Source organism: Bradyrhizobium barranii subsp. apii (assembly GCF_011516635.5).
GTDB classification, from domain to species: Bacteria; Pseudomonadota; Alphaproteobacteria; order Rhizobiales; family Xanthobacteraceae; genus Bradyrhizobium; species Bradyrhizobium barranii.
Window position 1 is genome coordinate 7407955 of record NZ_CP096255.1, and the last position, 56592, is coordinate 7464546.

A 56592-nucleotide genomic window follows, 5' to 3' on the forward strand; every position below is an offset into this window, starting at 1 on the left:
GCTCATTGACGTCTCGATGCTGGAGGCGACGATGGCGTTTCTCTCGGGGCAGATCGCGGACTGGTCGGTCGCCGGCCATCGCCAGCAGCTGTCGGGCAACCAGGCGGTGAGCCGCCGGACCACGGCAAATCTGTTCAGATGCGGCGACGGCCACATCCTGCTCGCCGTCAACAACGAGAAGCAGTATCGCGCGCTGATGTCCGCGCTCGGCCGCGAGGACACGCTGTCAGACCCGCGCTTCGCCGACTGGTTCGCGCGCAACGAGAACGAGAGCGCATTGCGCGCCATCATCGAGGAGGCGCTGGCGGCCAGGCCTGCGCGCGAGTGGGAGACAATCCTGGAAGATGCCGGCGCGCCGTGCGCCAGCATCTGGAAGGTCGAGGAGGTCATCGATCATCCGCAAATCAAGGCCCGCGGCGCGATCCAGGAGCTGGATACGCCCTACGGCCGCCTGCGCTTTGCCGGCAGCGGCTTCAAGCTCGCCCATGGCGGCGGCCGGCTGGACCGGATGGCGCCGGAATTGGGTGCGGATACGGATGCGGTGCTGGGTGAGCTGGGATTCGATGCGGCGGAGATTGCGGCGCTCAGAGCCAAAGAGATCGTGTAGATTGCGTAGGGTGGGCAAAGGCGCAACGCGCCGTGCCCACCGTCTATCCACTTGCTTGAAACACGATGGTGGGCACGCTTCGCTTTGCCGACCCTACGGCACCGCCGCCTAAAACAACGACCCCTGCCCGTCATCTGACGAGCTAGCAGCAACCTTCCGGGCCGCCTTCTTCGGTTTCGCCGCCTCTGCCTCGGCCTCCATCTCATCCGCACTGATCGGCAACACGAGCTGATCGTCGTCATTGGCGACGCGGGTGGAGACCGGGTGCCAGGCGAATTCACCGATGCGCGGGGCGGACATCAGCGGGAACACCGCGTCGACATCGTCGCCGCGGCTGTCGAGCCAGCGCTCGAAATCGCGCGGGCTGATGGTGACGGGCACGCGGTCATGCAGCGCGGCGAGATCCTCGCCCGCCGCCGCCGTGACGATCGCGACGGTGTCGAGCTCCTCACCGTTCGGCCCGACCCAGGTCTCGAATACCGCCGCAAAGCCGAGCGGCTCGCCGTCGGCGCGGTGGATGAAGAAGGGCTGCTTGCGGCCGCCCTCCGCCTTCCATTCATAATAACCGTCGGCCGGGATCAGGCCGCGGCGCCGCCGAATCGCGTTCTTGAAGGCGGGCTTTTCCAGCACCGTCTCAGAGCGCGCGTTGATCAGGAGCGTAAATCCCTTGGGATCCTTGACCCAGCTCGGCAACAATCCCCAGCGCATCAAGCGGAAATGGCGCGCGCCGTTCTCGAGCAGCACGACCGGAATCGGTTGTGTCGGCGCGACGTTGTACCGTGGCGGGAAATTCGGCTGCTCGATGTAGCCGAACAGTTGCCGTAAAGCCGCGGGGGCCGAAGTTATGACGAAGCGTCCACACATCCTTGGCTATCTATATAGGGTCCGTTCAGGTCGTTTTAACCCCGAACGCTAACACTGCGGCAGATGAGCTCAAAGGCCTCCCAACCCGCGCGGACGCATGTACAGACGGGCCCCGAGGCCGCCGCCTGGGCCGAGCGGCTGCGCGTGGCCAACATCAACCCGCGAACCGGGCTTGCCACCGACTATCTCAACCATTTCAATGAAGCCGTGATGCTCCTGGAAATGGTCCCGGACATGCCGGAATGCGCCGAAGATTTTTTGACCTGGTCGCCGCTGTCCTATGCCGAGCATTTCACCGCGTCGAATTTCAAGGCACGGGATCTGGCCATCGAAGCCTATGAGAAGGCCGATCCGAACGTGCGCGCCCAGTTCGACCACATCACTGATACCATGACCTCGATCCTGACAGCGGTCGGCTCGGCTATGCGCGAGGTCGAGAAGGACACGACCCGCGTCCGCCTCGCCGAGCAGGCCACGCTCTGGGTCAAGCCGCTGATCGCGGCCTGCGGCGGCATCATCAATGGCGGCGCGGAAGCCGACGTCGACACCATCATGGCGAATTGAGCCAAGGGCTGTTGAAGGGTTGTTGAAGATATGTCTGCGGTCATCCAGCCCACCCACCCCCAGATCGCGGTCAGCGCCGCCATCTTCCGCGACGGCAAGGTACTTCTGACCCGCCGCGCCCGCTCGCCCGCCAAGGGGTTCTATTCGCTGCCCGGCGGCCGGGTCGAGTTCGGCGAATCGCTGCACCAGGCGCTGGCGCGCGAGGTCGACGAGGAGACCGGGCTCGCCATCGAGATCATTGGCCTCGCCGGCTGGCGCGAGGTGTTGCCGGCCGCAGCCGGCGCCGGCCATTACCTGATCATGTCCTTTGCCGCCCGCTGGGTGGCCAAGGAGCCGGCTCTCAACGACGAGCTCGACGATTACCGCTGGATCGCCCCCGACGCCCTGGCGAGCCTCGGCGACCTCAAGCTGACCGGGGGGCTGGAGGAGGTCATCCTGTCGGCCGCCCGGCTGATCGGGCCCTGACTGCCCCGTCTTGCGTCATCCGCCCCAAGGGGGCATACACCCCGCCGATGTCCACGCGATTTCTGGCCATTTTTGCCCTGATTCTCGCCTGCGCCTCCGTGCCCACGAAGGCCCAGGACGTGGCGGCGCCGTTTGACGCCGATTTGCAGCGTCTGGCGGAGATTTTGGGCGGCCTGCACTATCTGCGCGGCATCTGCGGGTCCAACGAGGGCAACAAATGGCGCAGCGAGATGCAGGCGCTGATCGATGCCGAAACCCCCTCAGGCGAGCGCCGCACCCGCATGATCGCCGGCTTCAACCGCGGCTATAACGGCTTCCAGCAGACCTATCGGAGCTGCACACCGGCCGCGACGGTGGCGATCCGGCGCTATATCGAGGAAGGCTCGAAGATCTCGCGCGATCTCACGGCGCGTTACGCGAACTAGCTCTCCGTCGTTCCGGGGCTCGACGAAGTCGAGAGCCCGGAATCTGGAGGGTTCTGTGAGGTCGCGCTCACGCGAGGGCGCGGCAGGCGCTTATGACGCGACCTCATTGAAGCCGGATTGAACGAAGGCGCGGGAGGCTATTCGCGGTTTTGCAGCTATGGGGATTGTTCGAGATCGCCATGCCCGATCTGCTGGCTCGGCGCGTGAGGCAGAGACACAGGAGTGCGCATCCTGGAAGAGTTGAGATCAGACGCGCTTCGCCTGAGATCGCGATAGGCCTTTTGCTGCATCGGACGGTTGTTGTCGCGCAGTGTGACAGCACGGATTCGACATCGTCCGCGATGATCGAGACGCTGGGAGCGAAATGACGAATGATGATCGTCGTGCACGACATGACTTGGCTCACGATGTGTCGCATCGGAACGGTGATGTTCGAGGGCTGGGGCGTCTGAAGCTATGTCGAAAGCGCTCAATGATGCGCATGACGCCACCACAATCGGGACAGGCAGGAACCTCGGCCCAGGTTTGAGCCTCCGAATCCACAGGCGACGGCTGGCCATCGTTTGGGGCTGTTCGCTCATGATCGAGAAGTTCGCGGCAAAGGGCGAGCTTGGCAGCGCGATGGCGGTTGGCCATGAAGCCGAAGTGGCGGATGCGGTGGAAGCCGTCAGGCGGCGTATGAAGCAGGAAACGGCGAATGAACTCATCGGGCTTGAGATTCATGATCTTTGTCGCGCTGTTTTGGCGATAGTCCTTCCATGAGAAGGCGACATGATCGTCGTCGAGTGCGACGAGCCGGCTGTTGGCGATCGCGACGCGATGGGTGTAGCGGCCGAGATAGGCCAGGACCTGTGCGGGTCCGCCGAAGGGCCGCTTGGCGTAAACAACCCAGTTGATGCGTCGCATGGCGTCGAGGTGGGCCGCAAAGGCAGCCGGCTCGGCCAGAGCTCCGAGATCGCCGAAGAAACGCAAGGCACCGGAGTTGAAGGCTGCCGACAGACGTTTGAGAAAAAGTGTGCGAAATAGTCTGGACAACGGTTTGACGGCCAGGAAGAAGTTCGGTCGGCAAGCGGTCCAGCGCGCGCCATCGGGCGAGAGGCCGCCACCCGGAACGACGCAATGGACGTGGGGATGATGCATCAGCGTCTGTCCCCAGGTGTGGAGGACGGCGACGCCGCCGATCGCACCGCCGAGCCGGCGTGGATTGGCGGCGAGCGTCGTCATCGCCTCGGCGGCAGCCTTGAACAGGATGGCATAGACGACGGCCTTGTTCTGGAAAGCGATCGCGGCGATCGGTGCGGGAAGTGTAAAGACGACGTGGAAATAGGGAACCGGAAGCAGGTCGGCTTGACGCGCGGCGAGCCACGCGGCTCGGGCTCTCCCCTGACACTTCGGACAGTGCCGATTGCGGCAGGAATTATAGGCAACGCGTGTCGTGCCGCAGTCGTCGCAAGCCTGCATGTGGCCGCCGAGCGCCTCGGTCCGGCACGCAACGATCGCGCTCATCACGCGCCGCTCGACCCGCCCCAGATGACCGGCATGTACACGGCGATAGGCGTCGCCATGCCGGCGCAGAATATCGGCAATCTCGATGGCGGGCCTGTTGGAGCGGATGTCGGAGCGGGTCATGACCCGCATCCCGCTGCGGGTCATCCAGGTGGCGTCACCTCCAGCGACAGGCGATCGAGCGGGCTCTGCGTCGCTCGGATCGTATCGGTGGCGACCTGCGTGTAGCGCGCTGTCGACGACAAATTATTGTGCCCGAGCAAGACCTGGATGATCCGGATATCGGTTCCGTTCTCGAGAAGATGTGTCGCGAAGCTGTGGCGCAGCGTGTGCGGCGTGACGCGCTTGGTCAGGCCCGCAGCCTTCACCGCCGACCGGCAGGCGGCATGCAGCACGGTCTGATCGATCGGATGATCTTCGTCACGACCAGGGAACAGATAAAGCCGCGGCCGGGCGAGCCGCCAGTAGGTGCGCAGGATGCCCAGCAGCTGGGGCGACAGCATCACGTTGCGATCCTTCGCGCCCTTGCCGTGGCGCACCTGGATGACGCCGCGGGCGCTGTCGATGTCTTCGATCCGCAGTCCCGCAACCTCCGAGGCCCTGAGCCCGGCCGCATAGGCGGTGGTGAGCGCGGCGCGGCTCTTCAGGCTCGATACCGCTTCAAGAAACTGAACCACTTCGTCGGCGCTGAGAACGACCGGCAGCTTGCGCGGTTCTCGCGCATAGGGAATGCGCTCTGGGATGAGCGCCTCGCCGAGCGTGACGCCGTAGAAAAACCGTAGCGCACAGACGATCTGGTTCAGCGCCGGCCATGAGATGCCGGTCGAGACCAAATGCACCTGGAAGGCGCGGACGTCTTCCAGCTCTAACCGGTCAGGCGATCGGCCAAAATAGCGGCTGAACTTCGAAACCGCGCTGATGTAGGATCTTTGCGTCGCCGGCGACAGATTGCGGACGGTCATGTCTTCGATCATGCGGCGGCGAAGAGGGCTCAAATCGGCCATCTCGATACTCCTGTCTGAGGGGGTGGGCTCCAACACCCACATCCTCTCAGCCAGGAGGCGATCTATGCCACCTTGCCCCCTACGCCGCGGCAGCGGCTTCGTTCAATCCATCGTGCGTCAGAGTTGGAGGCGCGATGGATTCTCAGATGCGCAATTGCGCATCATAGCTCGCGCTACGCGCGACCCGGAATGACCGAGTACCGGAACCCTGTCATCGACTTTGTTCACAGCCGTTAACCGTTCCTAAAGATGTGGCCTAGCGGGCGTTAATACGCGTGCTACACCTTTGGTACAGCGCATCGCCGTGGATCGCGCCCCAGCCCTGATCGAGTTTCATGAGCCATTCAGTGTCCTACGCCCCCGCCCGCGCGCCGCTGCCCGATCACGAGCAGAAACAGGCCGCGCTGAGCTATCTCAACGAGGCCTGGGCCGAAGCGCGCCATGATGGCGTCGACGGCGACTGCCTGGCGCAGGCGAGCCTGTTTGCGGCATTCGCCGAGCTCGTCGGCACCTACGGCGAGGATGCGGTGGCGAAATTCGTCGAGGGCTTTCCGGGCCGCATCCGCAACGGCGAATTCTCGGTCACTCTCGCAAGGCAGTAAGCTGCTTGCGAAAAATGCCCCGCCACACGGGCGGGGCCAGTCTACGGATGAATGACTTGGCGAACGGGATGTGGCGAACAGGTTCGCGAAGTCTGCTGCGTTTATCGCACGGAAGCCGCCTCCCCCGGACAAGCATTAGTCTCGCGGTGACCGGGAGATATTCCCACTACGATCGGGAATGCACTCCCTCCTCCCTCACGGCGCGACCTTGAGCGTCGCTTTCATGTTGGGATGATAGCGGCAGTAATAGTCGACTATTCCCCCCTTCTTCAGAACAAACGTTGCCGATTTCTTCGGTGGCAGCATCACGTCGAAATCGCCGTTCTTCGCCGTGGCGGTGTGCGCGAACACGTCCTTGTTGATCCATTCGATGGTATCACCGACCTTCGCGGACGTTTCGGCCGGTGAAACCACGAGATTTTCCATTGTGATCTGAATGGTCGCGGCGCGCGCCGGGACGACGATCGACAGCAAGACGACCGCAAGCGCGATCGAAGCGAGGTGTCCCGGCTTCATCCCACCCCCCCTATTTCAGCTCGGCAGCGACATGCTCGGCGTGCTGCTGATGGCCCTGAAAAATCTTCAGGCCGGTCTGCAACAGGCTCTTGAGCTCGGCATTGCCGGCGGACGGGATGAGCTGGGTTTCCAGCGCGCCGTTGACCGCCTTGTGGTAGGCGACCTCGTTCGCGACATAGGCCTTGTCGAAGGCCGCGCCGCTCAGCTTGTCGAACTCAGCCAGCTTGTCGATCGCCTGCTTCGACAGCGCCTTGCTGGTATCGTTGTCTTCAGGCGTAACGTTCAGCTTCTTGACCAGCGCCAGCGCCTGCTTGTTGACCGCCTCGTGGTCGCGCAGCATGTCCTCGGCAAACGCCTTGACGTCCTTGTTCTTGGCCTTTTTTGCGCCTGCTTGGCCGCGTTGATGTCGATCACGCCCGCTGTGTAGGCGATGTGAGCGATCTGCGGATCGGTGGGCTTGTCGGCTGCGCTCGCGCCTTGCAGCAGCGCCGGGCTCGACAACAGAATTGCCGCGGCGATCGCCGCGCTCCATCGGGTGAACATGTTTGAAACTCCTGTGCTGCCGGACGGTTTGCCGGCGTTGCTTCACAGGCGTTGGATGGGATTTTCGCGCAAACGTTCCCGAAAAACTTCAGCCGCCGCTGCCGAGTCGCTTCAGCACCGATACGGTCAGCCGCTCGCAGCGCCACCCGGCAAACGGGAACGCATCCATCACCACCGGACCGATCTCCTTCTCGACGTTCTCGCGCAGCATGGTGCGCGCACGGTGCAGCCGCGTCTTCACGGTCTCGGGCTTGACGCCGAGCAGATCGGCGGTCTCCTCGATGTTCATCCCCTCCATGACGCGCGCGACGAAGACCATGCGGAACACATCCGGCAGTTCGTCGATTGCGCGTTCGACGACGCGCTGGATTTCACGTTGGGCCATGGTCCTTTCCGGATCGCCTGCGGGAGAAACGGGAAATTTTATGATCTGCGCGTCGAGCGCCTCTTCCGGCAGCGCGCTGAGCTCGACATGCGGCTTGCGGCTTCGCGCCCGGCCAAGCGCCTCGTTGATGGCAATGCGCGACAGCCAGGTCGACAGCCCGGACTCGCCGCGAAAGTCGTCCAGATGGGTAAAGGCCCGGACATAGGTTTCCTGCACCACGTCCTCGGCTTCGCTGTCGTTGCGCAGGATACCGCGCGCAAGACGGTAGAGCCTGCGGTTGTTGGCCTGCATGATCTCGCGCAACGCGGCCTCGTCACGGCCCCGCGCGCGATCGACCAGTTCGGCTTCCGATGCTCTGGCGCCGGTGGACAGGCCGGCTGCGGTCCGCTGCATGGTGGTCACCTGTTTCCATTCGTTCCGGACATTGGATGCAGGCCAGCGATAAAGGTTCCCGACTTTCTTCCTTATCCTCCCCCGGAGGGACAGGGTAAGAGAGCCCCTAGTCCGTCTCGATCGGCAGTGCCGGATCCCTCGCCCATTCGCCCATGGAGGCATCGTACAGCGTCAGCTTGTCGTAGCCGAGCTGCGTCAGCATCAAGAGGTCGATCGTCGCCGAGATGCCGCCGCCGCAATAGCAGATCACATTCTTGTCGCGCGTAACGCTCTGGGCCGCGAATTTCGCTTCGGCGTCGGCAAGCGTCGTCAGTGTCTTGTCGGCCTGGGCGAGCGTGGCCGCTGGCACGTTGACGCTACCGGGCACGCGGCCGGGCCGGCCGTAGCGGCTCGGCTCGAGGCCTTGATGAAATTGCGGCCCGAGCGCGTTGACGATCACGGTCGAGGGATCGCCGATCCGCGCCTTCACCGTGGTCTTGTCGACGAAGAAGCCCGCGCGCGGCGCGGCCTTGAAGGTGGTGGCGGGATAGCCCTTCGGCGCGCCCGTCTCGACCGGGCGGCCCTCGTCCTTCCATTTGTCAAAACCGCCGTCGAGCACCTGTGCATCGACGCCGAGCGAGCGCAGCATCCACCAAAATCGCGTCGACCACATCATGGTGCCGATGCTGTAGAGCACGATGGTCCTGGATGCGTCAGCGCCGTGGCGACCGAAGGCGGCCTCTAGCTGGGGCACGCCAGCCATCATGAAGAGCTGTTGCGCGGAGATGTCGGAGAACTCGCCCTGCAGGTCGAGGAAATCCGCGCCGGGGATGTGGCCGGCCGCGAACGTCTTGTCGCCGGGCACCGCGCGATAGGGCACATCGCTGCCCGGCGGCACCGGCTCGTTATAGGTCGTGCAGTCGTAGAGGCGGAGGTCGGGATCGCCGAGAATCGCGGCGAGTTGCACAGTGGTGATGAGGGGCGTCGGTTGGGACATCGGACTGCTCTCCCGTTCGAGAGGAAGTGTAGACCTCTCCCCTCGTCATTGCGAGCGCAGCGAAGCAATCCAGACTACCACCGCGGAGGGATTCTGGATTGCTTCGCTCCGCTCGCGATGGCGGGTGGGTACGCACTCTGCGTCCCCACGCATCACCCTACTGCTTCAGCGTCTCCAGAAACCGCACCGGCTCGCCCTGCGACGGTGTCACGATCTCGCCCTGCCACATCACGCGGCGGCCGCGGATGAAGGTGCCGACGGGCCAGCCCGTGACGCGAACGCCGTCATAGGGGGTCCAGCCGGCCTTCGACGCCACCCATTTGTTGGTAATGGTCTCGCTGCGCTTGAGATCGACGATCGTGAAATCGGCGTCGTAGCCTGCGGCAATGCGGCCCTTGCAGGCCATGTTGTAGAGACGCGCGGGGCCGGCGCTGGTGAGATCGACGAAGCGCGCCAGCGACAGGCGGCCGGCGTTGACGTGGTCGAGCATGAGCGGCACCAGCGTTTGCACCCCGGTCATGCCGGAGGGCGAGGCCGGATAGGTCTTCGACTTCTCTTCCAGCGTATGCGGGGCATGGTCGGAGCCGAGCACGTCGATGATGCCCTGCTCGATGCCGCGCCAGATGCCGGCGCGGTGATCGGCGCCGCGCACCGGCGGGTTCATCTGCGCCAGCGTGCCGAGCCGCTCGTAGCATTCGGGCGCGACCAGCGTCAGATGATGCGGCGTCGCCTCGCAGGAAGCGACATCCTTGTGGTCGCGCAGGAACTCGATCTCTTCCTTGGTCGAGATGTGCAGCACGTGGATGCGCTTGCCGGTCTCGTGCGCGAGCTTGACCAATCGCTGCGTCGCCATCAGCGCCGCGGTCTCGTCGCGCCAGACCGGATGCGAACGCGGATCGCCCTCGATGCGCAGCGACTTGCGGTCGTTGAGGCGGTATTCGTCTTCGGCGTGGAAGGCGGCGCGGCGGCGGATCACCTGGAAGATGCGGCGCAGGCTCTCGTCGTCCTCCACCAGCAGCGCGCCGGTCGACGAGCCGATGAACACCTTGACGCCCGCGCAGCCGGGCGCGCGCTCCAGCACCGGCAGATCCTGCACGTTCTCGCGGGTGCCGCCGATGAAGAAGGCGAAATCGCAATGCATGCGATGATGGGCACGCTTCACCTTGTCGGTGAAGGTGGCCTCCGTCACGGTCAATGGCGACGTGTTCGGCATCTCGAACACGGCGGTGACGCCGCCCATCACGGCGCTGCGCGAACCTGTCTCGAGGTCTTCCTTCTGCTCCAGCCCGGGCTCGCGGAAATGCACCTGGGTGTCCATCACGCCGGGCAGGATGTGGAGGCCCTTGCAGTCGATCATTTCAGCGGCGGAGGCCTGCGACAGCGGGCCCAGCTCCGCGATGCGGCCGTTGGTGATGCCGATATCGCGAACACCCTCGCCGTCCTGGTTGACGACGGTGCCGCCTTTGAGGATCACATCGAAGCGCTGGGTCATGGCTGAAGGCCTCTCTCATCCCCAAGCGCGGGGCTTGAGGTCTTGTCGTTTATGCCTTGCGGGCTTACGTTCCGGAGCAACATGTCGCAAGAGATTTTCACATGAAATCAGCGTTTCTTCCCGACCGGAGCGTGGTCAAGGTCGCGGGCGAGGACGCGCGCAACTTCCTCAACGGCCTGATCACGACCGATCTCGACAGGCTGAAGCCGGGCCTGGGGCGATTCGGTGCGCTGCTGACGCCGCAGGGCAAGATCATCGTGGATTTCCTGATCACCGAGGTGCCCGCAGGCCATGGCGGCGGGTTCCTGATCGACTGTCCGAAGGCGCTGGCCGAGGGCCTCGCCACCAAGCTGAAATTCTACAAGCTGCGCGCCAAGGTCACGGTGGAAAACCTCGATCTCGGTGTGCTCGCGGCCTGGGACGGCCAGCTTGCGGCGCAGCCGGACCTTGCATTCGCCGATCCGCGCAATGATGCGCTCGGCACTCGCATCCTGATCCCCGAAGATCTCAAGCAGAAGCTGTCCGATCTCATCGGCGCCGAGCTGGTCGACGCCTCCGAATACGAGGCGCATCGCATTGCGCTCGGCGTGCCGCGCGGCGGGCTCGATTTCATGTACAGCGATGCGTTCCCGCACGAGACCAACATGGACCGTCTCGCCGGCGTCGATTTCGACAAGGGCTGCTATGTCGGCCAGGAGGTCGTCTCGCGCATGCAGCATCGCGGCACCGCGCGCACCCGCAGCGTCAAGGTGCTGCTCGATGACCTCTCGCCGGAGGCCGGCGTCAGTGTTATGGCCGGCGACAAGCCGGTTGGCACGATGGGCTCGTCCGCGCAGGGCAAGGGCATCGCGCTGGTACGTATCGACCGCGTTGCGGACGCGCTCGATGCCGGCCAGCCGCTCACCGCCGGCGGCCTCGCTGTGAGGCTCGCCGAACCCGACGTCGTCCGCATTCCCCTGAAGCAGCCCATCGCATGAGCCGAGCCCCCCGCCTGCATCCCGACGGAAAGACCCGCTGCCCCTGGCCCGGCGAAGACCCGCTCTATGTCGCCTATCACGACACCGAATGGGGCGTGCCGGAATATGACGACCGTGCGCTCTACGAAAAGCTGATCCTCGACGGCTTCCAGGCCGGCCTCTCCTGGATCACGATCCTGCGCAAGCGCGACAATTTCCGCAAAGCCTTCGACGATTTTCAGCCGGAGAAGATCGCGCGCTACAACAACAAGAAGGTGCACGCGCTGATGAACGATGCCGGCATCGTGCGCAACCGCGCCAAGATCGACGGTGCCGTCTTGAGCGCGAAATCGTATCTCGACATCATGGAGAAGGGCCCGGGCTTCTCGAAGCTGTTGTGGGACTTCATGGACGGCCGGCCCAAGATCAACAATTTCAAGACCACTGCGAGCGTGCCGGCCTCGACGCCGCTGTCGATGCAGATCTCCAAGGAACTGTCCTCGCGCGGTTTCAAATTCGTCGGTCCGACCATCGTCTACGCCTTCATGGAGGCGACCGGCATGGTCAACGACCATCTCGTCGACTGCCATTGTCACGCGAGCTGCGGCAAGACGCAGCGCAAGCCGCGCCTCAAGGCCAAATGACCGCGAAGAAAACGGCACGCGACGTGGCATCCCGCGCCTGGCAGCGCATGCTGTCGGGCCGCCGGCTCGATCTGCTCGATCCCTCTCCGCTCGATGTCGAGATCGCCGACATCGCGCATGGGCTGGCGCGCGTGGCGCGCTGGAACGGGCAGACCACCGGCGCGCACATCTTCTCGGTCGCGCAGCACACACTTCTGGTGGAGACGGTGATGCGGCACGAGATGCCCCGCGTCGACGAGCGCATGCGGCTCGCCGCGCTGCTGCACGATGCGCCCGAATACGTGATCGGCGACATGATCTCGCCGTTCAAGGCCGTGCTCGACGGCCACTACAAGGCGGTGGAGAAGCGCCTGCTCGGCGCCATCCACATCCGCTTCGGCCTGCCGCCGGCGCTGCCCGAGGAGATCACGCAAGCCATCAAGGCCGCCGATCGCGGTGCGGCCTATCTGGAGGCAACCGAGCTTGCCGGCTTCAGCGAAAGCGAGGCGAAGCGCCTGTTCGGCAGGGACCCCGGCCTCTCCGACAGCGTCCGCCGCGACTACCTCACGCCCTGGACCGCGGCGCGGGCCGAGAAGCAGTTTCTGGAGCGGTTCAACGCGGTGTTCGCCTAGCATCATCCCTTCGTAGGGTGGGCAAAGCGAAGCGCGCCCACCAAACTAGCCGCAATGTGCGCGGTGCGAAACCGTGGGCACGGCGCGATGCGCCTTTGCCCACCCTACGAGCGCTCGCTATAATCAGCGGCAAAAAGGTCCGCCATGATCCACGTCTGTTCCCTCGCCGCCCTTCCCGAAACCGTCCGCCTCACCAGGGCCAGCCATGTGCTGACCGTCATGGCCAATGTCGAGCAGGTGGCACGTCCGGTGTCGGTGCTGCCGGCCAACCATCTCAAAGTGTCGATGGACGACATCACCGAGGAGATGGACGGCTTCACCGCACCATCCGAAGCTCATATCGACCAGGTGCTGAATTTCGTGCGCGGCTGGGACCGCAGCGCGCCGCTGGTGGTGCATTGCTATGCCGGCATCAGCCGCTCCACTGCGAGTGCCTTTGCGGCCGTCTGCGCCCTCAATCCGGATCGCGATGAGATCGAGATCGCCAAGAAGATCCGCGCGGCCTCCCCGATCGCCTCGCCGAACCGGCGCATCGTCGGCCTCGCCGACCGAGCGCTCGGGCGCAACGGCCGCATGCTGCGCGCGCTCGACGAGATGGGCCCCGGCGCGATGATGGTCGAGGGCCGCCCCTTCGTGATCGAGCTCGAATGACAACCGCGACATCAGCCGCATGAGCGACACGCAGCTGACGCCGATCGAGATCGGACTGACCGCGGCGATCGTCGCGATCGAGGACCACGAGCCGCTGATCCTCACCGCGCATAGCAGTGATGGGCTGGCGGGCCTGCCGTTCGGGCCGTTCGATGCGCCGAGCCATCGCACGTTCGAGATCGGCCTGCGCGCCTGGGTCGAGGCGCAGGCGGGCTTGCGGCTCGGCTATGTCGAGCAGCTCTACACGTTCGGCGATCGCGGCCGTCACGCCGAGGCCGGCGACACCGGTGCGCACATGGTGTCGATCGGCTATCTGGCGCTGACGCGCGCGGTGGGCGGCGAGCTTGCAGCGACCGGCGCGAGCTTCGAACCGTGGTATCGCTTCCTCCCCTGGGAAGACTGGCGCGAGGAGCCGCCCGCGATCATCGCCCGTGACATCATTCCGGCGCTGACGCTATGGGCCGAGGAGGAGACGCCGGAGACCACACGCGCGCTGCCGCGCCGGGATCGCGTGCGGTTCTATTTCGGTCTCGACGGCGCCCCCTGGGACGAGGAGCGCGTGCTCGACCGCTACGAGCTCTTGTACGAGGCCGGGCTGATCGAGGAGGCGCGGCGCGACGGCCGTCCTGCGGCATTGGCGCGCAAGCAGCTTCCCGCGCTCGGCACCTCGATGCGATTCGATCACCGCCGGATTCTCGCGACAGCGATCGCGCGGCTGCGTGCAAAACTGAAGTATCGTCCTGTGGTGTTTGAACTTTTGCCCGCTGAGTTCACACTCACTGAACTGCAGTACACGGTGGAGGCGATCTCCGGCCGGCACCTGCACAAGCAAAATTTCCGCCGTTTGGTCGAAACCGAAGCCCTGGTCGAACCGACCGGGGTGATGTCGACACAGACCGGCGGACGGCCGGCGGCGCTCTACCGCTTCCGCCGCGACGTGCTCCAGGAACGACCCGCGCCGGGCTTGCGCGTACGCTCCCGGCGCTAGATCCTTGGATTTGCGTGACCGGCCCCTGCCCGCCGGTTGCCTGGAGGCTTCATGTTCGACGGCCCGTTTGACGTCTTTGCGCTGATCATTGCGATCATCGCTGTCCTGATCGCGATCAAGGCCTCCAGCCAAGCGGCCGAGCTGCGCCGCCGGCTGGCCTCGCTCGAAGAGATGTTTTACGCGCAGCGGCAGGTGCAGCCGCCGCCGCTGATGCCCGCGCAGGTGCAGGCCGAAGCGCCCGCGACGACGGCCGCCGAGCCGCCGCCGCTCGCACCCGAAGCCGAGGCAGCAACGCCTCCGCTCGTCACCGAAGAGGTTTCACCGCCGCCGCTTGCGGCGAGCACTGAGGCCTACGCACCGCCGCCTTTGCCCGCGCCGGCACCTGATATTAGAGAGCCTGGCTTCGAGGAGCGGCTCGGCACGCGCTGGGTGGTCTGGATCGGCGGCCTCGCGCTCGCGCTCGGTGGCTTCTTCATGGTGCGCTATTCGATCGAGGCGGGTCTCGTCGGCCCGGGCGTGCGCGTGTTCCTCGGCGGGCTGTTCGCAGCCGCACTGCTGGGGGCCGGCGAATGGTCGCGGCGCAAGGAGAGCATCTCCAACATCGCGGCGCTCCCGATCGCCAACATCCCCGCGATCCTCACCGCGGCCGGAACGGCGGTGGCGTTCGCGACCATCTATGCGGCCTATGCGCTCTATGGCTTCCTCGTGCCCGCCACCGCTTTCGTGCTGCTCGGCATCGTGGCGATGGGCACGCTCGCCGCGGCACTGTTGCATGGGCCCGCACTCGCGGGCCTCGGCGTGGTCGGCGCGTTCGTAACGCCGATCCTCGTCTCCAGCGGCAAGCCGGATTATTGGGCGCTCTATATTTATCTTGCGATCGTCACCGCAGCGAGCTTCGGCCTCGCGCGCATCCGGCTGTGGCGCTGGCTCGCGGTCACGACCATCGCCTTCGCCGTGCTCTGGATCTTCCCGGGGCTCGATACCAGCGAGCTGCAGGTCGCGCCGCACGCCTTCCATGCGATCGCGGGCTTCGTGCTCGCCGCTCTGCTCGTGGTCTGCGGCTTCATGTTCGGCCCGACCATCGAGGACGGGGAGATCGAGCCGGTGTCGTCGAGCTCGCTTGGCGCCTATTTGTTCGGCGCGATGCTGATCGTGCTGTCGAGCGCGCATGCGGACCTTGCGCTGATCGCCTTCACGCTTCTCGTTGGTGCGACGCTGCTCGTCGCCTGGCGCGCGCCGGCGGCAACGGGCGCGCTGGGCGCGGCCGCAGCGACCGTCTTCATCGTGTTCGCCGAATGGGCGGTGCGCGCCAATCCCGACATGCTGGTGCTGCCGGGCGGTCCGATGCCCGGCGTTGGACCGGTCGCCACCGACAGCGCGGTGACGCTGCATCTGGTGATGGCCGTAATCTTCGCTGCCGGCTTCGGCATCGCAGGCTTTCTCGCGCAGGGCCGCTCGAACTCGGCGGTCATCCCGGTGGTGTGGTCGGCGGCAGCCGTTGCGACGCCGATCGCGATCCTCGTTGCGCTCTACGCGCGCATCGCCCATCTCGACCGCTCGATCCCGTTCGCGATCCTCGCGGTGCTGCTCGCCGCCGCTTTTGGCGCTGCGACCGAAGCGCTGGCGCGCCGCGAAGATCGGCCGGGCACTGCGACCTCCGTCGCGCTGTTCGCGACCGGCACGCTCGGCGCGCTGGCGCTGGCGCTGACCTTCGCCCTCGAAAAGGGCTGGCTCACCATCGCGCTGGCGCTGATGTCGCTCGGCACGGCCTGGATCTCGCTGCAGCGGCCGATCCCGGTCCTGCGCCGGCTCGCCGCCATCTTCGCCGCGATCGTTACCGCGCGCATCGGCTATGATCCGCGCATCGTCGGCGATGCCGTCGGCACCACGCCGATCTTCAACTGGCTGTTGTGGGGCTACGGCCTGCCGGCGGCCTCGTTCTGGGGCGCGAGCATCTTCCTGCGCCGCCGTGGTGACGATCCGCCGCTGCGCATCGTGGAGGCCGCCGCGATCCTGTTCACCGCGCTGCTCGCCTTCATGGAGATCCGGCATCTCGCCACCGGCGGCCGCATGACGTCGCCGCCCTCGCTGCTCGAATTTGCCCTGCAAGTCTGCGTCGCGCTCGCCATGGCGATCGGGCTGGAGCGGCTGCGGCTGAGGAGCCACAGCATCGTTCACAATGTCGGCGCGGTCGCGCTCACCGCGATCGCCGGGCTCATCAGCGTGTTCGGCCTGCTGATCCTGGAGAATCCGTGGCTGCTCTCCAGCGTCGATGTCGGCGGTCTCGTCTTCAACCTGCTGCTGCTCGGCTACGCGCTCCCGGCGGTGCTGATGCTGCTGCTGTCCTATGCGGTGGCCGGACATCGCCCCGTCGCCTATGCGAACACGATTGCCGGCGCTGCGCTGGTGTTCGCGCTCACCTATTTGACGCTGGAGATCCGCCGCTTCTATCACGGCCCGGTCCTGCTCTACGGCGCCACCACGGGCGCGGAGCAATACACCTATTCGATCGGCTGGCTCGGCTTCGGTGTGGTGCTGCTCGGCGTCGGCATTCTCGTCAACTCCGAGCGGGCACGGCTGGCGTCGGCCGCGGTGATCGCGCTGACGATCCTGAAGGCCTTCGTGATCGACATGTCGACGCTGACAGGCGTCTACCGCGCGCTGTCGTTCATGTGCCTCGGCATCGTGCTGGTCGCGATCGGCTGGCTCTACCAGCGCATCCTGTTCCGGCGGCAGGTCGCACCGCCGCCGGCTCCGCAGGCGAGCACTTGAGGATCAGGCCGCGCGGACCGACTCCAGGAACTGCGCGACCTCGACTTTGAGCCGCGTGCTGTCGGTCGCCAGCGATTTCGCCGCCGACAGCACCTCCGTCGACGCCGAGCCGGTCTCGATCGCACCACGCTGCACGTCCGTGATGTTCATCGAGACCTCCTGCGTGCCGACCGAAGCCTGCTGCACGTTGCGCGAGATCTCCTGCGTGGCCGCGCCCTGTTCCTCGACCGCGGCTGCGATGGCCGCCGCCACCTCGGACAGCCGCTCGATGGTGCCGCCGATCTCCTGGATGGCGCTGACGGATTCCTGCGTCGCGGCCTGGATCCCGGAGACCTGCGCCCCGATCTCGCCGGTCGCTTTCGCGGTCTGCTCGGCCAGCGCCTTGACCTCGGAGGCGACGACCGCGAAGCCACGGCCGGCTTCACCGGCACGCGCCGCCTCGATGGTGGCGTTGAGCGCCAGCAGGTTGGTCTGACCGGCGATGGTGTTGATCAGCTCGACCACGTCGCCGATACGCGATGCCGCCTGCGACAGCGCGTTGACGCGGTCGTTGGTCCGCGTGGCCTGCTCAACGGCCTCCGCGGCCATCCGCGCCGAATCCTGCACGCGGCGGCTGATCTCGGTGATGGAGGACGACAGCTCCTCCGATGCGGACGCAACCGCCTGGACGTTGGTGGAGGCTTCCTCGGACGCCGCAGCGACCACGGTCGCAAGCTCCTGCCCGCGCTGCGCGGTGCTGCTCAGCGTGGTCGCAGAGGCCTCGAGCTCGGTCGAGGCCGACGACACGGTGCCGACGACCTCGCCGATCATGGCCTCGAACTTGCGGGTGATGGCGTCGACGCGGCGGCCGCGTTCGATCTTGGCCTCGGCGTCGGCCGCCGCGACTTCGTCGGCGGCCTTCTTGGCGATCAACGCCTCCTTGAAGATCTGGAGCGCATCCGCCATCGAGCCGATCTCGGTCTTTTCGCCGCGATGCGGCACCTCGGCGGAGAGGTCGCCTTCGCCAAGCGACTGCATCGGATGGATGATCGAGGCAATCCCGCGAGACACGTCACGCACGAGATAATAGGCGGCACCGATCGCGATCACGACCGAGAACACGATGATGCCGACCAGTACGCGGAAGATCGTGGCATAGCTGTCGGCCGCCTGCTTCGTCTCCAGCTCGGCGCCCCGGTTGTTCATCTCGATGCCCTTCTGGAGCAGCGGGTCGGCGGCCTGGGCCATCTTCGCGACCTTGGTCTGCAACAGCTCGTTGGCATCGGTCGGGAAGCGACCGACGCCCTTGCGCGACAGCGCCATGACGTCCTGCACCCCGTTCAGGTACTCGGCCCACGCCTTGCTCCACTGCTCATAGAGCGAACGCTCCTCGGCTGAGGTGATCAGCGGCTCGTAGACCTTGCGGGTCTGGTCGATGCGCGCCTGCAGCGAGGCGAGGCGCTTCTCGGCGGCTTCCTTGCCCTCGGCGGTGTCCTGCATCAGGTGCAGGCGCAGCGCGACGCGCAGCTCGTTGATATCGGCGCGAAGCGAGCCGAGCGCACGCACGCTCGGCAGCCAGCTCTCCGCGATCTCGACGGTGTGGGAATTGATACTCTGCATGGTGCCGATCGCCATCACGCCGACGCCGGCGAGCGACAGCACGAGGACCGACAACACGGTCAGAAGCTTGAACACGATCGACAACTTCGACATCACAGCAAATCCCGATGAGACCTAGCAACGCGCAAATCACCTGCGCCGCCATCGTCACGACGGACGACAGGGCGGAAGTCAGTTCAACAATGCTGGCTGATTTTTATCCCGTAAGATTGCGCTCATAGTTGCAAACAGGCGTTAACAGGAACCTACGTGAAACTACGGAATTCGCTGTCGCCGCCGTTATATGTTCCGCAATTATTGGTTGCAGCGCAGCAGACATCGCGCGACGCCACACCGGCGCACCGCGATGTACGGCTCGAACAGAGCAACTGACGACCTCACGCCGCCCGCACCGACTCCAGGAAGCGCGCGACCTCGCTCTTCAGCCGGTTGCTCTCCTGAGACAGCGATTGTGCTGCCGAATGAACCTGCGCAGAGGCGGCCCCGGTCTCGCCTGCGCCGCGCTGGACGTTGCCGATATTGGCGGAGACTTCCGAGGTGCCGTGCGCGGCATGTTGGATGTTGCGGGAGATCTCCTGCGTCGCGGCGCCCTGCTCCTCCACCGCCGCGGCGATGGCCGAGGAAATTTCCGACATCCGCGCGATGGTGTCGCCGATCTCCTTGATCGCGCCGACCGAATCCTGCGTCGCGGTCTGGATCGCGCCGATGTGCTGGCTGATCTCGCCCGTGGCCTTCGCGGTCTGCTCGGCGAGCGCCTTCACCTCGGTCGCAACCACCGCAAAGCCCTTGCCGGCCTCGCCCGCACGTGCCGCCTCGATCGTGGCATTCAGCGCCAGCAGATTGGTCTGGCTGGCGATGGTGTTGATCAGCTCGACCACGTCGCCGATACGCCCTGCCGCCTTGGTCAGCTCCGCGACGCGCGCGTTGGTGCGCTGGGCCTGCTCCACCGCGACGTCGGCGACGCGAGCCGATTCCTGCACCTGGCGGCTGATCTCCGAGATCGATGTGGTCATCTCCTCGCTCGCGGACGACACCGACTGCACGTTCGCGGACGCCTCCTCCGAGGCCGCCGCCACCGCCGTGGCAAGCCCGTTGCCGCGCTCGGCGGCCTGGGTCAGCGTATTGGAGGACGCCTCGAGCTCGGTTGCCGCCGACGACACCGTGTCGATGATCTCGCCGACTGCGCCTTCAAACCCGTCGGCGAGGCGCTGCATGTCCGCCTTGCGCCGTTCGCGCCCGCGCGCGTCAGCCTCGGCCTGCTCCGCACGCAGCCGCTCTGCCTCCACCATGTTGGTCCTGAACACCTCGACCGCGCCGGCCATCTCGCCGATCTCGTCCTTGCGCCCGACACCGGGGACGGAGATCGAAAGCTCGCCGCGTGCCAGCCGCGTCATCGCACCGACCATGCCGGACAGCGCCTTCGAGATCGAGCGTCCCAGGACGAAGCCGACCACGGCGAGCACGACGACAGTGACGGCGAAAGCAATCATCATCCACAGGCGTACGGCATCGCGCGTTGCGGCCTCCGCGGCGTCGGCCTGCTTGTACATGGCGTCAACGGCGGTCCGCACCTCGACCATGGAGGGTTCGAGCTCGCGGAATGTCTTCATCATGCTCGCGTCCAGCGCGGCGCTCTGCTGCGCGGTCTCGGCCCAGGCCGCGAACTCGGACTGGTATTTCTGGAGCTTGGCCGTGATGTCGTTCATCACCGCCGTCGGGACTGCGACCACCTCGATCGCCTTGGAGAATTCGACCGCGGCCTTCTTCACTTCGGCAATGTATTTGGGGTCGCGCCGCAGCATGAAGTCCTTCTCGTGCCGGCGCATCATCAGCATCCAGCTCGTCGTCCTGGGATCGTCGATCTCCTTGAGCTTCACCTCGATGTCGTGCACGGCGGCGCGGAGCGAGCCGGACAGGCCAAGCGTCTCGTTCAGCCCGAGTCTGGTCTCGGCCACGACGAGCGCCTTGAAATCCTCGGCATAGCGTTTGAAGCCGTCATGCGCCTGCCTGGTCTTGTCGGACAGCGCGCTCATGCCGCCGGCCGCCATCAACCGCTCGACCTCGCCGAAATCGCGGTTGATCGGTCCCATCAGCTCGGCATGGGCCTTGGCGTAGCTTTCGTTGCGGCGCTGCTGAAAATTCTTCTCGTTGCGGCGCGCCTCCAGCATCTCGATCGTGAGCTGCTTGTTCAGGTCAGCGATCGCGCGGGCGCGGTTGGCAACGGTGCGGGAGGCGTCCTGAGAGAGGCTGCCGATCTCGTAGATCGCGCCGAAGACGACGAGACCGACAAGGCCGAAGAGTCCGATCGCCATGACCTTGTGGGTGAGGCGAATGGAGAAGCCGCTCATTGAATGTGCTCCGATACGTTCGATACGCAATACAGGGAGGGCGACTCGGCACCCGAATATTGCGAGATCATGACTGCATCGGTTTTCCGGAAGGTTAACCGTGCAGACCTTCTCACCGCGGCATCGGCCGTGGACGCATGCGAACCACCACGCGTCCTCGCGCGGCGGCTGCAATCGGCGGATGATGGGGTGAGGACGGCCGCCCTCAGGCGGCGCGCACCGTGGTGAGGAACTTGCCGACCTCGAGCTTGAGGCGGTTGCTGTCGCCGGACAGTGACTGCGCCGCCGAAAGCACCTGCGAGGACGCCGAGCCGGTCTCGCTCGCGCCGCGCTGCACATCGGTGATGTTGGACGACACTTGATGGGTGCCTTCCGCCGCCTGCTGCACGTTGCGGGAGATTTCCTGCGTCGCCGCGCCCTGCTCCTCCACCGCTGCCGCGATCGCCGAAGAGATCTCCGACAGGCGTTCGATGGTGTCGCTGATGTCCTTGATGGCGCCGACCGATTCCTGGGTAGCAGACTGGATGCCGGAAATCTGCTGGCCGATCTCGCCGGTGGCCTTCGCGGTCTGCTCGGCAAGCGCCTTCACTTCGGAAGCGACGACGGCGAAGCCACGGCCAGCTTCGCCTGCACGCGCAGCCTCGATCGTGGCGTTGAGCGCCAGCAGGTTAGTCTGGCCGGCGATGGTGTTGATCAGCTCGACGACGTCGCCAATCCGCGTTGCCGCCTTCGACAGTTCGCTGACACGTTCGGTGGTGGTGCGGGCCTGGCCGACGGCTTCGCTCGCCACGCGCGCGGATTCCTGCACCTGGCGGCTGATCTCGGTGATCGAGGACGACAGCTCCTCGGTCGCCGAGGCCACCGACTGCACGTTGGTGGAGGCTTCCTCAGAGGCCGAAGCGACCACCGTCGCAAGCTGCTGCGCGTGCTCCGCGGTCGAGGTCAGCGTCGTCGCGGAAGCCTCGAGCTCGGTCGAGGCCGAGCTCACGGTCTCGATCACCTCGCCGACGGCGGTTTCAAACTGGTCGGCAAGCCGGAGCATGTCCTGGCGACGCTGCGCCGCGCTGCGCTGCTCCATCTCCTTCTGCTCGGCTTCCATCCGGATCTTGGCAAGGCCGTTCTCCCGGAACACTTCCGCGGTCTTGGCGACTTCGCCGACTTCGTCCTTGCGATCAAGGCCGGCGATCTCGACCTGATAGCGGCCGGAGGCAAGCTCCTGGAGCACACCGACGATCATGCGGATCGGCCGCGCGATGCCGTACTGACCGATGATGAAGCCCAACGCGCCGCCGATGATGACACCGAGGCCTGCGAGGATGATCAGGAAGCGTGACGTCGATTCATACTGCTCGCGCGCTTCCTTGCTCTTCTCCTCGACACGCGTATTCAGCCGATCGGCGAGTTCGCGGATCTTGCCTTGAAGGTTCTCCGCAGCGGTCCTGCTCTTCATCGCGATGTCGCGCAGCTTGTCTGCGCTGTCGCTGAGCTTCGCCGACTTCTCGGCATCGACGGCCGCGAGCGTCGTGTCCATCTGGCTCTTGTAGGCCGAGAACGCCTCACGCACGCCCGGGAGCAGCGTCTTGGCCTTCTCGTCCGGGGTCTGGCTGACCTCGTCGAAACGCTCCTGATACTGCTTGAGCTGGGCGTTGATGACATCACGCGCGGCGAGGCGATTGTCGTCACGCGGATCAAGCGCACTGCGGAATTCAGCGCGGTTCAGCGCGATGACGTTCTGGTTGGCGCGCGCGGCGAGCAAGGCCCGCTTGACCGCGGTCGACATCACGTCGGCCTTTTCGCTGAGATCGCTGAGGGCGGAGACGCCAATCCAGGCGATCGCGGCACCGATCCCGCACAGCAGGAGGACGATCCCGAGGATCTTGCTCAGGATGCGGAAGCGGCCGAGAAAATGCATGACTGGAGCCCTTCATGGACGTTGCCGCTCAAGCGGCTGAATTCCCATGAACTTCGTCCAAAACCATTCCGCTTCCCTTAACCACGTTTGCCGTAGAAACACGGAGCTTTCACCGCGATCGACGCCGCTCTTGCATTCCGAGAGTTGCGCAGGGAGCAAGGCTCTCCCTGCGGTTTTGGTCAGGCCGCGCGAACGGTACCCAGGAACTTGCCGACTTCGAGCTTGAGGCGATTGCTGTCGCCGGACAGCGACTGCGCCGCCGCCAACACCTGCGAGGACGCCGAGCCGGTCTCGCTCGCGCCGCGCTGCACGTCGGTGATGTTGGACGACACTTGATGGGTGCCTTCCGCTGCCTGCTGCACGTTGCGGGAGATTTCCTGCGTCGCGGCGCCCTGCTCTTCGACCGCAGCGGCGATCGCCGAGGAGATCTCCGACAGCTTCTCGATGGTGTCGCTGATGTCCCTGATGGCGCCGACCGAATGCTCGGTCGCGGCCTGAATGCTGGCGATCTGCTGGCCGATCTCACCGGTCGCCTTCGCGGTCTGCTCGGCGAGCGCCTTGACTTCGGAGGCGACCACGGCAAAACCGCGGCCCGCTTCGCCGGCGCGCGCGGCCTCGATCGTGGCATTGAGCGCCAGCAGGTTGGTCTGGCCGGCGATGGTGTTGATCAGCTCCACGACGTCGCCGATCCGCGTCGCCGCCTTCGACAACTCGCTGACACGGTCGGTCGTGGTACGGGCCTGGCCGACCGCCTCGCTGGCGACCCGAGGCCCGGCAGCACCACGGAGAAATCGCCGCCGGCGAGCTTCTCCATCGCCGCCGTCAATGCGCGCATGGGCCGCGCAATGCTGAAGACGGAGAAGATGCACGCCCCGATCAGAACCAGCGCGACCAGCACGCCGGCGACGAACGAGGTCCGCGCGACGGACGCGGCCTCAGCTTCGGCTTCGGCGCGGGCTTCGGAACTCTTCTGCTTGGCAAAGTTGATGATCTCGTTGGTCAGCTCCGATATCTCTTCGTTGATCGGGCCAGCATCTCCTTGCGGATGCGGTCGACCTCGGCCACGAGCTTTGCGAGCGGTGCTGCCGCCTCGCCGTCCTTCTTCGCGCTCAGGGCGAGCTCCTGCTTGCGGATCGCTTCGATCTGCTGTTGCCCCTTGCTGAAATTGCCGACCAACACGACCAGGCGGTCGATCCGCTTGTGATTCTCCGGCGAGCGCGACAGCTTCGCCATCTCGTCCGCGAATTTCAGGGCCGCGGTCTGCCGATCGTTGAAATAGGTGACGGCCTTCTGCAACTCGGCCGGCGACGTGGAGCTCAGGATGTCACGAATGCCGATCTGCATCCCGCGGACCGACGCTTTGGCTTCCGCGGCGCTTTGCGCGATCGACTGCTGCCCCGATGCCCCATTGCTGAGCTTCTGAACCGCAGCGTCGCCGTTCATCTGGAGGACGATCATCAGCGCGACGAGCGCGATGGTGAGTGCCGAGGTCACGGCGAGCTTGGTGCCAATTCGCAGGTTCTGAATGAACATCATCGACATAATCCCCGGATACGCATTGCCGCGCCGACGCGCGTGAACAGTCCGGGAAGGCTAACCGCGAGGTTACTCATTAACGTTAAGGGTGGCCGCGGCAGCCTGGGTAGAAATACTGAAATCGTGCTTAAACTACTGCAGTTGCGCACTTTTCACGTGCAATGAAATGGAACTCGCGGATTTGCACGCGCTGGCGTCCGTTAACGGTTGCCCGTTCGCGGTCATCAGCACACGGTCTCACCGACCAGGCTGACGCGGAAGACCGGCTTCTTGTTCTCGTCGAGCAGCTCCATGCTCCACTTCGCGTTCGGCTTCAGGTTGCGCGCGATGCTGCCGAGCAGGTTGGCGCAGACCTCGCTCATCTCGGCCCAGGCGGCGGCGCGATCCTCGAACTCGTACGGCTGGTCGGCGGCGCCGGAATAACGACCGGTGCTGATGCGAAAGAAATACAGCGACATCGTAGTACCCTTGCACCCCCCGGCCCTGCGCAAACTGGGACGCGAGTCGCTACCAAGGCATGAAAGCCGCCGTCCGTATGACTACGGCGCGGCGGCTTGGTGACCGATGAATATTTTCAACGACAAAATGCGCGGGCGGTCCCGCGCAGCCAGCTCACTGGGTCGAGCGGCGCAATTCCAGCGGAGCGTCGTTCCTGGCGGGCTCCGATTTGGCTTCGGACTTCACCGGCTCGAGCCGGCTGCTCTCGACACGCGGCGTCTCGACGCGCGCGGCGACTTCAGTGTTGGACGCAGCGACCGAACCGGTGCGCTCCGAAGAGCGCAGCGAGCGCGGACGCGCCGTCGCGCGGGCCATCAGCATCTGATTGCCGCCCTGGTGGTGGAAGTCGCAATAGGCGAAGCCCATGCCCGACACCGAGCCGCGGAAGCTGCGATCGTCGGTCTTTTCCAGGTTGAAGCAGGGCTCGAACGGAATGCCCTTGATCGAGGCGCAGACGTTCTGCCCGCGGATCTGGAGCGTGTTGCCGGGCAGGCGGAGATGCTTCACCGGGCCTGCGCCCGAGAACTGCACCGCGCCGGCGGCGCCGAGGTCGTCCAGGATGCGGCCTGCGCCGCGGGTACCGTCGAAACAGGTGAAGGCGAACACCTTACCGGCAACGAAGCGGCGCGCCTCGTCGGCGTTCATGCTTCCTGCAATGGCCGGCGCAAACGTCGCTGCCGCCGTGACAGCCCCCAACACAATACGCGCAAGCATGCTCAACTCCGAACCAACCCCAGCGCGGGCGATGCCTTATCTCTTTACCCGCTGCTTACCATACTAACCAAGGCAACATTGAAGCAGCTTGGTTGGTAAAGTCTGAACGCCGTTAGACAATTTTTACCACGATGCGGCCGCGGACCTGACCGGCGAGGATTTTCGCACCCCATTCCGAAACTTCCTCGAGCGGAATTTCATGAGTAATTTCAGATAGTTTTGTCCGGTCCAGATCCGAGGCCAGACGCTGCCAGGCGGCTTTCCGCGGCTCGATCGGGCACATCACGGAATCGATGCCGAGAAGGCACACCCCGCGCAAAATGAAGGGTGCGACAGAAGACGGCAGGTCCATGCCGGCCGCCAGGCCGCACGCCGCGATCGCGCCGCCATACTTCGTCATCGACAGGAGATTCGCGAGCGTGGTCGAGCCGACGCTGTCGACGCCGCCCGCCCAGCGCTCTTTGGCGAGGGGCTTGGCCGCCGCCGACAATTCATTGCGGTCAATGATCTCGGCCGCACCGATCTCTTTCAAATAGTCGGCTTCCGAGACGCGGCCGGTCGAGGCGATGACGTGATAACCGAGCTTCGAGAGCACGGCGGTGGCGACCGAGCCGACGCCGCCGGCCGCGCCCGTCACCACCACAGGGCCGCTCTTCGGCGACAGGCCGTGCTTCTCCAGCACCAGCACCGATAGCATCGCGGTGAAGCCGGCGGTGCCGATCGCCATGGCGTCACGCGCCGACAGGCCCTGCGGCAAGGCGACCAGCCAGTCGCCCTTGACCCGCGCCTTCTCGGCATAGGCGCCGAGATGGGTCTCGCCCATGCCCCAGCCGGTGCAGACGACCTTGTCGCCCGCCTTCCATTGCGGATGGGAGGAGGTTTCAACCGTGCCGGCGAAATCGATACCGGCGATCATCGGGAAGCGACGCACCACCGGCGCCTTGCCGGTGAGCGCGAGGCCGTCCTTGTAGTTCAACGTCGACCATTCCACGCGGACCGTGACATCACCATCCATCAGCTCGGCATCGTCGAACTGCGTGAGTGCGGCGGTTGTGCCCTTGTCCGCCTTGTCGATCCGGATCGCCTTGAATGTGGCCACGACTGAACTCCCTAGGCTTGTTTCAGGGGATGTTTAGCCGATCAGGCAGGCTGCGCAACCGCTCGCTGAACCGGTTTCTCCACGATCGGAAGATTGATCAGCGCGGAGAGCACGCCGAACAGGATCGAGAGCCACCAGATCGGCGTATAGGAACCAAACTTTTCGAACACGATGCCGCCGAGCCAGACGCCGAGGAAGCCGCCGACCTGATGGCTGACAAAGGCGAAGCCATAGAGCGTGGCGAGCCAACGCGTGCCGAACATCAGCGCCACCAGCGCGGAGGTCGGCGGCACCGTCGACAGCCAGGTCAGACCGGAGACCGCACCGAATGCGATCGCCGAGAACGGCGTGATCGGGAACGAGATGAAGGCGAGCGTCGCAAGCGCGCGCGTGAAATAGATCGCGGAGAGGATGTAGCGCTTGGGCAGCGAGTTCTGGAGATAGCCGACGCTCAGCGATCCCATGATGTTGAACAGGCCGATCGCCGCGATCACCCAGCCGCCGGTTTGCGTCGAGATGCCGCGATCGACCAGGAACGCCGGCAGATGCACGGTGATGAAGGCGAGTTGGAAGCCGCAGGTGAAGAAGCCGAGCACCAGCAGCACATAGGAGCGATGGCCGAAGGCTTCGGCGAGCGCTTTCGTGAAGGTCTGCTCATCCGCTGGCGTCGCATTGGCCGTGGTTGCGACCGGCGGCGTCGAGAGCGCCAGCGACAACGGGATGATCAACAGCATCAGGAAGCCGAACACGGTGAGCGCTTGCTGCCAGCCGAAATTGTCGATCAGTGCGACGCCGATCGGCGCGAACAGGAATTGGCCGAACGAGCCCGCCGCAGTGCCGGCACCGAGCGCGAGGCCGCGCTTCTCCGCCGGCAACAGCTTGCTGAACGCCGACAGCACCAGGTTGAACGAGCAGCCGGCGAGACCGAATCCCACCATCACGCCCGCGCCGAGATTCAGCGACAGCGGCGTCGAGGAATAGCGCATCAGCAGCAGGCCGCCGGCGTAAAGCAGCGCGCCGACGCACATCACCCGGAACAGGCCGAAGCGATCGGCGACGGCGCCGGCAAGGGGCTGGCCCAATCCCCACAGCAAATTCTGGAAAGCGATCGCAAGGCCGAACACGTCGCGGCCCCAGGCGAATTCGTGGCTCATCGGCTGCACGAAGAAGCCGAGCGCCGAGCGCGGGCCGAAGCCGAGCATGCCGATCGCACAGCCGCAGAGAATGATGATTGCCGGGGTGCGCCAGGAGGAGGAACGCGAGACCGGACCGAGTTCGCCCGCTTGAGTGGACATGGGTTCCTCATCAGTCGCTGGCGGATCCGGGATAGGCAACCGCGAGTCACGCGTTTAATGCAGATGCATGAAGATCCCAAGTCAAAAATGATTGCGTTCCACGAAGGGCTGCCGCCGGAGCGTTGCGTTTCATCGTGGCTGTCCCCGACGCGCCGAGCGCGATTTGACGGGAATGTGTGCGGCTGGGGCTAGCGGCCCGCTCGGGCGCGTGTTATCTTCGATCTACTCAGATTGAGTATATGTAAGCTCTGGCGAAACCCCACCGGCCTCTCGGCCGGATTTCTCAGGCCCTATATATACTCACATGGAGCATAATTAGCATTGGGAGGCTTCGATGCCCATCACTGGAATTTACGGCCCCGACGACTTCGCCAACCGGCCGCAGGGCCAAGTCCCCGCCCCTCCGCGCGCCATACCAGCGCGAACCGGCCCCGCGCTGCCGAAGCCCTCACTGGAATGGACTGCGGACGTCGAGCGGGCCACTGCGCCGCTCTATGAGCGCGTGAAGCACGTGATCCCCCCGATCGAGTGGCCGCTGATGGCGCCGATGATCAAGGCGATCAACGAGCTGAAGCAGGCCCGGGGCGCGGTCATCCTCGCGCACAACTACCAGGCGCCGGAGATCTTTCATTGCGTCGCCGATATCGGCGGCGACTCGCTTCAGCTCGCGATCGAAGCGACCAAGGTGAAGGCCGACATCATCGTGCAATGCGGCGTGCACTTCATGGCGGAGACGTCAAAGCTGCTCAACCCGGACAAGATGGTATTGATCCCGGACGCGCGCGCCGGCTGCTCGCTCGCAGACAGCATCACGGGCGCGGACGTTCGCCTGCTCCGCGAAAAATTTCCCGGCGTGCCTGTCGTCGCCTATGTCAACACGTCGGCGGACGTGAAGGCGGAGGTCGACATCTGCTGCACCTCGTCGAACGCGGTGCAAGTGGTCGAGAGCCTGAACGCACCGACCGTGATCTTCCTGCCCGATCGCTACCTTGCAACGTATGTCGCGTCGAAGACCGACGTGAAGATCATCGCCTGGAAGGGCGCCTGCGAGGTGCACGAGCGCTTTACGGGCGAGGAGCTGCGCGCCTATCGCGAGGCCGACCCGTCCGTGCAGATCATCGCGCATCCCGAATGTAGGCCTGATGTGCTGGCGGAAGCCGATTTCACCGGCTCGACCGCGCACATGATCAACTGGGTGCGCGAGCGGCGGCCGCGGCGGCTCGTCATGATCACGGAATGCTCGATGGCCGACAATGTCCGCGCCGAGCTGCCTGACGTGGAGATGCTCCGCCCCTGCAATCTCTGCCCGCACATGAAGCGCATCACGCTCGCCAACATTCTGGACAGCCTGCTCACGCTTGGCGAGCAGGTCACGATCGATCCCGCGCTCGCGGAACGCGCGCGGCGCTCGGTCGAGCGGATGATCAATCTGAAGAATTGAGAGTGAAGCATGCAAGACAACATCCACAACCTCACCCGCAGCACCGATGACGTCGTCATCGTCGGCGGTGGCCTCGCCGGACTCTTTTGTGCACTGAAGCTCGCGCCGCGGCCGGTAACGCTGATCTCGGCCGCCCCGCTCGGACAGGGCGCGTCGTCCGCATGGGCGCAAGGCGGCATCGCTGCGGCCGTGGCCGAAGGCGATAGCCCGGAGGCGCACGCCGCCGACACCATCGCCGTCGGCGGCGGTCTTGTCGATGAAGCGGTCGCACTCGGCATCGCGCGCGAGGCGGCGCCACGAATCCATGACCTGCTCGCCTATGGCGTGCCGTTCGACCGTGACCTCGAAGGCAAGCTCGCGGTCGGCCGCGAGGCCGCGCATTCGGCGCGGCGCATCGTGCATGTGCGCGGCGACGGGGCCGGAGCCGCGATCATCGCGGCGCTGGGCGAGGCCGTGCGCCGCACGCCGTCGATCCGACTGATCGAGGGCTTCGTTGCGGAAGCGCTGTTGACCGAGGACGGCGCGGTCACCGGTCTTCAATTGCGCGAGGCCGGCAATCCCGCTGCACGTCCGCTTCTGATGGCCTCTCGCGCGGTGGTGCTGGCGACCGGTGGCCTCGGCCATCTCTATGCCGTCACCACCAACCCGCTCGAAGCCAGCGGCTCGGGTCTTGCGATCGCAGCACGCGCCGGCGCCGTGATCGCCGACCCTGAGTTCGTGCAGTTCCACCCCACCGCCATCATGGTCGGGCGCGACCCGGCGCCGCTCGCAACGGAAGCGCTGCGCGGCGAAGGGGCGACGCTGATCAACGGCGATGGCGAACGTTTCATGCTCGCGCGCCATCCGCTGGCAGAGCTCGCGCCACGCGACATCGTGGCGCGCGGCGTATTCGCCGAGATCGCGGCCGGGCGCGGTGCCTTCCTCGATGCGCGGCAGGCGCTCGGCACGCGCTTCGCCGACAAATTTCCGACCGTGCATGCAAGCTGCATCGCGGCCGGCATCGATCCCGCGACGCAGGCCATCCCGATCGCGCCGGCCGCGCATTACCACATGGGCGGCATCGCGGTGGACGAGCGCGGCCGAAGCTCGATCGACGGGCTCTGGGCCGGCGGCGAAGTGTCGTCCACCGGTGCGCACGGCGCCAACCGGCTCGCCTCGAATTCGCTGCTGGAGGCCGTGGTCTACGCCGCCCGCATCGCCGACGACATCGCCGGCCGCGCGATCCCCTCGCCTGCCCGCCTTCCCGATGCGTTGGTGACGTCGCGTGGCGGCATGACGGACGCTGCCGCCGTGAAGCGGTTGCGAACGATGATGAGCGCGCATGTCGGCGTGATCCGCAACAGTGACGGGCTTGCGGAGGCCGTGCGCAGCTTCGCCGCAGTCGAACGCGGGCCCGCAAGCATCGCTCTCCGCAACATGGCGGCATCAGCCCTGCTCGTCGCGGCTTCCGCGTGGAGGCGGCGCGAAAGCCGCGGCGCGCATTTCCGCTCCGACCATCCGGCGGATGTCCCCACGCTGGCACAGAGAACGATGACGACGCTCACGGAGGCACGTGAGATCGCGGAGCGCCTGAGCGAGCGTCCGCTGCCACGCACCGCCCGACCGATGATCGCCTGATGGAGTTCCCCATGATCACCCCGACGTCACTGCTCTATCCCGACGCCTTCCTGTCGCCGCTTGCGATCGACGAGGCCGTGCATCGCGCGCTCGACGAGGATCTCGGCCGCGCCGGCGACATCACCTCGCTTGCGACGATCCCGGAGGCGACCAAGGCGCAGGCCGTCCTGGTCGCCCGCCAGTCCGGCGTGATCGCCGGCCTGCCGCTGGCGCTGGCGACGCTGCAAAAGCTCTCGCCCGACATCGACGTGCGCGCGCATGTCCGCGACGCCGCACGGGTTGCCCGCGGCCAGCACGTGCTGACGATCACGGGCCCGGCGCGCGCCATCCTCACGGCCGAGCGGACCGCGCTGAATTTCGTCGGCCGGCTGTCGGGCGTCGCGACGCTCACGGCCGACTACGTCGCGCGGACCGAAGGCACGACAATGCGCATCTGCTGCACGCGCAAGACCACGCCGGGGCTCCGGGCGCTGGAGAAATACGCCGTGCGCTGCGGCGGCGGCTTCAACCACCGCTTCGGGCTCGACGATGCGATCCTGATCAAGGACAACCACATCGCGGTCGCCGGCGGCATCCGCCCGGTTCTGGAGCGCGCCCGCGCGCATGCCGGTCATCTCGTCAAGATCGAGATCGAGGTCGATACGCTCGCGCAACTCCGCGAGGTGCTCGGCACCGGGCTCGCCGATGCCGTGCTGCTCGACAACATGGACCTCGCGACGCTGCGCGAGGCGGTGCGGCTCAACGAAGGGCGCCTCCAGCTGGAGGCATCCGGCGGCGTCACGCTGGACTCGATCGCGGCCATCGCGGCGACCGGCGTCGACTACGTCTCATCCGGCGCGCTGACACATTCGGCGCCGAATTTCGACTGCGCGCTGGATATCGAGGCGTGAGCCACACCGTCATGGCCGGGCTTGTCCCGGCCATCCACGCCTCACCTCGCAACACAAAGAACGTGGATGCCCGGGACAAGCCCGGGCATGACGAACTTCCGTGAATGATTATCTTCGCTCGCTCACACCCATCTCGGCGGAGCTCTTGGCTTCCTGGGCGAGCTCGGCAGAGAGCGCGGCGGTCTGGGCCGGGGTGCCCCAGCTCGGTTCTTCGCTGCCGTCGCCCCAGGCGCGCGGGCGATAGAAGGTGTGGACGCCGGTCTTGTACATCTTCTTCATCTCGGCGACCCAGGACGGACGCACCCAGTAGGCGTGGTAGTGCGTGGACTTGCCCACTTCGGGCAGCCAGATCTGGCCGTCGAGCATCGCCTTCGAGATCTTTTTCGCGCGCTCCCACATCTCGGGCTCGCGGATCACGTCGGCATTGTTGTCGCAGGCGAAGGTGAACTGACACGCCAAATGGCGGTGCTTGTTCTGATAGACCGCGCCGCACACGGTGTCCGGATATTTGCCGGAGAAGACGCGGTTCATCACGACTTGTGCAACCGCCATCTGGCCACGCACGGCCTCGCCGCGCGATTCGAAATAGACGGCTTCGGCGAGACACTTCTCGGCCTTTGCGCGCGACTTGTCGTCGAGCGCGAGCCGCTCCGCCGGCGATCTGGCGCGCTGGTTGTCGGCGTTGACCTCGCCCTTCGGCGCGACGCTCTCGCCGCTTTCGATGTCCCTGGCGATCTCGGCCGACGGCGGCGACAGCGCGGCCGTCACCTTCATATCAGGATCGGGCATCACGATCAGCGGCTCGGCGCCGGGCTGCCAGCTCTCGATGCTCTCGAGATTGCCGCCGAGCGAGGAGCTCCCGAAAAACAGGTTCGAGGTCTTGACGCGGAAGGGATCGCGCGGCGCTGCGTCCGGAAGGGTCGCCCGCTTCAGCGCCTCGAGCGGCTGGACCGCGAACGCGCGCGCTGCGTCGCTGGCTTGTGGCGGATTGGAATATTGCGGCAGCGGCGGCGCGCGCAGCGCTTCCTGAAGCTCGGAATCGAGCGCCGCCGCGGACTCCGGCGACATGATTTGCGGCAACGCGGCGGTCTTGGCGCCGAACACCGAGCTGTTCGATGTCGCGGGATCTTGCTGTGCCGGCGCGGCCGATGGTGCGGTCGTCTCGGGAGCCTGCGTGGGCGTGACGCTTGCGAGGCGATCCCCCTTCATGGAGCGATCGACCTTGGGAAAATCGGCGGCCTGGTACCGCGGCGGCGCCTGAAGCGCAGGATTGCGGCTGATCGCGCCGGTGACGTCGCGACCATCGAGGCTCGCGAGGCGAACCATCGCGCTCTGCGGAAGCGACGTGCCGATCGGACGGGAAAAGCTGTAGGTGGCGAGCTGGATCGAGGACGCGGCGGAAAACACCTGCTTCTGCCAGCGCTCGGCGACGCCGGGCTGACGCGCCAGCAACGACGCGATATCCTGATAGCCGGTCTCTCTCGGCATCAATGCGAAGATGCAGAGACCGATTCCGAAGGACGCGAACCGCGCGCCCTTCGGATGGTTACGCAACACTGACATCGACACGCTCACGCTACGCTTACGCCAGAAAAATCGAACCGCAGTACGTCCGTACAATTCGATCTTTATCGTCAGTATCCAATTTAGGTTGCCGGGGCGTTAATCGGCGTTGCGCGTGCGGCACACTCAAGCGATTGCAGGCGGTTTCACGGGCAATGATGCACGTTGGTAAACGCCGCCTCTCGTAAAGCGGTAAACATTCGGTCAACGCGAATGGTGAAGGAACTCTTGCGCGCGCGTATCATTACGGGACGCGCGACGGGTTCCGTTGTTTGTGCGCAGTGAGTCCGCTTCATCGGTGTCATGCCCCGGCTTGACCGGGGCATCCAGTACGCCGCGGCCTGTCCGCTCAACCACAACGGCCTCGGCGTACTGGATCGCCCGGTCAAGCCGGGCGATGACACCGAGTGTGTGGCGCTCGCAAAGACGCGTGGATGGAGTGTCGTCTGAAATGAAAAGAGGCGGGGCTTTGCCCCGCCTCTCTCAACTCAATCCTGATCTTGCCGCTTACGCCTGACTAGCAATCGCCTTGCCGAGCGCCGCCTGCGCCGCCGCGAGACGGGCGATCGGCACGCGGTAGGGCGAGCAGGAGACGTAGTCGAGGCCGATATCGTGGCAGAAGGCGACGGAGGCGGGATCGCCGCCGTGCTCGCCGCAGATGCCGACCTTGAGCTGCGGACGCGTCTTGCGGCCGCGCGCGACGCCGATCTTGACGAGCTCACCGACGCCTTCCTGGTCGAGCGCGACGAAGGGATCGACCGGGAGGATGCCCTTGGACACGTAGGTTCCGAGGAAGCTCGCGGCATCGTCGCGGCTGATGCCGTAGGTGGTCTGCGTGAGGTCGTTGGTGCCGAACGAGAAGAACTCCGCGCTCTCCGCGATCTCTGCCGCGAGCAGGCAGGCGCGCGGCAGCTCGATCATGGTGCCGACCTGGTAGGCGATCTTGGTGTTGGTGTCGCGCATCACGGCTTTCGCGGTGGCATCGATGCGCGCCTTGACGAGGTCGAGCTCGGCCTTGGTGGCGATCAGCGGCACCATCACCTCGAGGCCGACGGCCTTGCCGGTGCGCTTCTCGGCCTCGACTGCGGCCTCGAAGATCGCACGCGCCTGCATCTCGGCGATTTCAGGATAGGCGATCGCGATGCGACAGCCGCGGAAACCGAGCATCGGATTGAACTCCGAGAGCTCGCGCGCACGGTCGGCCAGGCGCCGCGGGTCGGTGTTCATGGCGCGTGCCACTTCCTCGACCTCGGCATGGGTGTGCGGCAGGAACTCGTGCAGCGGCGGGTCGAGCAGCCGGATCGTGACGGGCAGGCCCTTCATGATCTCGAACAGCTCGACGAAGTCGGCGCGCTGCATCGGCAGCAGCTTGGCCAGCGCGGCGCGGCGCGACTGCTCGTCCTCGGAGAGGATCATCTCGCGCACCGTGCGGATACGCGTCTCCTCGAAGAACATGTGCTCGGTGCGGCACAGGCCGATGCCTTCCGCGCCGAACTTGATCGCGGTGCGCGCGTCCTCCGGCGTGTCACCGTTGACGCGCACGCCGATCTTGCGGACCTGGTCGGCCCATTTCATCAGCGTGCCGAACTCGCCGGACAGCTCCGGCTCGATCATCGGCATGCGGCCGGCGAGCACCTGGCCGAGCGAGCCGTCGATGGTGATGACGTCGCCGGTTTTGAAGGTACGGGAGCCGATGCTCATGGTGCCGCGGCCGTAATCGACGCGGATGGTGCCGCAGCCGGAGACGCAGGGCTTGCCCATGCCGCGCGCGACCACCGCCGCGTGCGAGGTCATGCCGCCGCGGGTGGTCAGGATGCCTTCGGCGGCGTGCATGCCGTGGATGTCTTCGGGGCTGGTCTCGATGCGAACCAGGATCACCTTGCGTCCGTCGGCCTGGAGCTTGGCCGCCTCGTCCGAGGAGAACACGATCTCGCCGGAGGCCGCGCCGGGCGAGGCCGGCAGGCCGGTCGCGATGACGTCGCGCTTGGCGTCGGGATCGATGGTCGGATGCAGCAGCTGGTCGAGCGAGGCGGGATCGATCCGCGTCACCGCTTCCTTCTTCGAGATCAGCCCTTCATTGGCGAGCTCGACCGCGATGCGCAGCGCCGCCTTGGCGGTGCGCTTGCCGCCGCGGGTCTGGAGCATCCACAGCTTGCCCTGCTCGACCGTGAACTCCATGTCCTGCATGTCGCGGTAGTGCTTCTCGAGCAGGGTGTAGATCCGCGTCAGCTCCTTGAAGGCTTCCGGCATCGCCGCTTCCATAGACGCCTTGTCGGAACCGGATTCCTTGCGCGCTTCCTCGGTGATGTCCTGTGGCGTGCGGATGCCCGCCACCACGTCCTCGCCTTGCGCGTTGATCAGGAACTCGCCGTAAAGCTTGCTCTCGCCGGTCGAGGGGTTGCGGGTGAAGGCGACGCCGGTCGCCGACGTCTCGCCCATGTTACCGAACACCATGGCCTGCACGTTGACCGCGGTGCCCCAGGATTCCGGAATGTCGTGCAGCTTGCGATAGGTCACCGCGCGCGCATTCATCCAGGATGAGAACACCGCGCCGATCGCGCCCCAGAGCTGGTCGTGCGGATCCTGCGGGAAATCCTTGCCGGTCTCGCGCGCGACCGCGTCCTTGTACTTGCCAACCAGCCCGACCCAGTCCTCGGCGCTGAGGTCCGTATCGAGCGTATAGCCCTGGCTGTCCTTGAAGGTGTCGAGGATTTCCTCGAAGTGATGATGCTCGAAGCCGAGCACCACGTCCGAATACATCGTGATGAAGCGGCGATAGCTGTCATAGGCGAAGCGACGGTCGCCCGACAGTTCCGACAGCGCTTCCACGGTCTCGTCATTGAGGCCGAGATTGAGCACGGTGTCCATCATGCCCGGCATCGAGGCACGCGCGCCGGAGCGCACGGAGACGAGCAGCGGGTTTTTGACGTCGCCGAACACCTTGCCGGTCAACTTGCCGACATGGTCGAGCGCCTTCTCAACCTGCGACTGCAATTCCTTCGGATAGGATTTGTCGTGTGCGTAGAAGTAGGTGCAGACCGAGGTCGGGAGGGTGAAGCCGGGAGGCACGGGAAGGCCGAGATTGGCCATCTCGGCGAGGTTGGCGCCCTTGCCGCCAAGCAGGTCGCGCATCTCCGTCCGGCCCTCGGCCTTGCCGTCGCCGAACGTGAACACCCATTTGCCGGCCTTGGCCGCGGCTGGCGCCGCCTTGGCGGGCGCGGCCTTTTTGGGGGCGGGCTTCACGGCAACCTTCGGCGCTGCCGACTTGGTCGCAGCCTTCGCCGCGGGCTTTGCAGCCGACTTTACAGCCGGCTTGGCAACCGTCTTGGCGACCGGCTTCGGGGTGCTTTTGGCGAGCGCCTTGCGAGCCGCCGGCGCGGCTTTCCCCGCGGCGGAGGACTTTGATTTCGCTGGCGTTTTCGCTGGAGTTTTATTGGGCTTCGAGGCGGCTTTGGCCATAGCTTGCACACAACCTGCGAGAGGAAAGGGAAATCGCGCGCCTTACACCACTTTGGGCAGGCCCGCGCAAGTCGAAGAGTTCCGGAAAATGAAGGCCTAGAGATGGAGCCACTTCAACAATCCGAGCCCGATCGCACCATTTATGATGAGAAAGATCGCGACGATCAGGTTGAGAAGGCGCGGCATGATCAGGATGAGCACGCCCGCAAGCAGCGACAGAAGCGGCGAGATGTGGGCGACGGTGATGTGCATGAATTGTCTTTCCGTGACGTGAGGCGAATCGCGGCTGGATCATACCGGACCGGGTTCCGCGGGTAGAGACGCACAAGGCGCGAACAGGTTCCCGGCTTCGCGAAAACTGCCCGAAATTGCCGCTGATGCGGCAGGGCTTTTCCCGGAACATTGCGAAGGGGACATGCATTGGCAACCGGTCGCGCCAGTAGCGCCGGCTGAAATCAGTTCGAAGGAGTTGCCCATGCGGAACAGGATTCTCGCCCTCGCTGCGCTTGGCGCCGCGCTCGGCTCGCCGATCGCAGCGTCTGCGCAATCCGGTCTCACCGTTGGCCGCGCGCCTGTCGTCGTCGACAGCGGCCCGACGATTGCGGTCGAACAGAGGCCGGCATTCCGCGAATATGTCGTCGAGCAACGTGTGCCGGCCTTCCGTGTCCCGGATCGCGTGGTGGTCGGCGCCACCTTACCTGAAAGCGGCGTCACTTATTATGACGTGCCGCAACGTTTCGGCGCCACCACCTACCGCTACACCGTCGTAAACGGCGCAACCGTGCTGGTCGAGCCGCGCTCGCGGCGCGTCGTCGAGGTGATGGATTAGATTCTCGTCTGAACGCGTTTTCTTCACGCGAACCGGTATCCACTTCGCTCGAAAACGCTTCCGATCAACTCGATGTCCGGCGCGTCACTTCAATCAGGCTGGCGCGCATCGCGTAGTACGGACATCAGGCCCCGCCCGGTTCTCCCCCCGCCGGGCGGGGCTTTTTTTGGGCCTCGTCTGTGCACGCTCTCGTGTCCCGGGCAAGCGCAGCGCGACCCGGCAACTGTTATGTCGGCTTGACGTTCAGGTAGGGCTTCCTGTCGCGCATCATGGCGTTGAGGACCGTCAGCAGCTTCCTGGCGACGGCAATGAGGGCGAGTTTGGCTGGTTTGCCGGCCTGTCGCAATCGTACGTAAAAGACCTTGAACGGATCGGCCCGGCGGACCGCGTTGAGAGCAGCCATGTAAAGGGCATCACGGACGCGCTTTCGGCCCCCGGCGATCTTACGTTTGCCACGGTAAGCCGTCGTCCGTTAAGAATCCGAATTGAGCGGGATGGGACATGTGAACGTGCGCCATATCCGGATCAGGAACAGGTCCAAGAAATCTCTCAGCCAGGCGAGGATGCGGCGGAAGTTGTGGCCTACGGCGGAGAGGACGACGTTGGCGGCGTCTCCTGCGCGGCCTTTGAGGTAGCAGCGCCCGAGGTGACCTTCGGCCTTCAGGTGTCCGATGATGGGCTCGATGGCGGATCGGCGGCGCAACTCGCGCTTGATGATCCCGAAGACGCCGCGCTTCTGGCCGGAGATGAAGACGCGACGTGGATTTTGAGCGTCGTGGCCGCGATACCCCTTGTCGACATAGGCCCGCTCGATCGGACAGCCGGTGAGTGCCTCGGTGCGGTCGATGACGTCGCGCAGGGTGTGACCGTCATACGGATTATCGGGCAGCGCCCTGACGTGTAGCACGAACAGACCGCCGGGAGCTCGGCGGTTGTTGGTGACGATGGAAGCCTTGACGCCGAACTCGTACGGCGCGGAGGCCTTGCCCTTGCCGATGCACTCCACCTCCGGGGCATGGAAAGAATAAAGCTTCCAGCCGCGTTGGCGCTGCTGCTGCGAGCGGATCTGGCTGGCCCGGCCAAGCGGAAGGGCGAACGCCTCCTCCAGGGCTGGCTGGCCGTCGATCTTGCGGCGGATATCGCGGATGATCCGGCCGAGCCTTGAGCGCAGGATACGCAACTGCCGCTGATGCCGCCTGAATTGTTTGGCATGGGCGTAGCGGCCCGCCATCATCGCGGCGGCCTTGGCGATCCGAGAATAGGACTGCCGCAGCCTGACGCCGTGCCTTCTCGCCAGGCGGTTGAGCCCCTTGATGGCCGCATGCAGCAGCTTGGCGTCGGTCGGAAAGGTGATGGCCTTTGGCTGCACCGTGGTATCGACCGTGACCCGCTTGAGGTCCTGGCCGCGTAACGCGCCGGCCTCGTGCGCCACCCGCAGGCTCTCGGCCAGCAGCAGTTCCAGCTTGTCGCCGAGCCGCTTGCGCCAATGGCTCAGGTCCGATCGCTCGTGCGGGAAGGCGTGCTGGAAGAACTCTTCGCCGGTGAAGTACTGGAAATACGGGTCGTGGACCCAGCGCTCGCAAATCCCCTCATCGGACAGCCCGTAAATCTGCTTGAGCAACAGCAGCCCGATCATGAAGCGGGTCTCGATCCCCGGCCGGCCGTTCTCGCTGTAGAGCGGCGCGATCTCGCCGTCGATCCAGTCCCAATCGATCTTGCCGGCCAACAGAACCAGCTCGTGCTTCAGATTGATGATCTGGTCCAGCCGCGCCCGGAACAGGTCGTTCGATCCCGTCGTCTTGTGCTTCTTCGGTCGCATCGTCCCCTCCGATGCAACACAGAATCATGGTCCGCTGCGAAAGGGAATCTGGAGGGTTCTGTGAGGTCGCGCTCACGCGAGGGCGCGGCAGGCGCTTATGACGCGACCTCATTGAAGCCGGATTGAACGAAGGCGCGGGAGGCTATTCGCGGTTTTGCAGCTATGGGGATTGTTCGAGATCGCCATGCCCGATCTGCTGGCTCGGCGCGTGAGGCAGAGACACAGGAGTGCGCATCCTGGAAGAGTTGAGATCAGACGCGCTTCGCCTGAGATCGCGATAGGCCTTTTGCTGCATCGGACGGTTGTTGTCGCGCAGTGTGACAGCACGGATTCGACATCGTCCGCGATGATCGAGACGCTGGGAGCGAAATGACGAATGATGATCGTCGTGCACGACATGACTTGGCTCACGATGTGTCGCATCGGAACGGTGATGTTCGAGGGCTGGGGCGTCTGAAGCTATGTCGAAAGCGCTCAATGATGCGCATGACGCCACCACAATCGGGACAGGCAGGAACCTCGGCCCAGGTTTGAGCCTCCGAATCCACAGGCGACGGCTGGCCATCGTTTGGGGCTGTTCGCTCATGATCGAGAAGTTCGCGGCAAAGGGCGAGCTTGGCAGCGCGATGGCGGTTGGCCATGAAGCCGAAGTGGCGGATGCGGTGGAAGCCGTCAGGCGGCGTATGAAGCAGGAAACGGCGAATGAACTCATCGGGCTTGAGATTCATGATCTTTGTCGCGCTGTTTTGGCGATAGTCCTTCCATGAGAAGGCGACATGATCGTCGTCGAGTGCGACGAGCCGGCTGTTGGCGATCGCGACGCGATGGGTGTAGCGGCCGAGATAGGCCAGGACCTGTGCGGGTCCGCCGAAGGGCCGCTTGGCGTAAGCAACCCAGTTGATGCGTCGCATGGCGTCGAGGTGGGCCGCAAAGGCAGCCGGCTCGGCCAGAGCTCCGAGATCGCCGAAGAAACGCAAGGCACCGGAGTTGAAGGCTGCCGACAGACGTTTGAGAAAAAGTGTGCGAAATAGTCTGGACAACGGTTTGACGGCCAGGAAGAAGTTCGGTCGGCAAGCGGTCCAGCGCGCGCCATCGGGCGAGAGGCCGCCACCCGGAACGACGCAATGGACGTGGGGATGATGCATCAGCGTCTGTCCCCAGGTGTGGAGGACGGCGACGCCGCCGATCGCACCGCCGAGCCGGCGTGGATTGGCGGCGAGCGTCGTCATCGCCTCGGCGGCAGCCTTGAACAGGATGGCATAGACGACGGCCTTGTTCTGGAAAGCGATCGCGGCGATCGGTGCGGGAAGTGTAAAGACGACGTGGAAATAGGGAACCGGAAGCAGGTCGGCTTGACGCGCGGCGAGCCACGCGGCTCGGGCTCTCCCCTGACACTTCGGACAGTGCCGATTGCGGCAGGAATTATAGGCAACGCGTGTCGTGCCGCAGTCGTCGCAAGCCTGCATGTGGCCGCCGAGCGCCTCGGTCCGGCACGCAACGATCGCGCTCATCACGCGCCGCTCGACCCGCCCCAGATGACCGGCATGTACACGGCGATAGGCGTCGCCATGCCGGCGCAGAATATCGGCAATCTCGATGGCGGGCCTGTTGGAGCGGATGTCGGAGCGGGTCATGACCCGCATCCCGCTGCGGGTCATCCAGGTGGCGTCACCTCCAGCGACAGGCGATCGAGCGGGCTCTGCGTCGCTCGGATCGTATCGGTGGCGACCTGCGTGTAGCGCGCTGTCGACGACAAATTATTGTGCCCGAGCAAGACCTGGATGATCCGGATATCGGTTCCGTTCTCGAGAAGATGTGTCGCGAAGCTGTGGCGCAGCGTGTGCGGCGTGACGCGCTTGGTCAGGCCCGCAGCCTTCACCGCCGACCGGCAGGCGGCATGCAGCACGGTCTGATCGATCGGATGATCTTCGTCACGACCAGGGAACAGATAAAGCCGCGGCCGGGCGAGCCGCCAGTAGGTGCGCAGGATGCCCAGCAGCTGGGGCGACAGCATCACGTTGCGATCCTTCGCGCCCTTGCCGTGGCGCACCTGGATGACGCCGCGGGCGCTGTCGATGTCTTCGATCCGCAGTCCCGCAACCTCCGAGGCCCTGAGCCCGGCCGCATAGGCGGTGGTGAGCGCGGCGCGGCTCTTCAGGCTCGATACCGCTTCAAGAAACTGAACCACTTCGTCGGCGCTGAGAACGACCGGCAGCTTGCGCGGTTCTCGCGCATAGGGAATGCGCTCTGGGATGAGCGCCTCGCCGAGCGTGACGCCGTAGAAAAACCGTAGCGCACAGACGATCTGGTTCAGCGCCGGCCATGAGATGCCGGTCGAGACCAAATGCACCTGGAAGGCGCGGACGTCTTCCAGCTCTAACCGGTCAGGCGATCGGCCAAAATAGCGGCTGAACTTCGAAACCGCGCTGATGTAGGATCTTTGCGTCGCCGGCGACAGATTGCGGACGGTCATGTCTTCGATCATGCGGCGGCGAAGAGGGCTCAAATCGGCCATCTCGATACTCCTGTCTGAGGGGGTGGGCTCCAACACCCACATCCTCTCAGCCAGGAGGCGATCTATGCCACCTTGCCCCCTACGCCGCGGCAGCGGCTTCGTTCAATCCACAATCGAATTTGCAGGCTTTGGCGGTCTTTACCTCCCAATCCCTGCAATCTCAAACCGTCTCAAATCCGAAAAACAGACTCTCGCTCAATCGCTTAGTGTCCGACCGAAAAATAAGTTGAGTGATATCAGCGAGTTCTGATTCCATCGGTGTTGCGAAGCATCAAAGGGATCGAGAATGTGGACTGATATCACCCGGGCACAGTTTGCCCGAGAGGAGCTGCGTTTGCCAAGCGACTTGACGGATGCGGAATGGGGCGTGCTGGAGAGGTTGCTTCCTGTGCGGGCCAAGCGCGGGCGGCGCCCGAAATGGAGCTATCGCGACATCGTCGAGGCAGTACTCTATCTGCTGCGCGGCGGATTGCCGTGGCGCATGCTGCCGCCCACTCTGTTTCCACCAATGACCACGGTGCAGTACTATTTCTACCAATGGCGCGACAGCGGATTGTGGCAATCGATCAACCACGCACTCCTGATGCTGGCGCGCGAGGCGATCGGCCGGGAGGCCTCGCCGACGGCCGGCGTGATCGACAGCCAATCGGTCAAGACCACGGAAAGTGGCGGCCCTCGCGGCTACGACGCGGGAAAGAAGATCAAGGGTCGAAAGCGCCACATCGTCACCGACACCCAAGGGCTCCTGGTCGGAGCGATCGTTCACGCTGCCGACGTCCAGGATCGTGACGGCACGCCAGATGTCCTGTGCAGCATTCGCTACCGCTTCCCCTGGCTGCGCCATATCTTCGCCGATGGCGGCTATGCCGGCGAAAAGCTCAAGGCGGTGCTGGAAAAGATCGGCCGGTGGACTGTCGAGATCATCAAGCGCTCCGATGCCGCACAGGGCTTCGAGGTGCTTCCGCGCCGCTGGGTGGTCGAACGAACCTTCGCCTGGCTCGGCCGCAACCGCAGATTGGCCAAGGACTTCGAGCGAACCATCGAAAGCGCAACTGCCTGGCTCTTCCTCGCCTCTGTCCAACTCATGACAAGGCGCATCGCAGCGATAAAAACAGCAATGCAATTTTGAGTCAGGCTCTTAGTACGACTGAGTCACAAAACCGCAGGCTTTATCCGGCCGGAATCAGCGATGGTTGAAGCATGGACCATCAGCCGAGGAGGCTACATGAGCGGGCGTGGCACCAAGACCAGTGAGATGCGATTTGCGACGTATTTGGAAGGGCTTGCCAGCGTCATCGGTCATGCTGATCGGAAGGCACCGCTGCGCGACTATTGCGTCGGCCTCATGGCCTGTGGCGGTCGTAAGAGCGTGGAGCCAATGGCGGCGATGACGGCTCCGGAACGGACGGCCGCCCAACATCAATCGCTGCTGCATTTCGTCGGCAGCGGCGCCTGGTCGGATGAGAAGGTGCTGGGCAAGGTACGAGAGATGGTCCTGCCGGCGATCGAACGCCAGGGCCCGATCGAAGCTTGGATCATCGATGACACCGGATTTCCCAAGCAGGGGCGACATTCGGTTGGAGTTGCACGGCAATATTGCGGGCAGCTCGGCAAGCAGGATAATTGCCAGGTGGCGGTGTCATTATCGATTGCCAATCACCACGCCAGCCTGCCTGTTGCCTACCGCCTTTATCTTCCGAAGGAATGGACTGAGGATTGCGATCGGCGGCGCAAGGTGGGCATTCCTGCCGAAGTCGGCTTCCGGACCAAGCCGGAGATCGCGCTGGAGCAGTTGCGGTGGGCCTGTGCGACCGGCCTTCCGCGTGGTGTCGTGCTGATGGACGCGGGCTATGGCAACAACAGCGATCTGCGCACGGAGATCACGGCGCTGGGATTGACCTATGTGGCGGGTCTTCTGTCGAGCACAACGGTATGGGCGCCCGGCACCGGTCCCTTGCCGCCGAAGCCATGGTCGGGCCGCGGCCGTCCCCCGAAACTGATGCGCCGCAACCGTCAGCGTCGGCCGGCCGCCGTTAAAGCGCTCGCGATCGGCCTGCCGGCCAAAGCTTGGCGCACCATCACGTGGCGGCAAGGAACGAACGAAAAGCTGAGCTCGCGCTTTGCCCGCGTGCGGGTCCGTGCCGCGCACCGTGATTATTGGCAAACCACCCAGCGGTTGGAGGAATGGTTGCTGATCGAATGGCCGAAAGGCGAGGACCAGCCTACCAAATACTGGCTCTCGACATTGCCGGAGGATGTGGCATTCCGGACTCTCGTAGAGACGGCTAAATTGCGCTGGCGCATCGAACGCGACTATCAGGAACTCAAGCAGGAGGTCGGGCTTGGCCACTTCGAGGGACGCGGCTGGCGCGGCTTTCATCATCACGCAACGATGTGCATTGCAGCCTTCGGATTCCTGATCTCCGAGCGGGAGGCGTTTCCCCCCTCAGGCGCTCGGCGCGCCCGGCCGATCCCGCTCGCTCGCGTTTCCGCGGATTACAGACCCCGCGGTTCTGCCGCTACGGACCCAACGTCACATTCCAAATTCGATCACGACGATGCGACGGCGACTCGAACAAGGGCTGGTCCGAACGTTGTCGAGATGTCCTTGTTGTGCAATCAAGTTCGCCCATTTCACAGACCACCGTTTGTGACGCAGTAAGATTAGTACGACTGAGTCACAAAACCGCAGGCTTTATCCGGCCGGAATCAGCGATGGTTGAAGCATGGACCATCAGCCGAGGAGGCTACATGAGCGGGCGTGGCACCAAGACCAGTGAGATGCGATTTGCGACGTATTTGGAAGGGCTTGCCAGCGTCATCGGTCATGCTGATCGGAAGGCACCGCTGCGCGACTATTGCGTCGGCCTCATGGCCTGTGGCGGTCGTAAGAGCGTGGAGCCAATGGCGGCGATGACGGCTCCGGAACGGACGGCCGCCCAACATCAATCGCTGCTGCATTTCGTCGGCAGCGGCGCCTGGTCGGATGAGAAGGTGCTGGGCAAGGTACGAGAGATGGTCCTGCCGGCGATCGAACGCCAGGGCCCGATCGAAGCTTGGATCATCGATGACACCGGATTTCCCAAGCAGGGGCGACATTCGGTTGGAGTTGCACGGCAATATTGCGGGCAGCTCGGCAAGCAGGATAATTGCCAGGTGGCGGTGTCATTATCGATTGCCAATCACCACGCCAGCCTGCCTGTTGCCTACCGCCTTTATCTTCCGAAGGAATGGACTGAGGATTGCGATCGGCGGCGCAAGGTGGGCATTCCTGCCGAAGTCGGCTTCCGGACCAAGCCGGAGATCGCGCTGGAGCAGTTGCGGTGGGCCTGTGCGACCGGCCTTCCGCGTGGTGTCGTGCTGATGGACGCGGGCTATGGCAACAACAGCGATCTGCGCACGGAGATCACGGCGCTGGGATTGACCTATGTGGCGGGTCTTCTGTCGAGCACAACGGTATGGGCGCCCGGCACCGGTCCCTTGCCGCCGAAGCCATGGTCGGGCCGCGGCCATCCCCCGAAACTGATGCGCCGCAACCGTCAGCGTCGGCCGGCCGCCGTTAAAGCGCTCGCGATCGGCCTGCCGGCCAAAGCTTGGCGCACCATCACGTGGCGGCAAGGAACGAACGAAAAGCTGAGCTCGCGCTTTGCCCGCGTGCGGGTCCGTGCCGCGCACCGTGATTATTGGCAAACCACCCAGCGGTTGGAGGAATGGTTGCTGATCGAATGGCCGAAAGGCGAGGACCAGCCTACCAAATACTGGCTCTCGACATTGCCGGAGGATGTGGCATTCCGGACTCTCGTAGAGACGGCTAAATTGCGCTGGCGCATCGAACGCGACTATCAGGAACTCAAGCAGGAGGTCGGGCTTGGCCACTTCGAGGGACGCGGCTGGCGCGGCTTTCATCATCACGCAACGATGTGCATTGCAGCCTTCGGATTCCTGATCTCCGAGCGGGAGGCGTTTCCCCCCTCAGGCGCTCGGCGCGCCCGGCCGATCCCGCTCGCTCGCGTTTCCGCGGATTACAGACCCCGCGGTTCTGCCGCTACGGACCCAACGTCACATTCCAAATTCGATCACGACGATGCGACGGCGACTCGAACAAGGGCTGGTCCGAACGTTGTCGAGATGTCCTTGTTGTGCAATCAAGTTCGCCCATTTCACAGACCACCGTTTGTGACGCAGTAAGATTAGAGCCTTGTTCACGGACGACTAAGCCCCGCTGTCGACGTTGAAGGGAGCCAGGCCGGCTAGCGCTGCCACCTGCTTCGGTCCCACTTTTCCGAGTTCCGGCATCTGCGCGATCAGTTGCATGCAGGTTACGGGACCCACGCCAGGAAGTGAACGTATCAACTGCGCATCGCCCGAGATCTCCGGCTCGGTCTTGATCAGCGTGCTGATGTCGGCCTCGATCTCGGCGATCTCGCCGTCGAGGACCTCGATGAGACGGCCGATACGATCGGCCATGGCACGGTCGTCGGCCTCGCTGCGCCGGTTCTTCTCCTGCGCACGCATGAGGACCAGCTGATCCCGCCGTTTTGCGAGCCTCGCCAAGGCATTGCGGGCGGGATTGGCAATTTGCTCGGTGGCTGGCTTCAGGGCCCGCGCAAAGGCCGCCAGCATCCTCGCATCGATCGGGTCGGTCTTGGCGAGCTGGCCGCTGGCGCGCGCAAAGTCGCGAGCCCGGGCCGGGTTGATCCGCGCGAAGCGGATACCGGCCTGACCCAGCGCCTCGCGAAGTTCGAGATCATAGACACCCGTTGCCTCGAAGACGACCAGCACGTCGCATCGCCAACGCGCCACGATCTGTGTGATGGCCTGCGGCGCGTTGGCGATGCGCTCCGGCACACCCAAGCCCTCATCGAAGATATCGAGATGTTGTTTGGAGACGTCGATTCCGACGTAACGAAGGGGTATGATCACGGTGCCTGTCCCTGTGATGCGAGGTCTGTTGCCGCAGCCTCGTGCAACTGTTCAGGTTGATAGATGGAACGGGCGGGAGACCGGGCCGGATCACGGCGTCAAGCGCCAAGGACCCAACGGCTTCCCGCCCACTCCATCATGACAGGCTTCCAAGACACAGGGACCCAGAAGCTACGAGCACGAGGTGGCATGGGCCCCGGCTCTGCAGCGCACCGCTGAAGAAGCGCTGCGTCCGGGGGCACGAGAACCTCAATCCTGGATCTTCGAGAAATCCGCCACCGCACGCGTGGCGCTGCGGATCTCGTTGAGCAGCTTCAGCCTGTTCTCACGCACCTTCGCATCGTCGTCGTTGACGCGCACCTTCTCGAAGAACGCATCGACCGGCGGACGCAGCTTTGCCATCGCGCTCATCGCGGCGGCAAAGTCTTCCCTGGCGACGGCAGCGCTTGCTTCCGCCTGCACCTCGCCGATCGCCTTCGCCAGCGCCTTCTCCTCAGCGAGACCATAGAGCGCAGCATCGGGCGCACCGTCGAACGTGCGCTTGTCCTTCTTCTCCTCGATCGAGAGAATGTTGCTGGCGCGCTTGGTGCCGGCCAGCAGGTTCTTGCCGTCATCGCTCTCGAGGAATTTGCCGAGCGCCTCGACGCGACGGACGATCATCAGGAGATCGTCCTGGCCCCGCATCACGAGATGGGTATCTTCCTCACTAGGCCGGGCGAATACTGCATCGACTAAGTCGTGCCTTGCATCAATTTCGCGAAAGTGAGCCTTCAAACGATCTTGGAAGAAACCAAGCAGTTCTGAGGCAACTCGCCTCGCGTTGTGGAAAACGTAATCCGACTCTGCTTCTCCATACTGAGTGGACCCTCTGTCAGCATCAAACTGCTCAACCAAATTGTTTTGGTGAATTGCCAAAGCCGCGCTGACTACCGCTGCACGTTCAGCGGCGACCATCTTATCAAGAAGTGCTCCAAAGATTTCGGAGGCCGCATCAAGAAATACCTTCTCCAGCGAAATTCGAAGCGAGTTGCTTAGGATACTTCTAATAACTCCCAGTGCCGCGCGACGTAGCGCGTACGGGTCCTTACTTCCCGTCGGCTTCTCGTCGATCGCCCAGAAGCCGACGAGCGTATCGATCTTGTCTGCAAGGGCAACGGCAACGCTGACCGGATCGCTCGGCACACGATCGGTCGGGCCCTGCGGCTTGTAGTGCTCCTCGCACGCGGCGGCGACAGAGGCATCCTCGCCCTGCGCCAGCGCGTAGTACTTGCCCATCAGGCCCTGCACCTCCGGGAATTCGCCGACGACTTCGGTCAGCAAATCGGCCTTGGCGAGATGCGCGGCGCGCGTGGCCTTCGCGACATCGGCACCGACCAAAGGCGCGATCTCGGCGGCGAGGCGTTCGATGCGCTTGATCCGCGCGGCCTGAGTTCCGAGCTTCTCGTGGAACACGATCTGCTCGAACTTCGGCAGCCGGTCTTCAAGCTTCGTCTTGAGATCCGTCTCATAGAAGAACTTCGCATCCGACAGGCGCGGACGGATCACGCGCTCATTGCCTGATACGATGGTCTTGCCGCCGTCGGCCGCCTCGATGTTGGCGGTGAGGACGAACTTGTTAGTCAGCTTGCCTGTCTTGGAATCCCTGACGACGAAGCACTTCTGGTTGTTGCGGATGGTGGCGCGGATCACCTCTTCCGGGATCGCGAGATATTCCGGCTCGAACGATCCCATCATGACGACCGGCCATTCGACGAGGCCCGAAACCTCGTCTAGCAGCACCTGATCCTCGACCAGCTCAAACCCTTGCGCGAACGTCAGCTCCTTGGCGTCGGCGAAGATGATGTCCTTGCGCGCCTGCGGATCGAGAATGACTTTGGCGGCCTTCAGCTTCGCCTCATAGTCCTCGAAGCGGCGTACGTTGATCGCCGCCGGCGCCATGAAGCGATGGCCGTAGGTGGTCTGGCCGGTCTCGATGCCGTCGACCGAGAATTTGACGACATCGGGCTCTTCAGTTTCAGGCCCGAAGGTCGCGGTGATCGCGTGCAGCGGACGCACCCAGCTCAGCGAGCCGGGCTTGCCGGAGCGCGCGCCCCAGCGCATCGATTTCGGCCAGGGGAAGGTGCGGATGATGACCGGCAGAATCTCGGCGAGCACGTCGATCGCGTCGCGGCCGGGCTTTTCGATCAGCGCGATGTAGAAGTCGCCCTTCGGATCGCGCTGGATCTTGGCTTCGTCGAGCGAATTCAAACCCGTCGCTTTCAGAAAGCCCTGCACGGCCGCATCGGGCGCGCCCATTTTCGGACCGCGGCGTTCGGTCTTCAGGTCGGGCTGGCGCGCGGGGATGCCGTGCACGGTCAGCGCAAGGCGACGCGGCGTCGCGAACGCTTTCGCGCCCTCATAGACCAGGCCCTCGGCGACCAGCTTGTCGGTGACCATGCGGCGCAGATCGTCGGCCGCCTTGGCCTGCATGCGCGCGGGGATCTCTTCCGAGAACAGTTCAAGCAAAAGATCGGGCATCAGGCCGCTCCGCCCGCTTCAGTATGGATCCAGGCCTCGCCGCAGGCCTTGGCCAGCTCGCGCACGCGAAGAATGTAGCTCTGCCGCTCGGTCACGGAGATCACGCCGCGCGCATCGAGCAGGTTGAAGACGTGGCTCGCCTTGATGCACTGATCGTAGGCCGGCAGCGCCATCAGATGCGCCTCGCGCTTGCCGGACTCTGAGTTTTTTTGCCAGCCGGCGTCGAGGTACTTCCGGCACGCGGCTTCCGCCATCTTGAACTGCTCGAACAGCATCGCGGTGTCGGCGACTTCGAAATTGTGCTTCGAATATTCACGCTCGGCCTGCAGGAACACGTCGCCATAGGTCACCTTGGCGTCGCCCTCGCGGCCGTTGAAGTTGAGGTCGTAGACGCGGTCGACGCCCTGTACATACATCGCGAGGCGCTCGAGCCCGTAGGTGAGCTCGCCGGCAACAGGCGCGCACTCAAATCCCGCGACCTGCTGGAAATAGGTGAACTGGCTGACTTCCATGCCGTCGCACCAGCATTCCCACCCCAGGCCCCAGGCACCCAGCGTCGGGCTTTCCCAGTCGTCCTCGACGAAGCGGATGTCGTGCACGGCGGAATCGATGCCGATTGCGGCGAGCGACTTCAGGTACAGCTCCTGAAGGTTCGGCGGCGACGGCTTCATGATCACCTGGAACTGGTAGTAGTGCTGCATCCGGTTCGGATTCTCGCCGTAGCGGCCGTCCTTGGGCCGGCGCGAGGGCTGCACATAGGCGGCGTTCCAGGGCTTCGGACCCAGCGCGCGCAGCGTGGTCGCTGGATGGAAGGTGCCTGCGCCCATCTCCATGTCGTAGGGCTGCAGGATCACGCAGCCCTGCTCGGCCCAGAACCGCTGGAGCGCGAGGATGAAGCCCTGGAACGAGCGTTCCGGGCGCATATGGGCGGGCAATGAGGCGTCCATCGTCAGATCAGGCTCTCGCGGGGGGGTTGAATCGCGCGGGACCGTATCGACGGCGGGGATGGGAATCAAGGCAAAGGGGGCGGATTCGGGCCGATCGCCTTCGTCTGGAGACGGTGCGGTAGGGTGGGCAAAGCGAAGCGTGCCCACCATCGTCACCACAATCGCAAAAGGAATGGTGGGCACGGCGCAAGAGCGCCTTTGCCCACCCTACGGCAGCGCGGCCTAGCCGGGCCGATAAGCTCCAGTCACGGGGTCACGTTTCAGCTTCTGAATATCCCCGGCATGGGCGGCTTCAGCGACGCGCGACAGGCGCATCTCCTCCAGCTCATGGTTGATCCGGACAGCGGTCTTGTAGGCCCAGCGGACCACGGCAAGCCCGCCCAGGACGCCCGCGAAAGCGACAAACGGCGGCATCGGTCGATCCTTGTCTAGTGCTCAGCCCCCACAGACATTCTTGCGCAGACCGGGCCGCGCCGCAATTGGCTCGGCCCGGACCAAATGGCGCGGGAGGGTGTCGCCTAGAACCCGAATTTCGCCCAAATCGCCCGCGTCTCGACCGCCGAGATCAACTCGTCCGGCAGGCCGGCCATTGATTCCATGGCCGAAAGCTGGCCCGCACCGGGCGATTTCCGCCCCAAAAGGCCCGAGAGCAGACCGGTCGGCTGCGCAATCACAGGGGTGAGAACCTTCTCGCCATAGCGGGCACGAAGAGTTGAGCGGAGATCGCCGATGCCGTCAGCGAGCCCCAGCGCGATCGAACTCTCGCCGGCCCAGTATTCGCCGGTGAACAGCGTGTCGTCGGCGCCCTTCAGCCGCGCGCCGCGACTCTCCTTCACCAGCGCGATGAAGATCTGGTGGATCTCGCGCTGGAGCGCCTTCAGCCTCGCCACGTCGTCGGGGTTTTCCGGGAGGAACGGATCGAGCATCGCCTTGTGCGCGCCGGCCGTGTAGAGCCGCCGCTCGATGCCGAGCCGCCTGATCGCCTCCTGGAAACCAAAACTGCCGCCGACCACGCCGATCGAGCCGAGGATGGAGGACGGATCGCAGATGATCTCGTCGCCGGCGCAGGCGATCATGTAGCCGCCGGACGCCGCGACGTCCTCGACGAACACCAGCACGGGCAGCTTCTTCTCTGCCGCGAGCTGCTTGATGCGCAGATAGATCTGGCGCGACTGCACCGGCGAGCCGCCGGGCGAATTGATCACCAGCGCCACCGCCTTGGCGTTCCGGTACGAAAACGCCCGCTCCAGCACCCGCGCGACGCCCGCAAGCGTCATGCCCGGACGCAGCGGCGTCACCGCACCGATGACACCGGACAGCCGCACCACCGGCACCACCGCCGTGCCGGGACGGAAGCGCGCCGGCAGACATTGCATGAGCTTGTCGGCCAGGCCGGAACCCTCACGATCGTTCAATTGTTCGGCCATGCCGTTACCTCTGCTTAACCATTTCTTATCACGCGACTGTCATTGGAAGTGCCCGGAACGTGTTTTGCAGATTCCCCGTTAGGAAGCTGCAATGAGGCAGCGGAGAACACCATGAAAATCTATCTGCTGTTGCTGCTGGTCGGTGCGCTGTTCATGGCGATCCGTCTGACGACCCCGCAAGAGCAGCAGTCGGAATCGCTTCCGCAGTAGGCCGTCGCGGCTCCGCCAGCGGCAAGAGCGCCCTCCCTTCCAGAATCTCCCTCACCTGATTTTTAGGCACGCCTGACTCGTCGTTGAGCATGAGGCCCGGCAGCAGCCGCGTCGGAGCCCGGCCGCCTTTGACGGCGCGCACCAGCACGCGGATCGCGGGCCGTCCTGCCTCGCCGTGGACCGGCAGGATCGACAGGCTTCCAAAACCGCGTGACAGCGCAGTCAAAACCTCCGCGATCCCATCGGCGCGCCAGATCAGGGTCAGCGCGCCGTCCGATCGGAGGATGCGCCGCGCCGCATGCACCCATGCATTCAGCGTCTCCTCGCTCGCAACATGCGCGGTGCGGCGCGCCTGATCGGGCGAACCGCGATGGCGTGCGGGATCGTTGAAGGGCGGGTTCATCAGCACCACGTCGACGCTGTCGGGCGCGAGGCCATTAGCCGCAAACGCCTGCGCGTCGGCCGTAACGTCGAGCACGATCGTCTCGGCGGCGATCGCATTCGCCGCCGCATTGGCGCGCGCGAGTTCCGCCAGTTCCGGATCGATCTCGACCAGGCTGAGGCTGATTCCCGCAACGCGCCGGCCAAGCGCCAGCCCGGCGGTGCCGATGCCGGCGCCCAGATCGACGACACGGTCGCCCGCCTGCGCTTCCGTCGCCGCCGCGAGCAGGATGGCGTCATGCCCGGCGCGGTGGCCGGACCGCTTCTGCTTCAAGCGCAATTGCCCGCCGAGAAAGGCGTCCTCGGTGAAGTCTGTGACGACGTCAATCATCGCCGCGCAGTTCATGGCTGAGGCCGGCCTCGGTGAGGAGCTCCCTGGCCTCCTGGGCGTCATCCTCATGGACCAGGATCCGCCGCGGCAGGATACCCAGCGAGCCCTCGATAATGCTCATGTTCTGGTCCAGCACCAGATGATGGATGTTGGCGCCGTCGAGCAGCGCGCCGATCGCCGACACCAGCACCATGTCGTTGGTCCGAACCAGTTCACGCAAAACGCAGGTCTCCTGCCTGAAAGGGGCTAAAGCGGCAAATGTCAATGGTTCCGCGGCACTTGCCGCATCCGCTGCCAGTTTCTATTGTATTTGCATCAGAATAGCCCCTCCGGGGCAAATATTGGAGACCGGCGTGGCCGTCATCGTACCTTTCGAAACTCCCGGCGCGTCGATCGAACAGCTGGTTGCCCTTGTCGCTGGTGACATGGAGCGCGTCAACGCCACGATCCTGTCGCGGACCGGGTCGGATGTCACCATGATCCCGGAGGTCGCCAACCACCTCATCTCCTCCGGCGGCAAGCGCCTGCGGCCCATGCTGACGCTCGCCATGGCCAACCTCGCCGGCTACGCCGGCGACGGTCACATCAAGCTCGCTGCAAGCGTCGAGTTCATGCATACCGCGACGCTCCTTCACGACGACGTGGTCGACGAGAGCGAGATGCGCCGCGGCAAGCTGTCGGCGCGCATGCTCTGGGGCAATGAGGCGAGCGTGCTGGTCGGCGACTTCCTGCTCGGCCAGGCGTTCCGCATGATGGTCGAGGTCGGCTCGCTCCGCGCGCTCGACATCCTCTCCGCGGCCGCCGCCACCATCGCCGAGGGCGAGGTGATGCAGCTTGCCGCCGCCAAGAACACCGCGACCACCGAGGACGAATATCTCGCCGTGATCCGCGGCAAGACCGCCGAGCTGTTCGCGGCCGCCTGCGAGGTCGGCCCCGTGATCGCCAACCGCCCGAAGGCGGAGCAGACCGCGTGCCGCTCGGTCGGCATGAATCTCGGCATCGCCTTCCAGCTCGTCGACGACGTGCTCGACTATGGCGGCAAGAGCGCCAAGCTCGGCAAGAACACCGGCGACGATTTCCGCGAGGGCAAGATCACGCTGCCGGTCGTGCTCGCCTTCCGCCGCGGCAACGACACCGAGCGCGCCTTCTGGATCCGCGCGCTGGAGCGCGGCGAGATCGGCGACACCGACCTCGACCACGCCCTCGGCCTGATGAACAAGCATCGCGCGCTGGAAGATACGCTCAGTCGCGCCCAGCACTACGGCGCCATGGCCGTCGACGCGCTGGCGCTGTTCCCGTCCTCACCGATGAAGAGCGCGCTGGAGCAGGTGGTCGCGTTCTGTCTGGCCCGGTCGCATTAGGCGACAAAGGCCGACTCTCTTTCCACGTCGTCATTGCGAGCGTAGCGAAGCAATCCAGAATCCGTCCGCAGAGACAGTCCGGATTGTCTCGCTGCGTTCGCAATGACGGAGAGCCAGGCAGCGGCGCATTCCCTCTCTTGTCCCGGACGCGCTGCAGCGTGAAAACGCTGCTGCGCAGAGCCGGGACCCACGCGACACGCAGCGATCAGCGAATTGGGCCCCGGCTCTGCAGCGCACCGCCAAGAGGCGCGGCGTCCGGGGCACGAGAGCATTTGCGCAGGTCCCTGCCGCACATCCCGCCGCTAACTCGACCACGGCGTTCTCACCAAACGACCAGTAACTTGCATTTTGCAAGCCACTCCCCTACCTTCCCGCCATGCAGCCCAAATCCCCCTCCATCCTGGAATGCCCGGTCGGCCGCGCCGTGGAGACGGTCGGCGAATGGTGGAGCATCCTGATCTTGCGGGATGCCTTCCAGGGCGCGACGAAGTTCGACGAGTTCTCGCAAGGCCTCGGCATCGCGCCGAACATCCTGTCGCGGCGCCTGGCCCATCTCACCGAGAGCGGCATGTTCGTCCGCCGCCGCTATCATGAACGGCCGCCGCGCTACGAATATGTGCTGACGGAGAAGGCGCGGGATTTCTTCCCTGTCGTCGTGGCGCTGCTGGCCTGGGGCAACAGGCATCTCGCGCCCAAGGGCGAATCCATCGTGCTGGCGAATCGGAGTGACGCTCGCCCGTTCGATCCGATCGTGGTCGATGCCGCCGACATGCGTCCGATCACCCTCGCAAATGCGGTCGTCATCCCGGGTCCCCGCGCCAGCCGCGGGATGCACAAGCGGCTCGGCTCGCTCAAAGCCATGAACCCGGCCGTTGCGCCGGCTGGAGACTGACATGCGTCGTATCGTCGTGACGGGAATGGGGGCGGTGTCGCCGCTCGGCTGCGGTGTTGAACTGTCCTGGCGCCGGCTGCTCGCCGGCCAGAGCGGGCTACGCCCTCTGCCGGAATGGTCGCAGGCGCTGCCCGCGCGTATTGCCGGTCTCGTGCCCGACAAGGCCGACGATGCCGAAGGCGGCTTCGACCCCGCGCAAGCCGCAGCGCCAAAAGACCAGCGCAAGATGGACCGCTTCATCCTGTTCGCCCTGCTCGCGACCGCAGAGGCGGTCGCGCAGGCCAAATGGGCGCCGCAGGACGCGAGCGCACAGGAACGCACCGCAACGATCATCGCCTCCGGCGTCGGCGGCTTCCCGGCAATGGCGGAGGCGGTGCGCATCACCGAGCAGCGCGGCGCGCGCCGGCTCTCGCCCTTCACCATTCCCTCATTTCTCGCCAATCTCGCCGCCGGCCACGTCTCGATCAAATACGGCTACAAGGGCGCGCTGGGCACACCGGTCACGGCTTGTGCCGCCGGCGTCCAGGCAATCGGCGATGCCGCGCGCATGATCCGCGCAGGCGAAGCCGATGTCGCGATCTGCGGCGGCGCGGAGGCCTGCATCGATATCGTCAGCATCGGCGGCTTTGCCGCAGCCCGCGCGCTGTCGAGCGGATTCAACGACGAGCCCGCGCGCGCCTCGCGCCCGTTCGATCGCGACCGCGACGGCTTTGTCATGGGCGAAGGCGCGGGCATCCTGGTGATCGAGGACCTCGAGCATGCGCTGGCGCGCGGCGCCTCCCCGATTGCGGAGATCGTGGGCTACGGCACGACGGCGGACGCCTATCACATGACGTCGGGCCCGCCCGACGGCGACGGCGCCCGCCGTGCCATGGAGATCGCGCTGCGCCAGGCGAAGCTTGCCCCCGCGGATTTGCAGCATTTGAACGCGCATGCGACGTCGACACCGGCCGGCGATGAGAGCGAGCTCGGTGCGATCGCCGCGCTGTTCGGCCGCAACCGGAACATCGCGGTGAGCGCGACGAAATCGGCGACCGGCCATCTGCTCGGCGCCGCCGGCGGCCTCGAGGCGATCTTCACCGTCCTCGCCTTACGCGACCAGGTCGCGCCGCCGACGCTCAATTTCGAAAACGCAGATCCCGGCGCGGACGGCATCGACATCGTCGCAGGTAGCGCGCGGCCGATGCCGATGCTCAACGCCATCTCCAACGGATTTGGCTTCGGCGGGGTGAATGCCAGCGTGATCTTCCGCCGGATGGGCTAAACAAGAGGCCTTGTAATCGCAGCACGCTTCGTTACCAAAACGGGATGATCGAAACGAATTTCTGGCTATTCCTGGCCGCAGCTTGTCTCATTGCCGCCGTTCCCGGCCCCGGCATCTTCTACGTCGCGGCACGGACCTTGTCGGAGGGACGCGCCAGCGGCTTTGCGTCAACCGCGGGCAC

Annotated in this window: 49 protein-coding genes and 3 pseudogenes (2 of these 52 cut by a window edge); 22 read left to right on the top strand and 30 right to left on the bottom strand. The window is 64.9% G+C overall.

Going from position 1 to position 56592, the window contains the following annotated elements; all coding sequences use genetic code 11:
- Nucleotides 1–607, top strand: partial view of a CaiB/BaiF CoA transferase family protein gene (locus HAP41_RS35610; protein ID WP_166086606.1) — the 3' portion only. 587 nt of this gene lie to the left of the window's left edge; 607 of the gene's 1194 nt are visible here — the last part of the coding sequence; its start codon lies beyond the left edge, outside the window; the stop codon is at nucleotides 605–607.
- Between the two features lie 108 nt (nucleotides 608–715).
- On the opposite strand, the gene HAP41_RS35615 is transcribed toward HAP41_RS35610, so the two are convergent.
- Nucleotides 716–1471 carry an SOS response-associated peptidase gene (locus tag HAP41_RS35615; RefSeq protein ID WP_166086551.1) on the bottom strand — a complete coding sequence of 252 codons (756 nt, stop codon included), beginning with the start codon at nucleotides 1469–1471 and terminating at the stop codon, nucleotides 716–718.
- A 63-nt stretch (nucleotides 1472–1534) separates the two neighbouring features.
- On the opposite strand from HAP41_RS35615, the gene HAP41_RS35620 reads away from it, so the two are divergent.
- From HAP41_RS35620 to HAP41_RS35630, 3 genes are read left to right on the top strand one after another with little or no spacing between them, the layout of a single operon-like run.
- The gene (locus HAP41_RS35620; RefSeq protein WP_028152167.1) at nucleotides 1535–2035 is read left to right on the top strand and encodes a hypothetical protein; all 501 of its coding nucleotides are present in this window, start codon (nucleotides 1535–1537) and stop codon (nucleotides 2033–2035) included.
- A gap of 30 nt (nucleotides 2036–2065) precedes the next feature.
- Nucleotides 2066–2500 (top strand): NUDIX hydrolase, encoded by a 435-nt coding sequence (locus HAP41_RS35625; protein ID WP_166086546.1) that lies wholly within the window; start codon nucleotides 2066–2068, stop codon nucleotides 2498–2500.
- Between the two features lie 47 nt (nucleotides 2501–2547).
- The gene (locus tag HAP41_RS35630) at nucleotides 2548–2925 is read left to right on the top strand and encodes a TIGR02301 family protein (protein WP_166086529.1); all 378 of its coding nucleotides are present in this window, start codon (nucleotides 2548–2550) and stop codon (nucleotides 2923–2925) included.
- A gap of 402 nt (nucleotides 2926–3327) precedes the next feature.
- On the opposite strand, the gene HAP41_RS35635 is transcribed toward HAP41_RS35630, so the two are convergent.
- On the bottom strand, nucleotides 3328–4554 hold the full coding sequence (locus HAP41_RS35635) for an IS91 family transposase (protein ID WP_166053869.1): 1227 nt from the start codon (nucleotides 4552–4554) through the stop codon (nucleotides 3328–3330).
- Nucleotides 4555–4574: 20 nt separating this feature from the next.
- Entirely contained in the window at nucleotides 4575–5435 is an 861-nt protein-coding gene (locus HAP41_RS35640; protein WP_166079017.1) for a tyrosine-type recombinase/integrase, read from the bottom strand.
- A gap of 335 nt (nucleotides 5436–5770) precedes the next feature.
- Here HAP41_RS35640 and HAP41_RS35645 point away from each other — a divergent pair, with 335 nt between their 5' ends.
- Nucleotides 5771–6037 carry a hypothetical protein gene (locus tag HAP41_RS35645; protein ID WP_014497305.1) on the top strand — a complete coding sequence of 89 codons (267 nt, stop codon included), beginning with the start codon at nucleotides 5771–5773 and terminating at the stop codon, nucleotides 6035–6037.
- 195 nt (nucleotides 6038–6232) lie between these two features.
- Here HAP41_RS35645 and HAP41_RS35650 read toward each other — a convergent pair whose 3' ends face one another.
- The 5 genes and pseudogenes from HAP41_RS35650 to HAP41_RS35670 all read right to left on the bottom strand — a co-directional run bounded on the left by HAP41_RS35650 (nucleotide 6233) and on the right by HAP41_RS35670 (nucleotide 10342).
- Nucleotides 6233–6553: a cupredoxin domain-containing protein gene (locus tag HAP41_RS35650; RefSeq protein ID WP_166086500.1), complete on the bottom strand. Its 321-nt coding sequence runs from the start codon at nucleotides 6551–6553 to the stop codon at nucleotides 6233–6235.
- 10 nt (nucleotides 6554–6563) lie between these two features.
- Nucleotides 6564–7096, bottom strand: a pseudogene (locus HAP41_RS35655) (DUF4142 domain-containing protein).
- 88 nt (nucleotides 7097–7184) lie between these two features.
- Nucleotides 7185–7874, bottom strand: coding sequence for an RNA polymerase sigma factor (locus tag HAP41_RS35660; protein ID WP_166086492.1), 690 nt, complete (start codon nucleotides 7872–7874; stop codon nucleotides 7185–7187).
- Between the two features lie 106 nt (nucleotides 7875–7980).
- Nucleotides 7981–8850, bottom strand: a complete 870-nt coding sequence (locus HAP41_RS35665) for a sulfurtransferase (protein WP_166086484.1) — start codon at nucleotides 8848–8850, stop codon at nucleotides 7981–7983.
- Between the two features lie 157 nt (nucleotides 8851–9007).
- Nucleotides 9008–10342, bottom strand: a complete 1335-nt coding sequence (locus HAP41_RS35670) for a dihydroorotase (RefSeq protein ID WP_166086478.1) — start codon at nucleotides 10340–10342, stop codon at nucleotides 9008–9010.
- Between the two features lie 101 nt (nucleotides 10343–10443).
- Here HAP41_RS35670 and ygfZ point away from each other — a divergent pair, with 101 nt between their 5' ends.
- The 6 genes from ygfZ (at nucleotide 10444) to HAP41_RS35700 (ending at nucleotide 16964) form a co-directional block, all read left to right on the top strand.
- Nucleotides 10444–11319, top strand: a complete 876-nt coding sequence (gene ygfZ / locus HAP41_RS35675; RefSeq protein ID WP_166086474.1) for a CAF17-like 4Fe-4S cluster assembly/insertion protein YgfZ — start codon at nucleotides 10444–10446, stop codon at nucleotides 11317–11319.
- A complete protein-coding gene (locus HAP41_RS35680) occupies nucleotides 11316–11942 on the top strand; it encodes a DNA-3-methyladenine glycosylase I (RefSeq protein WP_166086461.1) in 627 nt (208 codons plus the stop codon). The genes ygfZ and HAP41_RS35680 overlap by 4 nt, the downstream gene beginning before the upstream one ends.
- Nucleotides 11939–12553: a YfbR-like 5'-deoxynucleotidase gene (locus HAP41_RS35685; RefSeq protein ID WP_085402572.1), complete on the top strand. Its 615-nt coding sequence runs from the start codon at nucleotides 11939–11941 to the stop codon at nucleotides 12551–12553. The genes HAP41_RS35680 and HAP41_RS35685 overlap by 4 nt, the downstream gene beginning before the upstream one ends.
- A gap of 144 nt (nucleotides 12554–12697) precedes the next feature.
- Entirely contained in the window at nucleotides 12698–13204 is a 507-nt protein-coding gene (locus HAP41_RS35690; RefSeq protein ID WP_028152156.1) for a tyrosine phosphatase family protein, read from the top strand.
- A 19-nt stretch (nucleotides 13205–13223) separates the two neighbouring features.
- Complete coding sequence (locus HAP41_RS35695) at nucleotides 13224–14192, top strand: NUDIX hydrolase (RefSeq protein ID WP_166086447.1); 969 nt, start codon at nucleotides 13224–13226, stop codon at nucleotides 14190–14192.
- A 51-nt stretch (nucleotides 14193–14243) separates the two neighbouring features.
- Entirely contained in the window at nucleotides 14244–16964 is a 2721-nt protein-coding gene (locus HAP41_RS35700; RefSeq protein WP_166086444.1) for a DUF2339 domain-containing protein, read from the top strand.
- Nucleotides 16965–16967: 3 nt separating this feature from the next.
- On the opposite strand, the gene HAP41_RS35705 is transcribed toward HAP41_RS35700, so the two are convergent.
- The 8 genes and pseudogenes from HAP41_RS35705 to HAP41_RS35745 form a co-directional block, all read right to left on the bottom strand.
- Entirely contained in the window at nucleotides 16968–18656 is a 1689-nt protein-coding gene (locus tag HAP41_RS35705) for a methyl-accepting chemotaxis protein (protein ID WP_085402569.1), read from the bottom strand.
- Nucleotides 18657–18940: 284 nt separating this feature from the next.
- The gene (locus HAP41_RS35710) at nucleotides 18941–20911 is read right to left on the bottom strand and encodes a methyl-accepting chemotaxis protein (RefSeq protein ID WP_166086417.1); all 1971 of its coding nucleotides are present in this window, start codon (nucleotides 20909–20911) and stop codon (nucleotides 18941–18943) included.
- A gap of 205 nt (nucleotides 20912–21116) precedes the next feature.
- The gene (locus HAP41_RS35715; RefSeq protein WP_166086388.1) at nucleotides 21117–22823 is read right to left on the bottom strand and encodes a methyl-accepting chemotaxis protein; all 1707 of its coding nucleotides are present in this window, start codon (nucleotides 22821–22823) and stop codon (nucleotides 21117–21119) included.
- A gap of 179 nt (nucleotides 22824–23002) precedes the next feature.
- Nucleotides 23003–24359 (bottom strand): annotated as a pseudogene (locus tag HAP41_RS50430) (methyl-accepting chemotaxis protein).
- 224 nt (nucleotides 24360–24583) lie between these two features.
- A complete protein-coding gene (locus HAP41_RS35730; RefSeq protein WP_028152150.1) occupies nucleotides 24584–24817 on the bottom strand; it encodes a DUF6894 family protein in 234 nt (77 codons plus the stop codon).
- 154 nt (nucleotides 24818–24971) lie between these two features.
- Entirely contained in the window at nucleotides 24972–25571 is a 600-nt protein-coding gene (locus HAP41_RS35735) for a hypothetical protein (protein WP_166086373.1), read from the bottom strand.
- A 112-nt stretch (nucleotides 25572–25683) separates the two neighbouring features.
- Complete coding sequence (gene acuI / locus HAP41_RS35740) at nucleotides 25684–26670, bottom strand: acrylyl-CoA reductase (NADPH) (protein ID WP_166086370.1); 987 nt, start codon at nucleotides 26668–26670, stop codon at nucleotides 25684–25686.
- A gap of 41 nt (nucleotides 26671–26711) precedes the next feature.
- On the bottom strand, nucleotides 26712–27965 hold the full coding sequence (locus HAP41_RS35745; RefSeq protein ID WP_166086367.1) for an MFS transporter: 1254 nt from the start codon (nucleotides 27963–27965) through the stop codon (nucleotides 26712–26714).
- Between the two features lie 334 nt (nucleotides 27966–28299).
- Between HAP41_RS35745 and nadA the strand changes: the two genes are divergently transcribed.
- Genes nadA through nadC form a run of 3 tightly spaced genes read left to right on the top strand, consistent with a single transcriptional unit; the run spans nucleotide 28300 to nucleotide 31913 of the window.
- Complete coding sequence (gene nadA, locus HAP41_RS35750) at nucleotides 28300–29406, top strand: quinolinate synthase NadA (RefSeq protein ID WP_166086357.1); 1107 nt, start codon at nucleotides 28300–28302, stop codon at nucleotides 29404–29406.
- 9 nt (nucleotides 29407–29415) lie between these two features.
- Nucleotides 29416–31023, top strand: coding sequence for an L-aspartate oxidase (locus tag HAP41_RS35755; protein WP_166086319.1), 1608 nt, complete (start codon nucleotides 29416–29418; stop codon nucleotides 31021–31023).
- A gap of 11 nt (nucleotides 31024–31034) precedes the next feature.
- A complete protein-coding gene (gene nadC, locus HAP41_RS35760; protein ID WP_166086307.1) occupies nucleotides 31035–31913 on the top strand; it encodes a carboxylating nicotinate-nucleotide diphosphorylase in 879 nt (292 codons plus the stop codon).
- 108 nt (nucleotides 31914–32021) lie between these two features.
- On the opposite strand, the gene HAP41_RS35765 is transcribed toward nadC, so the two are convergent.
- From HAP41_RS35765 to HAP41_RS35775, 3 genes are all read right to left on the bottom strand, one after another.
- Nucleotides 32022–33476 (bottom strand): cell wall hydrolase, encoded by a 1455-nt coding sequence (locus HAP41_RS35765; protein WP_166086278.1) that lies wholly within the window; start codon nucleotides 33474–33476, stop codon nucleotides 32022–32024.
- 507 nt (nucleotides 33477–33983) lie between these two features.
- On the bottom strand, nucleotides 33984–36935 hold the full coding sequence (gene ppdK, locus HAP41_RS35770) for a pyruvate, phosphate dikinase (protein ID WP_166086246.1): 2952 nt from the start codon (nucleotides 36933–36935) through the stop codon (nucleotides 33984–33986).
- A 96-nt stretch (nucleotides 36936–37031) separates the two neighbouring features.
- Complete coding sequence (locus tag HAP41_RS35775) at nucleotides 37032–37187, bottom strand: DUF3096 domain-containing protein (protein ID WP_014497329.1); 156 nt, start codon at nucleotides 37185–37187, stop codon at nucleotides 37032–37034.
- A 223-nt stretch (nucleotides 37188–37410) separates the two neighbouring features.
- On the opposite strand from HAP41_RS35775, the gene HAP41_RS35780 reads away from it, so the two are divergent.
- On the top strand, nucleotides 37411–37764 hold the full coding sequence (locus HAP41_RS35780) for a DUF1236 domain-containing protein (RefSeq protein ID WP_038944551.1): 354 nt from the start codon (nucleotides 37411–37413) through the stop codon (nucleotides 37762–37764).
- 226 nt (nucleotides 37765–37990) lie between these two features.
- On the opposite strand, the pseudogene HAP41_RS35785 reads toward HAP41_RS35780, so the two are convergent.
- The 4 genes and pseudogenes from HAP41_RS35785 to HAP41_RS35800 form a co-directional block, all read right to left on the bottom strand.
- Nucleotides 37991–38221, bottom strand: a pseudogene (locus tag HAP41_RS35785) (IS110 family transposase); the annotation flags it as partial.
- A 15-nt stretch (nucleotides 38222–38236) separates the two neighbouring features.
- Nucleotides 38237–39583, bottom strand: a complete 1347-nt coding sequence (locus HAP41_RS35790) for an IS5 family transposase (protein WP_166053956.1) — start codon at nucleotides 39581–39583, stop codon at nucleotides 38237–38239.
- Nucleotides 39584–39990: 407 nt separating this feature from the next.
- Nucleotides 39991–41217: an IS91 family transposase gene (locus HAP41_RS35795; protein ID WP_166061603.1), complete on the bottom strand. Its 1227-nt coding sequence runs from the start codon at nucleotides 41215–41217 to the stop codon at nucleotides 39991–39993.
- Nucleotides 41218–41237: 20 nt separating this feature from the next.
- Entirely contained in the window at nucleotides 41238–42098 is an 861-nt protein-coding gene (locus HAP41_RS35800; protein WP_166079017.1) for a tyrosine-type recombinase/integrase, read from the bottom strand.
- A gap of 286 nt (nucleotides 42099–42384) precedes the next feature.
- Here HAP41_RS35800 and HAP41_RS35805 point away from each other — a divergent pair, with 286 nt between their 5' ends.
- From HAP41_RS35805 to HAP41_RS35815, 3 genes are all read left to right on the top strand, one after another.
- On the top strand, nucleotides 42385–43227 hold the full coding sequence (locus tag HAP41_RS35805; RefSeq protein ID WP_166060442.1) for an IS5 family transposase: 843 nt from the start codon (nucleotides 42385–42387) through the stop codon (nucleotides 43225–43227).
- Nucleotides 43228–43323: 96 nt separating this feature from the next.
- Nucleotides 43324–44760: an IS701 family transposase gene (locus tag HAP41_RS35810; RefSeq protein ID WP_166105276.1), complete on the top strand. Its 1437-nt coding sequence runs from the start codon at nucleotides 43324–43326 to the stop codon at nucleotides 44758–44760.
- 89 nt (nucleotides 44761–44849) lie between these two features.
- Entirely contained in the window at nucleotides 44850–46286 is a 1437-nt protein-coding gene (locus HAP41_RS35815; protein ID WP_166105587.1) for an IS701 family transposase, read from the top strand.
- A 24-nt stretch (nucleotides 46287–46310) separates the two neighbouring features.
- Here HAP41_RS35815 and HAP41_RS35820 read toward each other — a convergent pair whose 3' ends face one another.
- The 7 genes from HAP41_RS35820 to HAP41_RS35850 all read right to left on the bottom strand — a co-directional run bounded on the left by HAP41_RS35820 (nucleotide 46311) and on the right by HAP41_RS35850 (nucleotide 53114).
- Nucleotides 46311–46946: an IS110 family transposase gene (locus tag HAP41_RS35820; protein ID WP_248577250.1), complete on the bottom strand. Its 636-nt coding sequence runs from the start codon at nucleotides 46944–46946 to the stop codon at nucleotides 46311–46313.
- A 324-nt stretch (nucleotides 46947–47270) separates the two neighbouring features.
- Complete coding sequence (gene glyS, locus HAP41_RS35825; protein WP_166086218.1) at nucleotides 47271–49538, bottom strand: glycine--tRNA ligase subunit beta; 2268 nt, start codon at nucleotides 49536–49538, stop codon at nucleotides 47271–47273.
- On the bottom strand, nucleotides 49538–50485 hold the full coding sequence (locus HAP41_RS35830) for a glycine--tRNA ligase subunit alpha (RefSeq protein ID WP_028153882.1): 948 nt from the start codon (nucleotides 50483–50485) through the stop codon (nucleotides 49538–49540). The genes glyS and HAP41_RS35830 overlap by 1 nt, the downstream gene beginning before the upstream one ends.
- 222 nt (nucleotides 50486–50707) lie before the next feature.
- Nucleotides 50708–50899: a hypothetical protein gene (locus HAP41_RS35835; RefSeq protein ID WP_071916131.1), complete on the bottom strand. Its 192-nt coding sequence runs from the start codon at nucleotides 50897–50899 to the stop codon at nucleotides 50708–50710.
- Between the two features lie 104 nt (nucleotides 50900–51003).
- Nucleotides 51004–51912 (bottom strand): S49 family peptidase, encoded by a 909-nt coding sequence (locus HAP41_RS35840; protein WP_166086174.1) that lies wholly within the window; start codon nucleotides 51910–51912, stop codon nucleotides 51004–51006.
- Between the two features lie 151 nt (nucleotides 51913–52063).
- The gene (locus HAP41_RS35845; RefSeq protein WP_166086155.1) at nucleotides 52064–52894 is read right to left on the bottom strand and encodes a tRNA1(Val) (adenine(37)-N6)-methyltransferase; all 831 of its coding nucleotides are present in this window, start codon (nucleotides 52892–52894) and stop codon (nucleotides 52064–52066) included.
- Nucleotides 52887–53114, bottom strand: coding sequence for a putative signal transducing protein (locus tag HAP41_RS35850; protein WP_014497336.1), 228 nt, complete (start codon nucleotides 53112–53114; stop codon nucleotides 52887–52889). The genes HAP41_RS35845 and HAP41_RS35850 overlap by 8 nt, the downstream gene beginning before the upstream one ends.
- Before the next feature lie 133 nt (nucleotides 53115–53247).
- Between HAP41_RS35850 and HAP41_RS35855 the strand changes: the two genes are divergently transcribed.
- The 4 genes from HAP41_RS35855 to HAP41_RS35870 all read left to right on the top strand — a co-directional run.
- A complete protein-coding gene (locus tag HAP41_RS35855; RefSeq protein WP_085402593.1) occupies nucleotides 53248–54255 on the top strand; it encodes a polyprenyl synthetase family protein in 1008 nt (335 codons plus the stop codon).
- Nucleotides 54256–54631: 376 nt separating this feature from the next.
- Nucleotides 54632–55147 (top strand): winged helix-turn-helix transcriptional regulator, encoded by a 516-nt coding sequence (locus HAP41_RS35860; protein WP_166086116.1) that lies wholly within the window; start codon nucleotides 54632–54634, stop codon nucleotides 55145–55147.
- 1 nt (nucleotide 55148) lies between these two features.
- Nucleotides 55149–56411, top strand: a complete 1263-nt coding sequence (gene fabF / locus HAP41_RS35865) for a beta-ketoacyl-ACP synthase II (protein WP_166086104.1) — start codon at nucleotides 55149–55151, stop codon at nucleotides 56409–56411.
- A 44-nt stretch (nucleotides 56412–56455) separates the two neighbouring features.
- Nucleotides 56456–56592, top strand: partial view of a LysE family translocator gene (locus HAP41_RS35870; protein WP_166086071.1) — the 5' end (the start) only. Its footprint extends 496 nt past the window's final position; 137 of the gene's 633 nt are visible here — the first part of the coding sequence; its start codon is at nucleotides 56456–56458; the stop codon falls past the right edge of the window.

What these genes read in the sequence shown, in the direction of transcription:
- HAP41_RS35615 (WP_166086551.1), bottom strand. Translation starts at nt 1,471, where the DNA reads ATGTGTGGACGCTTCGTCATAACTTCGGCCCCCGCGGCTTTACGGCAA.
- HAP41_RS35620 (WP_028152167.1), top strand. Translation starts at nt 1,535, where the DNA reads ATGAGCTCAAAGGCCTCCCAACCCGCGCGGACGCATGTACAGACGGGC.
- HAP41_RS35625 (WP_166086546.1), top strand. Translation starts at nt 2,066, where the DNA reads ATGTCTGCGGTCATCCAGCCCACCCACCCCCAGATCGCGGTCAGCGCC.
- HAP41_RS35630 (WP_166086529.1), top strand. Translation starts at nt 2,548, where the DNA reads ATGTCCACGCGATTTCTGGCCATTTTTGCCCTGATTCTCGCCTGCGCC.
- HAP41_RS35635 (WP_166053869.1), bottom strand. Translation starts at nt 4,554, where the DNA reads ATGACCCGCTCCGACATCCGCTCCAACAGGCCCGCCATCGAGATTGCC.
- HAP41_RS35640 (WP_166079017.1), bottom strand. Translation starts at nt 5,435, where the DNA reads ATGGCCGATTTGAGCCCTCTTCGCCGCCGCATGATCGAAGACATGACC.
- HAP41_RS35645 (WP_014497305.1), top strand. Translation starts at nt 5,771, where the DNA reads ATGAGCCATTCAGTGTCCTACGCCCCCGCCCGCGCGCCGCTGCCCGAT.
- HAP41_RS35650 (WP_166086500.1), bottom strand. Translation starts at nt 6,553, where the DNA reads ATGAAGCCGGGACACCTCGCTTCGATCGCGCTTGCGGTCGTCTTGCTG.
- HAP41_RS35660 (WP_166086492.1), bottom strand. Translation starts at nt 7,874, where the DNA reads ATGCAGCGGACCGCAGCCGGCCTGTCCACCGGCGCCAGAGCATCGGAA.
- HAP41_RS35665 (WP_166086484.1), bottom strand. Translation starts at nt 8,850, where the DNA reads ATGTCCCAACCGACGCCCCTCATCACCACTGTGCAACTCGCCGCGATT.
- HAP41_RS35670 (WP_166086478.1), bottom strand. Translation starts at nt 10,342, where the DNA reads ATGACCCAGCGCTTCGATGTGATCCTCAAAGGCGGCACCGTCGTCAAC.
- ygfZ (WP_166086474.1), top strand. Translation starts at nt 10,444, where the DNA reads ATGAAATCAGCGTTTCTTCCCGACCGGAGCGTGGTCAAGGTCGCGGGC.
- HAP41_RS35680 (WP_166086461.1), top strand. Translation starts at nt 11,316, where the DNA reads ATGAGCCGAGCCCCCCGCCTGCATCCCGACGGAAAGACCCGCTGCCCC.
- HAP41_RS35685 (WP_085402572.1), top strand. Translation starts at nt 11,939, where the DNA reads ATGACCGCGAAGAAAACGGCACGCGACGTGGCATCCCGCGCCTGGCAG.
- HAP41_RS35690 (WP_028152156.1), top strand. Translation starts at nt 12,698, where the DNA reads ATGATCCACGTCTGTTCCCTCGCCGCCCTTCCCGAAACCGTCCGCCTC.
- HAP41_RS35695 (WP_166086447.1), top strand. Translation starts at nt 13,224, where the DNA reads ATGAGCGACACGCAGCTGACGCCGATCGAGATCGGACTGACCGCGGCG.
- HAP41_RS35700 (WP_166086444.1), top strand. Translation starts at nt 14,244, where the DNA reads ATGTTCGACGGCCCGTTTGACGTCTTTGCGCTGATCATTGCGATCATC.
- HAP41_RS35705 (WP_085402569.1), bottom strand. Translation starts at nt 18,656, where the DNA reads ATGTCGAAGTTGTCGATCGTGTTCAAGCTTCTGACCGTGTTGTCGGTC.
- HAP41_RS35710 (WP_166086417.1), bottom strand. Translation starts at nt 20,911, where the DNA reads ATGAGCGGCTTCTCCATTCGCCTCACCCACAAGGTCATGGCGATCGGA.
- HAP41_RS35715 (WP_166086388.1), bottom strand. Translation starts at nt 22,823, where the DNA reads ATGCATTTTCTCGGCCGCTTCCGCATCCTGAGCAAGATCCTCGGGATC.
- HAP41_RS35730 (WP_028152150.1), bottom strand. Translation starts at nt 24,817, where the DNA reads ATGTCGCTGTATTTCTTTCGCATCAGCACCGGTCGTTATTCCGGCGCC.
- HAP41_RS35735 (WP_166086373.1), bottom strand. Translation starts at nt 25,571, where the DNA reads ATGCTTGCGCGTATTGTGTTGGGGGCTGTCACGGCGGCAGCGACGTTT.
- HAP41_RS35745 (WP_166086367.1), bottom strand. Translation starts at nt 27,965, where the DNA reads ATGTCCACTCAAGCGGGCGAACTCGGTCCGGTCTCGCGTTCCTCCTCC.
- nadA (WP_166086357.1), top strand. Translation starts at nt 28,300, where the DNA reads ATGCCCATCACTGGAATTTACGGCCCCGACGACTTCGCCAACCGGCCG.
- HAP41_RS35755 (WP_166086319.1), top strand. Translation starts at nt 29,416, where the DNA reads ATGCAAGACAACATCCACAACCTCACCCGCAGCACCGATGACGTCGTC.
- nadC (WP_166086307.1), top strand. Translation starts at nt 31,035, where the DNA reads ATGATCACCCCGACGTCACTGCTCTATCCCGACGCCTTCCTGTCGCCG.
- HAP41_RS35765 (WP_166086278.1), bottom strand. Translation starts at nt 33,476, where the DNA reads ATGTCAGTGTTGCGTAACCATCCGAAGGGCGCGCGGTTCGCGTCCTTC.
- ppdK (WP_166086246.1), bottom strand. Translation starts at nt 36,935, where the DNA reads ATGGCCAAAGCCGCCTCGAAGCCCAATAAAACTCCAGCGAAAACGCCA.
- HAP41_RS35775 (WP_014497329.1), bottom strand. Translation starts at nt 37,187, where the DNA reads ATGCACATCACCGTCGCCCACATCTCGCCGCTTCTGTCGCTGCTTGCG.
- HAP41_RS35780 (WP_038944551.1), top strand. Translation starts at nt 37,411, where the DNA reads ATGCGGAACAGGATTCTCGCCCTCGCTGCGCTTGGCGCCGCGCTCGGC.
- HAP41_RS35790 (WP_166053956.1), bottom strand. Translation starts at nt 39,583, where the DNA reads ATGCGACCGAAGAAGCACAAGACGACGGGATCGAACGACCTGTTCCGG.
- HAP41_RS35795 (WP_166061603.1), bottom strand. Translation starts at nt 41,217, where the DNA reads ATGACCCGCTCCGACATCCGCTCCAACAGGCCCGCCATCGAGATTGCC.
- HAP41_RS35800 (WP_166079017.1), bottom strand. Translation starts at nt 42,098, where the DNA reads ATGGCCGATTTGAGCCCTCTTCGCCGCCGCATGATCGAAGACATGACC.
- HAP41_RS35805 (WP_166060442.1), top strand. Translation starts at nt 42,385, where the DNA reads ATGTGGACTGATATCACCCGGGCACAGTTTGCCCGAGAGGAGCTGCGT.
- HAP41_RS35810 (WP_166105276.1), top strand. Translation starts at nt 43,324, where the DNA reads ATGAGCGGGCGTGGCACCAAGACCAGTGAGATGCGATTTGCGACGTAT.
- HAP41_RS35815 (WP_166105587.1), top strand. Translation starts at nt 44,850, where the DNA reads ATGAGCGGGCGTGGCACCAAGACCAGTGAGATGCGATTTGCGACGTAT.
- glyS (WP_166086218.1), bottom strand. Translation starts at nt 49,538, where the DNA reads ATGCCCGATCTTTTGCTTGAACTGTTCTCGGAAGAGATCCCCGCGCGC.
- HAP41_RS35830 (WP_028153882.1), bottom strand. Translation starts at nt 50,485, where the DNA reads ATGGACGCCTCATTGCCCGCCCATATGCGCCCGGAACGCTCGTTCCAG.
- HAP41_RS35835 (WP_071916131.1), bottom strand. Translation starts at nt 50,899, where the DNA reads ATGCCGCCGTTTGTCGCTTTCGCGGGCGTCCTGGGCGGGCTTGCCGTG.
- HAP41_RS35840 (WP_166086174.1), bottom strand. Translation starts at nt 51,912, where the DNA reads ATGGCCGAACAATTGAACGATCGTGAGGGTTCCGGCCTGGCCGACAAG.
- HAP41_RS35845 (WP_166086155.1), bottom strand. Translation starts at nt 52,894, where the DNA reads ATGATTGACGTCGTCACAGACTTCACCGAGGACGCCTTTCTCGGCGGG.
- HAP41_RS35860 (WP_166086116.1), top strand. Translation starts at nt 54,632, where the DNA reads ATGCAGCCCAAATCCCCCTCCATCCTGGAATGCCCGGTCGGCCGCGCC.
- fabF (WP_166086104.1), top strand. Translation starts at nt 55,149, where the DNA reads ATGCGTCGTATCGTCGTGACGGGAATGGGGGCGGTGTCGCCGCTCGGC.